Genomic DNA, 55,049 nt, shown 5'->3' with positions numbered 1-55,049 from the left:
ATAGTGAAGGGGTTGAGGTGGCGGTTAAGAGCAATGGCGGTCCAGATCGAACCTTCCTGGCGAGCCTCGCTCAGCGCTCGGCTGGTATCGCCCTCGGCAGCGTAAGCCGAGAATGGAGCTAGGCCGATCAAACCGGCAGTCGCAGTGGCCAGAGCCAGAGTTTTTAGCTGATGCATGGCAGTTCTCCAATAGTTATGTATCAATCTGCAGCCGTTTTCCGCTGCCGTTATTGATAGATCGCAAGGGCCATGCCAGCCTTTAAAAATACAATAATTATTTATATATCAATAACTTAAAAAATATTAGATAGCTGACGCACATGCAGCTTGCATGATCGCCAATGAACAGCCGTGCAACTTGCACGACACTTTGCGGACTAAGCTCGTGATCACTTCGCGTTCTATCGTTCAAGGAGAAAGACATGCACGCAAGCACCAAGGAACCCGACCTGGGACGCATCTTGCTGGTCGATGACGAACCCGCGATCCTGCGCACCTTCCGCTACTGCATGGAAGACGAGGGCTACCAGGTCAGCACGGCCAACAGTGCAGCACAGGTCGATGCGCTATTGCTGCGCCAGGTATTTGATGTGTGTTTCCTCGACCTGCGTCTCGGTAACGACGACGGCATGGAAGTCCTGGCCCACATGCGCGTGCAGGCGCCGTGGATGCGTGTGGTGATGATTACGGCTCACTCAGCGATAGACAGCGCGGTGAACGCGATCCAAGCGGGCGCGGCGGATTATCTGGTCAAACCCTGTAGCCCCGACCAACTGCGCTTGGCCGCCCGCAAGCAGCTGGAAGCCCGCCGCGTGGCCGAACGCCTAGAGCAGCTAGAAGGCAGCGTGCGCAAGCCGGGTGAAGGCCTAGACTCACACAACCCGGCAATGATGATGGTGCTGCAAACTGCCAAACAAGTTGCCGACACCGACGCCAACATCCTTATTCTCGGAGAGTCGGGCACCGGTAAAGGCGAACTGGCACAGGCCATTCATGGCTGGAGCAAGCGGGCCAAGAAATCCATTGCGACGATCAACTGCCCGTCGCTGAGCGCCGAGCTGATGGAGAGCGAACTGTTCGGGCATAACCGCGGCTCGTTTACCGGGGCAACTGAAAGCACCCAAGGCAGAGTCAGCCAGGCCGATGGCGGCACTCTGTTCCTTGATGAAATCGGTGATTTCCCCCTGCCCCTGCAGCCGAAGCTGCTGCGTTTTATTCAGGATAAAGTCTACGAACGTATTGGCGACCCGCAAACTCGCGAGGCCGATGTGCGCATCCTCGCCGCCACCAACCTCAACCTCGACGAAATGGCCAAGAACGGACAGTTTCGCGAAGACCTGCTGTATCGCCTAAACGTTATCACCCTGACCCTGCCCCCACTGCGTGAGCGTCGCGAAGATATTCTGATACTGGCCGAGCGCTTTCTTGCGCGCTTTGTCAGTGATTATGCTCGCCCGGCCAACTCCTTTAGCGACGAAGCCCGCGAGGCCCTGCTCAACTACCCTTGGCCGGGCAACATTCGCGAACTGCGTAACGTTATCGAGCGTGCCAGCATTCTTTGCCCGGAGCCGCAGGTACAGATCAGCCACCTGGGGCTTAACCCGAATGAAGAGCTGAACAACCCGCACGTCGGTGCAGAAATGAGCCTCGAGGCGTTGGAAAAAGCCCACATCAGCGCGGTGCTGGCCAACAGTAGCACCCTCGATCGGGCAGCCAAGACACTGGGCATCGATGCCTCGACCTTGTACCGCAAACGCAAGCAGCTCGACCTATGAGGCTGCGTAATCAGTTATTCATCAGCGGCGGCGCGCTGGTCACCACCGCCATGATCGGCCTGATTCTGGGGATGGTCAGTATTTGGCAACTGAGCAAAACCCAGAACCAGAGCATGGTCCGTAACATGGACATCCTCGACTCATCTCTGGGCATGCGTCAGGAGATGGGCACCCAAGTCATCCTGATCATTGCCGACAAGCTCGACCGGCAAGCACTAAGCGACTCGGACACCCGCTTTAAGAAATGGCTGAAGCGCTCCGCCGGTGACACCTTAGATGCTGCTGACCGCCAGGCCGTAAGCGAGATTGAGCAGGCCTACAGCCACTACCAGCAGTTTCTCGATGCGCCGGCAGCAGTCCGCCGTCATCTACTCAAGGACGATGACTTCACCCTGGCTCTGAGCGCACTGCGTGACCGTATCATCAGCATTCAGATGCATTACCTCGACCAGGTGCAGCAGGGCCAACAGGACATGCGTGATCGCACCGTGATGATTACCGGGCTGCTCGGCATTATTGCTTTAGCGGTACTGCTTATTAGTGTTGTTACCACACACAGTATTGCCCGGCGACTGGGCCGACCGATTGAAGAGCTGGCGATTGCCGCCGACCAGATTGGCCGTGGCGACTTTCAAGTCGACCTGCCCACCAGCCCGGTCAGGGAGATTTCTTCATTAAGCCGGCGTTTCGGCTTGATGGCCGAAGCCTTGCGCGCCTTCAGAAGTAGCGATATCCAGGCCCTGCGAACCGAGCAACAACGATTGAACGCAGTACTCGACAGTATTGACGACGGCTTGCTGATTTTTGACCGCCAAGGCTGCGTGGAGCACTTCAATCCAGTGGCTCAACTCCAGCTGGGCTGGGATGAAAGCCACGTCGGCCAACCCCCCTCAGTGACCCTGAAGCATTCGGATCTTCCCAGCCAGCTGCACCGCGTGCTGCATGGCGAAGCGCTGGAAGACGCGCTGGAAGATCTACAAGTTGAGATCGACGGCGAGCAACGTTTGCTGGCCTATAGCCTGGCTGCGGTCAGCCACGAAGGCGAACGGCCGACAGGCGCCGTGATGGTGCTGCGCGATGTCACCGAACAACGCAACTTCGAACGGGTGCGCAGCGAGTTCGTCCTGCGCGCTTCGCACGAACTGCGTACACCGGTCACCGGCATGTTGATGGCGTTCTCCTTGCTGCAGGAGCGAATGAAATTCCCCGAAGAAACCCGTGAGGCCGATCTGCTCAACACCGTTGATGAAGAAATGCAGCGCTTATTGCGCCTTATCAACGACCTGCTGAACTTCTCGCGCTACCAGAGCGGCCTGCAAACGCTTGAGCGGGTCGAGTGCAGCATCGAGCCACTGCTGCGCCTGGCGCAGCAGCGCTTTAGTGCCCATGCGGCTGAGCTCGAGATAGAGCTGCATTATGAGGTCGAGGATGGACTGCCGCTGTTGCAGATCGATCCGGGACAAATCGAACGGGTACTCGACAACCTGATTGGCAACGCGCTGCGTCACAGCCACCCTGGTGGTGCGGTGTATTTGCGCGCCCACCAGCGGGGTGAGCAAGTCGAATTAAGCGTGACCGACAATGGCGAAGGTATTGCTTTTCGCCAACAGGCGCGGATTTTCGAGCCATTCGTGCAGGTCAGCCGCAAGAAAGGCGGCGCCGGCTTGGGTCTGGCGCTGTGCAAGGAAATCGTGCAATTGCACGGTGGCCACATCGGGATGAAATCACGGTTAGGCCAGGGCACGCAGTTCTATGTGCGCCTGCCAACCTAAGTCCGAATTAAGCTCCATCAGCGGTGCTGATACAGATTGCCTAGGCAGCAGAGATTGCTGAAGCTGACTCTTCCATTTTGCGGAGATCGGCCATGCCCAGCATCAACCCCAGCCCCGCCCAATTGGCTGTATTCAATACCAATGTAGCGGACGATACACCGCTGCTGATGCTCAACCTGCTGCGTTACCAGGCCCAGGCCTGCTATCCCGCCGGCAGCAGCCACACGCCTTGCAGCGGGCGCGAGGCCTATGCCCGCTATAGCCAGACAGCCCTGCGCAAGGTTCGTGGAGTCGGTGGCGAGGTGCAGGTCATGGCCGCCGCGCAGGCCGCCCTGATTGCCCCGACCGATGAACACTGGGATGAACTGCTGCTAGTGCGCTACCCATCCAAGGCAGCCTTTCTCAGCATGCTCGCCGACCCGGAGTACCAGGCGGCAACCGAACACCGCACGGCCGCCCTGGCCGACTCGCGCCTGATCGCCACCACACCCCGCTAGCGACCTGCTTACAGCTTGCGGTTAAGCACCAAGAGCAGCGCGGCAGTCTCGGCATCCGGCTCGCCGTCATAACGTGCCGGACGGTATTTCATCTGCAGGGCGGCGATCACGTTGCGCGTGGCCTGGTCCAGTTCGCCATGGCTGGCCACGGCATAACCCTGGCGCGCCAGCTGCTCCTGAAACCACTGCACGCTTGGCAGGCTGGCACTGAACAGCGCCTGTTCACGCGCCACCTCGGCGGCGTCCGGCCAGGGCATCAAACCGGCATCGGCCAAGCGCTTCCAAGGGAAGAGCGGGCCGGGGTCGACCTTGCGCTGCGGCGCGACATCGCTGTGCGCCAGGATGCTGCCGGGAGCCAGCTGGTGGCGCTGCATGATGTCCTTGAGCAGCAGGATCAGCGCATCGATCTGCGCCGGGGCAAAGGGCTGCCAATAGCGGCCGTTGGGAGTGTCGTAAAAACCCTGGTTGACCAGCTCGATGCCAATCGTGGTGCCGTTGAGCCAGGTACGCCCCTGCCACTGGCTGTCACCGGCATGCCAGGCGCGGCGATCTTCATCAACCAGACGGTAAATGGTCGCCGGCGCTTCGCCGATCAGGTAATGACTGCTGACCTCGGTCTCAGTCAGCAATTGCAGCGAGCGCGCCAGATCGGTGGAGGTGTAGTGCAGCACGATGTACTGCACGCGGCTGTTCTGTCCGCTGGCGGTATAGCTGTCGTCAATGCTTAGGCCGCTGCTGCAACCTGCCAGCAACAAGACCAGAAAACTTAAACACAGAACTTTCATGGGCGGATATGCAACACGCTTTGCAGGTTATCCAACAGCATATCGACGCTGAGCATGATCAACAGCATGCCCATTAGCCGCTCCACTGCGGTCAACCCGCGAGGTCCGAGAAAACGTTGCAGCAACGAAGCCTGCAACAGAATAAAGGCGGTCGCCGCCCAGGCCAGCAGCACGGCGACGTAGAGTTCCCAGAGCGGCCCGTCGTGGGTATTGCGCAGGGTCATCAACACCGCCAGGGCTGACGGGCCCGCCACCGCAGGGGTGGCCAACGGCACCAGCATCGGCTCGCCATCCGGCACATCACCCAGCACCCCTTGCGGGCCGGGAAAGATCAGGCGCATGGCGATCACGAACAGGATGATACCGCCGGCAATCGCAGTTGCCTCCCGCGACAGGCCCAAGGCGCTAAGCACTTTGTCACCAAAGGTAAGAAACAGCAGCAACAGCGCCAGGGCGAACACCAGTTCGCGCGCGGCGACCCACAGACGGCGCTTGGCCGGCACGTTTTTCAGCGCAGCAATAAAGATGGCGATATTGCCGAAAGGGTCAGTGACCAGAAAGATCAACGCGGCGATGCCGAAAATATCCATAGCGACTCCTCAACAGATCGGCAGAGTTTAGTGTCTATCGGTATAGAAATGCCTTTGATCCAGCAGAAGCCCCACGCTGGTCTGCTGCCTGAGCAAGCTGCGCTGAGCGCTGCTAGAGTAAAATCCTTACAGATAAGGATTTTTGTATAGCTTTTGTATCACTTGGGAGACCCATACCATGCGCGCACTGCTGTGGTTCAAACAGGACCTACGCCTTGATGACCACCCTGCGTTGCAGGCGGGCCTGGCAGCCGAATGCCTGCTGCCGGTGTATGTGCTGGACCCCGCCCTGCTCCAGCTAAACGAGTTCGGCCTGCGCCGCATGGGCGTGCACCGCGCGCGCTTCCTACTGGAAAGCCTGGTGGCGCTGGAAGGTGAACTGCAGCAGCGCGGCTCGCACCTGCTGGTGGTGATTGGCTCGGCAGAACAGGCCATTCCCCAACTGGCCACCCAATTCAGCCTGGACCATGTACTCACCCTGGAAGAAATCGCCCCCGACGAGCGCGCCCAGGTGGACCGTGTAGCCCAGCGCCTAGGTGACATTCCCCTGCAACAGGCGCCCGCCAACAACCTTTTGCGCCCAGACGAACTGCCCTTCAGCATCGAGCAACTGCCACCGGTATTCAGCCGCTTTCGCAGTTTGGTAGAAGAACGCCTGCAGGTCTTCCAGCCACGCCATGCACCGGATCGTTTACCCGGGCTGCCGGATGGTGCGCTGGCACTGATGCAACCATTGCCGACACTGTTCCAATTGGGCCTGGGTGAGCCACTCAGCGTACCGGCCAGTGCCTTCCCGTTCTCCGGCGGCGAACCTGCAGCGCTGGGAAGGCTGCGTGACTATCTATGGAAAACCCAGGGCGTGCGGCAATACAAGGACACCCGCAACGGCATGATCGGCAGCGAGTATTCGTCGAAGTTTTCACCCTGGCTGGCCAACGGCAGCCTGTCCGCACGCCGCGTGGTGGCGGAGCTGCGACGGCACGAGGCGCAGTTCAAACACAATGACTCGACCCACTGGCTGTGGGTAGAAATGCTCTGGCGCGATTTCTTCCGCTGGACCCTGATTCGCCACGGCAGTGCGCTGTTCAAGGCCGGCGGTCTGAAGGCCACCGAACGTGCACCGCAGCAACTGGATCAACGCTTTCAGGACTGGTCCCGCGGGCGCACCGGCATGCCCCTGGTGGATGCCAATATGCGCGAACTGGCCGCCACTGGTTTTATGTCCAATCGCGGCCGGCAAGTGGTCGCCAGCTACCTGATCAATGACCTGCAACAGGATTGGCGCCACGGCGCGGCCTGGTTCGAAGAACACCTGATTGATTACGACCCGGCCAGCAATTGGGGCAATTGGGCCTACCTCGCCGGTGTGGGCAACGACCCGCGGCATAACCGGGTGTTCAATGCCCTGCGCCAGGCCCGTGAATATGACCCTGATGCGCACTACGTCAGCCTCTGGCTACCGGAGCTGCGTGATGTGCCGCAGGCGCTGCGGCACACGCCCTTCCTGCTCGCCGGCGGACACCTGCGCAGCCTCGGCTACCCGCAGCTGGACAGCATTCCGGAGAGCTGGAAACCCTACCTGCACGCAGTGGCCTGAGTCAAACTAGCTCAGCTCGAGCCGATTGCGCCCGCCGCTTTTGGCGCGATACAGCGCCTGATCGGCACGCTCGAACACCGTGTCGCTGCCTTCTTCACCGGCAAAGGCAGTCAGGCCAGCCGATAGGGTGATAGTCACGCGCTCGCCGCGAAAGTGGAACGGACACTGCTCGACGCCATCGAGCAGGGTTTGCAGCAGTTGCTGCCCACCCTCCAACGGAGTCGACGGAATCAGCAGAACAAATTCCTCGCCGCCAAAGCGGGCAATAAAATCAGTCTTGCGCAGACGCTTGGCCAGCTCGCCAGCAATGATCTTCAACACCTTGTCGCCGGCCAGATGGCCGTAGCTATCATTGATCCGCTTGAAGTGGTCGATATCCAGCACCGCCAGCAGCAGGTCGCCGCCATAACGCTTCCAGCGCGCCATTTCCAGCTCCAAGCGCTCACTCCAACCGGCCCGATTGGGCAGGCCGGTCAGCGGATCAATCAGAGCTTTCTGTCGCTGCTCTTCGAGGTGATCGCGGAAGCTCTGCGCTTCCTGCTCCATATCCGCGACTTTCTGGGTCAGGCTTTGCAGACGCTGCGCCACTTCTTCTTCATGGCCGTCGCGGTGTTTCTGGTGCTCGCTGACCGTGCTGAGCAAGCCATCCAGACGCGCTTCCAGGGATTGCTTGAGGGTCGGCAGGTCAACCGCATCCTGCACGCTGGCCTGCAAACCGCTGACTTGTTCGCGCAGCTCCTGATTAAAGCTGCGCGCGCTTTCCACCGACTCGCTGTAGCCCTCATGGGCCTCGCTGAGGGTGGTGAGGAACGACGCCAGGCGCTCGTTGAGCTGCTTGAGGTAACTGGCAAAGTCGCGCTGGCCACTGTCAGTCACCGCCAGCACCAGCACCGCCAGGTCGTCCAGCACCGACACCAGCTCATACCAGTTCAGACCACCCTGCACGCGTTGACGCAAGGCATCGCCCTGGGGCTGGTGACGTTCTGGCAACTCCAACCCATCGAGCAGGCCCGTCAAGCTGTCGCCGATATGCGGGGCAACGGCGCTGTAACCCGGCTCGGGGATCTCCGGTAGGGCGTAGGCGGGATCACCGAAACCCTGAACGAGCGCTGGCGTTTCAGCCGTCGGCGCGGGGCGGGGCATTACAGCAGGCGCATACTGCGGCTCTGCCACAGAGCCTGTCGTGGCAACCGCCACAGCTACAAGCGCTTCGTTGCTCGTGCGTTGCGGGGCATCAGAGGCCTGTAATGGAGTTTCAGGCGGTGCAACAACTGTCGGGGCGGACGCTGCTGATTGGGCCATCTCGACCGATGCCGGTGGATTATCAACAGGGCCAGCGGGCATGACCTCTTTACCGCCAAACAGACGCTGCAAAAATCCCGGGCGAGCCTGACTGGCCTCACCATCAAACACCGCCAGTGCCTGTTGCTGCAAACGACTTAACTCACTGAGCAATGCGGGCAATTCGCGCGGTTGGCTGGCACGCTCCTCAATGCGTTTGGCAAACTGCTTGAGCGCTTTGCGCACCTCACGAGGCGGCTCTAAGGCGAGCAGTTGGTCGGTCAGGCTGGTAACCCCGGAGATATTCTGCTCGACCCGGTCCTGGCGCTGTTTTTCCGAGTCCAGCACGGCCTTTTCCAGCCGTGGAATCAGTGCCGACAGGCCGGCGTCGATATCATTGCGACGCAAAATATCACGCAATTCATGCATGCACTGGTCGACTGATTTGTCACTGCCCTCGGCAGCCAGGGAGCTGCGCACCAGCCCACGCCTCAACAGGTCGAGCCGGGCATCCCAGCTTCGTTCGAGTTTTTCTTGCTGTTCCAGGCTTTCCAGGTACTTGCTTTTCCAGCGCTGGGCATCATCGGTCATGGTTGCAGTCCAAACGTAGAAGCTGTTTTACGATCTCGCGAGCTAGAGTCCTGCAAGGCGCTACGTTAGTAACAGCCTCCGGCTGGTCAAAACGGCGAGGAAGCGGACTGGACTCGCACGCGAGGTTACTGGTGTAAATGAGCATGACTCGTTGCACTCGCCCTTCGGGTCGCGCTAACGCGCGTTAACCGCAAGCGGCTTTCCGAGCCTGTTTTTAACGCAGCAGGGCCGACGCGCAGCAGATCATAAACAGGTTCTTAGGGCTCAATCAGCATAGGCGTTGCCGGCCCATACAGTGAAGTGGGCAGACGAATTTGCACCGCCACCGGCAGGTGATCGGAAATCGGCTGCGACAGCACCTCACAGCGCTCTAGCGGCAACCCAGGGCTGAGCAGAATGTGGTCAAGGCAGCGCTGTGGCCGCCAGCTGGGAAAGGTCGCCTCGATCTGCGGCGCCAACAGACCAAGATCGCGCAGTGGCGAGTGCTGCAGCAGGTCATTGGCATGGGTATTCATATCGCCCATCAACACCATGTGCTGATAGTCACTCAGCAGTTCGCGAATATAGGCCAGCTGGCGAGTGCGGGTACGCGCGCCAAGGGACAAGTGCATCATCACCACAACAACCGCATCCGGCCCTTCGCCCAGGCGCAGCAACATCGCACCACGTCCGGGCGGGCCGGGCAACGGGTGGTTTTCCAGCAGGCTGGGGCGCAAGCGGCTGAGTACCCCATTGCTGTGCTGCGCCAGACGACCGAGGTTGCGGTTGAGTTGCTGATACCAGTAAGGGAAGGCGCCAAGATGGGCGAGATGCTCGACCTGATTGACGTAACCCGAACGCAGACTGCCGCCGTCGACCTCCTGCAGCGCAACCAGATCGAAATCGCCGAGCAAATCACCAATCCGTTGCAGATTGCCGCTGCGCCCGGCATGCGGCAGCAGATGCTGCCAGCTACGCGTCAGGTAATGGTGGTAACGCTGGGTGCTGATGCCTACCTGGATATTGAAACTGAGCAGACGCAGGCTGCCATTCTGCGGCCAGTCATCAGCCGGCGCGCAGCCTGGATTGACCTGTGGATCGCACAGGTCAATCACTCGTCTAGCTGGCCAGCGCCTGAGCACTTCGCGTTATCCAGGCACGCCGCTTACTGCGCGGCGCGCTCTTTGGCGATCAGGTGGTCAGCCACTTGCAGCGCCTGCTGTGGGCCGCCCGAGCTGCCAATGTCGAAACGGTATTTGCCATTGACGATCATCACCGGCACGCCAGTGATCTGGTAGGCCATGGCGAGTTTCTTGGCCTTTTCCAGCTGGCTCTTCACGCCGAAGGAGTTGTAGGTCTTGAGGAAGGCGTCCTTGTCGATGCCTTCGGCAGCCAGGAAGTCAGCCATTTCTTCTGGGGTCGCGAGCTTCTTGCCCTGCACATGGATGGCATCGAACACGGCGGCATGCACCTTGTGCTCGGCCTTCATCGCTTCAAGGGTGATAAACAGCTGGCCGTGGACGTTCCACATGCCACCGAACATGGCCGGGATACGCACGAAGTTGACATCTTCCGGCAGGGTGTCGATCCACGGGTTGATGGTTTCTTCAAACTTGTAGCAATGGCCACAGCCGTACCAGAACAGTTCCACCACTTCTATTTTGCCAGGCTTGGCAACGGCTACCGGGTTGCTCAACTCGACATACTGCTTGCCTGCTTCGATCGGCTCGGCATGAGCACTCAGGCCAAACAGGCTGGCGGTGACGAGAGTGGCACTGAGAATCAGGTTACGCATGCGTTACTCCTTGGCTATAAACGGTGCGTGATGACGAACCGAAGTTCGACCCGCGAGGAAAACTGGGGTTCCCTGCATTGTAGCGATGCCTACAACGAAAAAGGGTGGCCTGAGCCACCCTATTTCATTACCGCATGTCGCAGTGTTAGCGCATCAATGCAGACCCTGAATAAAACTGGACAGCGCTTCGATATCCTTGTTGCTCAGCTTGGCGGCGATCGAACGCATGATCATGCTGTCGCCGTCATTGGTGCGGTTGCCTTCGCGGAAGTCAGTCAGCTGCTTGGCAATGTAGGTTGCGTGCTGGCCACCCAACTGCGGGTAACCGGCGGCATCCAGGCCAGCGCCATTTGGTGTATGGCAGCCGGTGCAGGAAGGCATGCCTTCAGCCAGCTTGCCGCCACGGAACAGCTCACCGCCGCGCTCGACCAGTTTCGGGTCGGCAGCACCAACGCTCATCTGCTGGCTGGCGAAGTAGGCGGAGATGTCTTCAAGGTCTTGGTCGCTGAGGTTATCCAGCAAGCCGGTCATTTCCACCACCGGGCGTGCGCCGGACTTGATGTCCTTCAGCTGCTTGAGCAAGTAACGCTCGCCTTGACCAGCCAGTTTCGGGAAGTTCGGCGCAGCGCTATTACCATCGGCAGCATGGCACGCACCACACACAACAACCTTACCCTGACCGGCTTCAGCATTGCCTGCGGCATGTGCCAGGCCAGTGATGCCCAGGGTCAACAGCAGACTCACGAGTACTTTGTTCATCAGCTAATCCAATTTACGGCTAAGAGAAAGAGTTTATAAGCCGGGCTTACTCGGTCATCAACTTGATGACGGCTTGGTAATCCTCGGCCGAGCAGTCCATGCACAACCCACGTGGCGGCATGGCACCCAAACCATTGGTGACGCTCTGTACCAGTGCATCGGTGCCTTTGGCCAGGCGCGGTTCCCAGGCAGCCTTGTCGCCTTTCAGCGGCGCAGTAGGGATCGCCCCGTTATGGCACACCCCACAAGAACGCGCGTAGACGGCTTCCGGGTCTTGCGCAGCCTGAGCACTCAACGACAGCATCAATACACTGGCTGCAATCAGCAAGTTTTTCATCAGATCAACCTCATCAGGGAGGGGAACGTACTGCTTTCTAGGGGCAGATGATCTAAATCGTTCCCGTGAACACTTATCCAACAGCGGGAGAAAGCGCACACAAAATCTGCGCCATTATATACTGGCGTCATTGAAACGGAAACGACGCAGCTTGCCGCGCTATGCGCCAACAGGCAGGCTGCGCGCAAATGTCGCAAGGGCATCGCGCCTGTAACGCCACTCTACGCTCGCCCTCACGGATACCCAGATGCAAGCCAAGAACCCCATTATCGGCCTGTGCCAACAGGCTACTTTCCTTATCAGCGCGGCTAAAGTTGACCAGTGCCCTGAAGATTTCGGCCATGAAGTGGCCTTTGCCGGGCGCTCCAACGCCGGTAAATCCAGCGCCCTGAATACTCTTACCCATGCCAGCCTGGCGCGCACCTCGAAGACGCCAGGACGCACCCAGCTGCTCAACTTCTTCAAGCTCGACGAAGAGCGCCGCCTGGTCGACTTGCCGGGTTATGGCTACGCCAAAGTGCCAATCCCGCTCAAGCTGCACTGGCAAAAGCACTTGGAAGCCTACCTGGGCAGCCGCGAATGCTTGCGTGGCCTGATGCTAATGATGGACATCCGCAAACCGCTGACCGAGTTCGATATCCTCATGCTGGACTGGTCAGTTGCCAGCGAAATGCCCATGCACATCCTGCTGACCAAGGCCGACAAGCTGGCTTTTGGTGCAGCGAAGAACACCTTACTCAAGGTCCGCCAGGATATTCAAAAGGGCTGGGGCGATCGCGTGAGCATCCAGTTGTTCTCTGCGCCCAAGCGCATTGGTATTGAAGACGCACAGGAAGTGCTGGCGCAATGGATGCAACTGGGTGAGTTTGCCCTGCCGGATGACGACGAAGCCGACGCTTGATTAAAGCGCCCGTTGGCGGGCAGCCAAAAAAAACCCCGAAACTTCTTATGGGGGAGGGAAGTTTCGGGGTTCAACATCTGAACCGCTAGGGCGGGGTCCAGAATCTGCCAACACTTAACACAACAAAGGAGCATTGAATGGTTGTCTAGGCCATTCATAAACTCTGAGTGGCCAAGCCATAGCAAAGTTCAGACGCAGCTAAAAATTAATTAGTTATAAGCAACCGGCATTGATACACATGCGCTTCTCCCAGGCTGCGGGTAACGCCTTAATGGGCCTCATCCCAGTTGTCGCCCACGCCGACCTCCACCAGCAGCGGTACATCCAGCGCCGCGGCATTACCCATTAGTGGCCGGATCTGCTCGCTGACTTGTGCGACCAGATCCTCGCGAACCTCCAGCACCAGTTCGTCGTGTACCTGCAGGATGACTTTTGCATCCAGGCCGGATTCGCTCAGCCAGTTATCCACCGTCACCATGGCGCGCTTGATGATGTCCGCCGCCGTGCCTTGCATCGGCGCGTTGATCGCCGTACGTTCGGCGCCTTTGCGCAGCGCCTGGTTCTTCGCGTGGATATCCGGCAGGTACAGGCGTCGGCCGAACAGCGTTTCGACAAAGCCCTGCTCGGACGCCTGCTCACGGGTGCGCTCCATATAGGCCAGCACGCCGGGATAACGGGCGAAGTAGACGTCGATATAGGCCTGCGCCTGCTTGCGGTCGCAGCCGATCTGCTTGGCCAGGCCGAAGGCACTCATGCCGTAGATCAGGCCGAAGTTGATCGCCTTGGCGCTGCGGCGCTGATCACCGGTGACTTGATCCAGCGGCACGCCGAATACCTCAGCAGCGGTGGCCTTGTGCACATCGCGGCCATGGCGGAAGGCATCCAGCAGGCTTTCATCCTTGGCCAGGTGGGCCATGATGCGCAGCTCGATCTGCGAATAGTCCGCCGCCAGCAGCTTGTAGCCCTTGGGCGCGACAAAGGCCTGGCGGATACGCCGGCCCTCGGCGGTGCGGATCGGGATATTCTGCAGATTCGGGTCGGTAGACGACAAACGCCCGGTGGCCGCCACCGCCTGGTGATAGCTGGTGTGGATACGCCCGGTGCGCGGATTGATCTGCTCCGGCAGACGGTCGGTGTAGGTGCTTTTCAGCTTGCTCAGGGAGCGGTACTGCATCAGCACCTTGGGCAACTCGAACTCCTGCTCAGCCAGTTCGGCCAATACCGCTTCAGCCGTCGATGCCTGGCCCTTGGCGGTTTTGCTGATGATGGGCAGGCCGAGTTTCTCGTAAAGAATCACCCCGAGCTGCTTGGGTGAGGCCAGGTTGAACTCCTCGCCAGCAATCTCGAAAGCCTGACGCTCCAGCGCCACCAGCTTTTCGCCCAGCTCATTGCTTTGCAGGCCGAGCAACTTGGCATCCACCAGCGCGCCCTGACGCTCGATGCGCGCCAGCACTGGCACCAGCGGCATTTCAATTTCCTGCAGCACCTTGGCCAGGCTCAGCTCAGCCGACAACTTGGCCCACAGATGCTGGTGCAGACGCAGGGTCACATCGGCATCTTCAGCGGCGTATGGCGCGGCCTGGGCCAGATCAATCTGGTCGAAGGTCAGCTGCTTGGCGCCTTTGCCGGCGATGTCCTCGAAACGAATGTTGCTGTGATCCAGGTACTTGAGCGCCAGGCTGTCCATATCGTGACGGGTGGCGGTGGAGTCCAGCACGTAGGATTCGAGCATGGTGTCGAAGGCCACGCCCTGCACCGTAATAGGCGTCGAGGCATTGGCGAGAATATTGATGTCGTACTTGGCGTGCTGACCGACCTTGGCCTTGTGCGGGTCTTCCAGAATCGGCTTTAGCGCCTTAAGCACCGCATCGCGATCCAGCTGAGCCGGTACACCCATATAGGAGTGAGCGACCGGGATATAGGCTGCTTCGCCGGCCTTAACCGCAAAGGACAGGCCGACCAAATGAGCCTTTTGTGCATCCAGTCCGGTGGTTTCAGTGTCGAAGGCAATCAGCTCGGCATTGCGTAGCTTCTCCAGCCATTCGTCGAACTGCACCTGCTCCAAGATGCACTGGTAATCACCCAAGGCTGCCGGCGCGGGCAGCTCGGTAACCGCGGCTTCGATTGCCGCTGCTTCAACAGTCGGAGCAACGACAGTAGCGGAACTGGCGCTAGGCGCCAGGGCGAACAGATCATCCGCTGCCGCTACCGGGGCCTTGACCGCCGGGGCCGGATTGCTGCGCAGCAACTCTTCGCGCCAACTTTTGAATTCCAGCTCGGCGTACAACTCGACCAGTGCAGGTACGTCCATCTCGCCCGGGTGCAGCGATTCGACGGCGATATTCAGCGGTACATCCAGCTTGATGGTCGCCAGCGCGTAGGACAGATAAGCCATATCGCGATGTTCGGTGAGCTTGGCGGGCAGGGTCTTGGCGCCGCGAATCGGTAGTTCCGGCACTTTATCGAGGTTGGCGTAGAGCACATCCAGACCACCACCGACCCCGACCAGCAGGCCCAGCGCAGTTTTTTCGCCCACGCCCGGCACGCCAGGAATGTTGTCGACCTTATCGCCCATCAGCGCCAGGTAATCGATGATCAGTTCAGGACCGACGCCGAATTTCGCTTTCACGCCATCGATGTCATAGACGCTACCGGTCATGGTGTTGACCAGCGTAACGTGATGACAAACCAGCTGGGCCATGTCCTTGTCGCCGGTGGAGATCACCACATCGCGACCCTCGGCCGCACACTGGCGGGCCAGGGTGCCGATCACATCATCGGCCTCGACGCCTTCGACGCACAGCAGCGGGTAACCCAGGGCCTTGACGCTGGCATGCAGCGGCTCGACCTGTACGCGCAGCTCATCGGGCATCGACGGTCGATTGGCCTTGTACTCGGCGAACATTTCATCACGAAAGGTCCCGCCCTTGGCGTCGAACACCACGGCAAACGGGCTTTTCGGATACTGCTTACGCAGGCTCTTGAGCATGTTCAGCACGCCCTTCACCGCACCAGTGGGCAAGCCCTTGGAAGTGGTCAGCGGCGGCAGGGCATGGAAGGCACGGTAAAGGTAAGACGAACCGTCAACCAGAACGAGAGGAGCTTGGCTCATGAGCAGGATCAACCTTTTCGGCGGGGGCGGCGGTAGAATGGCCGCACCATTGGAATCAAAGGGACAAGGTTATCATGCGCGCACTCAATAGCCTGTTGCTGGCCAGCCTGCTGGCATTCACCACCCTGGTCGCTCACGCCGAAGATCCAGTTTCGGCCGACCCGGATGTGACCATTCGCCAGGACGGCGACCGCACCATCCATGAATACCGGGTCAACGGTTTTCTCTACGCGGTCAAGGTAATCCCCAAAGGCGGCAAACCGTACTTCCTGGTACGTGCCGATGGCAGCGATGGCAACTTCGTCCGTTCGGACAGCCCGGATATGTTGATTCCGGCCTGGGAAATTTTCAGCTGGTAAGAAGGCAGTTCTGCAATGTCTGTGTTTACCCCGCTTGAGCGCCACGAGCTCGAGGCGTTTCTCGCCCCCTATGGCCTGGGTCGCTTGCGCGATTTTCAGGGCATTGCCGCGGGCAGCGAGAACAGTAATTTCTTCGTCAGCCTGGAGCAGGGCGAGTTCGTTCTGACCCTGATCGAGCGTGGCCCAAGCGCCGACTTGCCGTTCTTTATAGAACTGCTCGACGTGCTGCACGACGCCGGCCTGCCAGTGCCTTATGCCCTGCGTACGGGCAGCGGCGAGGCGTTGCGCAGCCTGGCGGAAAAGCCGGCGCTGTTGCAGCCGCGCCTGGCCGGCAAGCATGTGCACGACGCCAATGCGCATCACTGCCAGGAAGTCGGCGCACTGCTGGCGCGCATTCACCTGGCTACGCGCAATCAGCCGCTGCCACGCAAGAGTGATCGCGGCCTGGACTGGATGCTGGCTGAAGGGCCGAGCCTGGCCTTGCAGCTGCCTGATCAACAGCTGCCGCTGCTGCGCGATGCGCTGGCGGAGATCCACGCACTCAGGCCGCGTATCCTCGCCTTGCCGCAGGCCAATCTGCATGCCGACCTGTTCCGCGACAACGTGCTGTTCGACGGCAACCATCTGGCCGGGGTGATCGATTTCTACAACGCTTGCTCGGGGCCGATGCTCTATGACCTGGCGATCGCCCTGAATGACTGGTGCTCGTTTGCCGACGGCAGCCTCGATAGCAAACGCGCACAAGCGCTGCTCGGGGCCTATGCCGGCCTGCGGCCATTCACCGCAGCAGAAGCTGAGCTGTGGCCGGCCATGCTGCGCATCGCCTGCGTGCGCTTCTGGCTGTCACGCCTGATTGCCGCGGAATCCTTCGCTGGCCAGGAGGTGCTGATCCACGATCCAGGCGAATTCCAGCGCCGCTTGGCACAGCGCCAGCAGGTGGATCTAGCGCTGCCGTTCGCCTTCTAGAACCTGTCTACGATCTGCTGCGCGTCGGCCCTGCTGCGTTAAAAACAGGCTCGGAATGCTCATGTACAGCTCGTACACTCCGCCTCCTCGCCGTTTTGACCAGCCGGAGGCTGTTACTACGTAGCGCCTTGCATGGCTCTAGCTCGCGAGATCGTAGGCAGATTCTTAGCCCCGAGCCCTGACTACAGCGCCTCGAGACACCCTGCCAATTCGCCCGCCATGTTTTCCAGCAGAGCTTCATAGCCCTTTGCATCCACTGGCAATGCGCCGCCCATGGCGTCCAGCTCGGCTAAGGTGACAGGCAGGCCGGCGGTCAGGGTTTGCGCCAGGCGCGGGCGGAACGGCGGTTCGCTGAACACACAACTCGGCCCCGCTTGCTGCAAGCGCTCGCGCATGGCGGCAACGTGCTGGGCGCCAGGCTGCACTTCACCGAGCACGCTAAACACCCCGGCGTGCTTAAGGCCATAGGCGGCCTCGAAATAGTCATAAGCTTCGTGGAAAACGAAGTAGGGCTTGCCGGCCAGGCCGCTCAAGCGGGTTTTCAGACGCTGATCCAAAGCATCCAGACGCTGGCCGAACGCCTTGGCATTGGCCTGATAACGCGCGGCATTGGCCGGATCAGCTTGCGCCAGGTCGGTGGCGATCTTGCCGGCAATCACTCGGGCATTGGCTGGCAGCAGCCAGAGATGCGCATCCAGGCTGCCGGGGCGATGGGCGTGGTCATGCTGGTCGGCGGCGTGATCTGCGTGATCATCCTGATGCTCGGCGTGCTGCCCTCCGCTATCGCCAAAATGCCGTAGGGATATACCTGGCACATCCTGCACGGCCACGCTTGGCTTATCCCGGCCGGCTAGCACGCGTGGCAGAAAGCTCTCAAGGTCCGCGCCAACCCAATACAGCAGGTCAGCATCACGCACGCTGCGCACATCGGAGGGGCGCAGCGCGTAGTGGTGCGGTGAAGCGCCCGGCGGCAGCAGTACATCGGGCTGGCCGACTCCGTCCTGCACGGCAGCGGCAATCAGCTGCAGCGGCTTGATGCTAGTCAGCACCCGCAGCTGGGTTTGAGACTGGGCCTGGGCCACAAAACTCAGGGATAAAGTGATCAACAGCAGACTCAAAACCGGAAAAAGACGTAACACGGGGAACACTCAAGCGGGAAGGAACGGGTAATATAATAACGTCTCTCACCTTATTCGTCGTTGCCCATGACTCAAGCGCCGCTGGCTTCACGCCCACACGACCATTCTCACTGCGTCACTCATGCCCTCGCAGAGGCGGAAAGCATCTGCGCGCGCCAGGGGTTACGCCTGACCACTCTGCGCAAGCGCGTGCTGGAGCTGGTCTGGGCCAGTCACAAGCCGCTAGGGGCTTATGACATCCTCGGCGTGCTGAGCGATGAAGATGGCCGTCGCGCCGCGCCACCGACGGTGTACCGCGCCCTGGATTTCCTCTTGGAAAACGGCCTGGTGCACCGCATCGCCTCACTCAACGCCTTTGTCGGCTGCAGTCATCCGGAACACGCTCACCAGGGCCAGTTCCTCATTTGCCGTGGCTGCCATGCGGCCATCGAGCTCGAACAGGCCGCGATCAGCAATGCCATCATCAACAGTGCGGCCGGGGTTGGCTTCGCCGTGGAAAGCCAGACGGTAGAAGTGGTAGGCCTTTGCGCAGGCTGCCGGGAGACCGCATGAGCGACGCCCTGATCCGCCTGACCGGCGTGGGCGTGACCTTCGCCGGACAACGCGTGCTCGATGATGTGCAGCTGAGCGTAAAGCCTGGGGAAATCGTCACCCTGATCGGCCCCAACGGCGCCGGTAAGACCACCCTGGTGCGCGCCGTGCTCGGCCTGCTCAAACCCGACACCGGTAGCGTCTGGCGCAAGCCCAAACTGCGCGTCGGCTATATGCCGCAAAAGCTGCATGTCGATGCCACCCTGCCGCTCTCGGTGTTGCGATTTCTGCGGTTGGTACCGGGCGTCACACGCGCCGATGTGCAGGCAGCGCTGGCCGAAGTGGGTGCCGAACAGGTGATCGACAGCCCGCTGCAAAGCATTTCCGGGGGCGAGCTGCAGCGCGTGCTGCTGGCCCGCGCCCTGCTGCGAAAACCGGAGCTGCTGGTGCTGGATGAGCCGGTGCAGGGCGTCGATGTCGCCGGCCAGGCGGAGCTGTACCGGCTGATTACCCAACTACGCGACCGCCATGGCTGCGGCGTGCTTATGGTGTCCCACGACTTGCATTTGGTGATGAGCACCACCGACCAGGTGGTCTGCCTCAATCGTCATGTCTGCTGTTCCGGCCATCCGGAGCAGGTCAGTTTCGATCCGGCCTTTGTCGAGCTATTCGGCGAGGATGCCAAGAGCCTGGCCGTCTACACCCATCACCATGACCATGAGCACGACCTGCACGGCGCGGTGGTCACTGAAACGCCAGCGGGTCTAAGCATCAAAGGCCCGGTAAAACCGCATATCCACGGAGATGGCTGCAAGCATGGCTGATTTTCTGCTCAATGCCCTGCTCGCCGGCCTGGCCCTGGCGCTGGTCGCCGGCCCGCTGGGCTCCTTTGTGGTGTGGCGGCGCATGGCCTATTTCGGCGACACCCTGTCACATGCCGCGCTGCTCGGCGTCGCCCTCGGCCTGATGCTCGACGTCAGCCCGACCTTGGCGGTAACTGTCGGCTGCGTGCTACTGGCGGTACTGCTGGTCACCCTGCAAAGCCGCCAGCCGCTCGCCTCCGACACCCTGCTCGGCATCCTCGCCCACAGCACCCTGTCGCTGGGTCTGGTGGTGCTGAGCTTTATGCAGGATGTGCGCATCGACCTGATGGGCTATTTGTTCGGCGATTTGCTGGCCGTCGGCCCGACCGACCTGGCCTGGATTATCGGCGGCAGCGCGCTGGTGCTGATGCTGCTGGCGCTGCTGTGGCGGCCGCTGCTGGCGATTACCGTGCACGAGGAGCTGGCCAAGGTTGAAGGCCTGCCCGTGGCAGCGATTCGTCTGAGCCTGATGCTGCTGATCGCGGTGGTGATCGCCGTGGCGATGAAGATTGTCGGCGTGCTGCTGATCACCTCGCTGCTGATCATTCCCGCCGCCGCCGCCCAGCGCCATGCGCGCACGCCAGAGCAGATGGCCCTCGGCGCCAGCCTGCTGGGGATTGTCGCGGTGTGCAGCGGGCTCAGCCTGTCGTGGTTTCAGGACACTCCGGCCGGCCCATCCATCGTGGTCAGCGCCGCATCACTGTTTTTACTGAGCTTTGCCCTACCACGGCGCACCGCCTGAAATATGCGCTTAAACGACTTCTCGTAGGGTGGGTTAGGCGCTTGTTACCAGCTGGATGGCCTGGGCGATTTGCCTTGCGCCGTAACCCACCATCGGAGCAACACGGAAGATCGCCCGGCGGGTTACGCGACGCGCCGGAGGGGCAGTGCCAGGAAGTACGAGCATGGCGTCGCTAACCCACCCTAAGGTGAGCCTGCTACGGCGCACGGGCCGAAAGATTGGTTGTGACCGACAGCGCAGTGTAAACTTGCGCGTTTTTTGCACAATTCGAGACGCGCAGTAATGAAATCGTTCGTTTTCCGTGGATTCCCCCTGATTCTGGTTCTGCTGCTGGCCGGCTGCCAAAGCGCGCCACAGCAGCCGGCCAACCTGCCGGTGGACGACCTGGTCAGCGCCTTTCGCCAACTCGACCAGAGCCTCGCCAGCGGCGACCTGAGCGGCGCCGAAAACCAGCTCGTTAGCCTGCAGCAACGCGCCGCCGGTGATACGCGTCTGGAGCAATACCAGCGCCAGCTCGCCGAAGCGCATTTGCGACAAGGCCAGAAAGCCCTGCAAGCCGGCGATCTGGACAACGCCACCAAAGCCCTGAGCCGCGCGCGCAGTCTGATGCCGCAAGCACCGGCGCTGACCACCGGCTTGGATGGTGCTATCGCCCAGGCCCGTGAAGCCGAACTGGCCGCCGCCGCACAACAGCGCCGCTCTGCTGAGCAGGCCGACGCCCGGGCCGAAGCCGCGCGTATAGAGCAGGCACGCCAGCTGCGTCTGGCTGCCGAACGCCAGGCTGCTGCGATCCAGGCCACTCAGCTGCCGAATACCCCGCCAGCCGAAGCGCCCGCACCGGCCAAGCCGAAGGCCCGGCTGATCGACCCAGCAGCTGCCAGCAGCGTGATCGCCCTGCCGATGCTCGACAACCAGGACAACGAGCGCCTGCGCAGCCTGCTCGACGGGGTTGCGGCGGATATGGTCGCGTTCAATTGCGCAGTGCGCATCGAAGTACGCCAGGCCAAGGATTTCCCCTGGGTTGCCTCCTTGCTCAATGCGCGGATCAAACGCATTGACCCAAGTTTCAGCCCGCGCATGAGCCAGGTGATCAAACCCGCTCAGGTACCGCAGCTGGTGCTCACGCCCAAGCGCTGATGCGGCTGGGGCAGCATAACGACCGGGCTTGCCCGGTCGTTTGCATTGGCGCTGGCTACACTGCCCAGAGCAGCCAGTCACTTAATGCAATTTAGCTATAACCATAGGTCTACAAAGATTTTTGCGACCTAAACAGCGCCGGGTAGACTAGCCGCCGTTTCGGCCTACCCGGCAGCCCGAAAAACCCAAAAGGTTTATCCCGTGATCAATTTTCACCAGGTCCACAAGGCGTATCGCGTCAGTGGTCAGGACATCCCCGCGTTGCAACCGAGCGATCTGCAGATTGCCCGGGGCGAAGTGTTCGGCATCATCGGTCACTCCGGGGCCGGCAAAAGCACCCTGCTGCGTCTGATCAACCGCCTGGAACAGCCTTCCGGCGGGCGTATCGAGATCGACGGCGAAGACGTCACCGCACTCGACGCCAGCGGCTTGCGGCGTTTCCGCCAACAGGTCGGGATGATCTTCCAGCACTTCAATCTGCTGTCTTCCAAGACCGTTGCCGACAACGTCGCTCTGCCGCTCAAATTGGCGGGCGAGTTGCCGCGCAGCGCCATCAACGCCCGCGTTGCCGAGCTATTGGCGCGGGTCGGCCTGCAGGATCACGCCAATAAGTACCCGGCACAGCTTTCCGGCGGGCAGAAACAGCGCGTCGGCATTGCCCGCGCCCTGGCCACCGAACCGAAGATTCTGCTGTGCGACGAGGCCACCAGCGCCCTCGACCCGCAGACCACCGCCTCGGTATTGCAGCTGCTGGCCGAGATCAATCGCGAGCTGAACCTGACCATCGTGCTGATCACTCACGAGATGGATGTGATCCGTCGCGTGTGTGACCGCGTTGCCGTCATGGATGCCGGCGTTATCGTCGAATCCGGCCCGGTGGCCGAAGTGTTTCTGCACCCGCAGCACACCACCACCAAGCGCTTTGTGCAGGAAGCCGAGCAGATCGACGAGAACGAACAGCGTGACGATTTCGCCCATGTCGCCGGGCGTATCCTGCGCCTGACCTTCCAGGGCGAGGCCACCTACGCGCCGCTGCTGAGCACCGTGGCCCGCGAAACCGGGGTGGATTACAGCATCCTCGCCGGGCGTATCGACCGCATCAAGGACACCCCCTACGGCCAGCTAACCCTGGCCCTGACCGGCGGCGATCTCGACGCCGCGCTGGCGCGTTTCGAAGCCGCCGACGTCCATCTGGAGGTGCTGCGCTAATGGAAGCCTTACTGACTCGCCTGCTACCCAACGTTGATTGGGCGGAAATCGGCTACGCCAGCCTGGACACCCTGAGCATGCTCGGCGGCTCCATGCTGTTTACCGTGCTGCTCGGCCTGCCGCTGGGTGTGCTGCTATTCCTGACCAGCCCCCGGCAGATGTTCGAGCAGAAGGCCTTCTACGGCTTCCTGTCGCTGCTGGTAAATATCCTGCGCTCGGTGCCGTTCGTGATCCTGCTGATCGTGATGATTCCCTTCACAGTGATCGTCACCGGCACCTCGCTGGGCGTCGCCGGCGCCATCCCGCCACTGGTAGTCGGGGCCACGCCGTTCTTCGCACGCCTGGTGGAAACCGCGCTGCGTGAAGTCGACCGCGGCATTATCGAAGCGACCCAGGCGATGGGCGCAACCACCCGGCAGATCGTGGTCAACGCGCTGCTGCCCGAGGCGTTGCCCGGCATCATCGCCGCGATCACCGTGACCGCGATTACCCTGGTGTCCTACACCGCCATGAGCGGCCTGATTGGCGGCGGCGGCCTCGGCGACCTGGCGGTGCGTTACGGTTATCAGCGTTATCAGCCAGACGTGATGGCAGTGACGGTGATCCTGTTGCTGGTGCTGGTACAGATCCTACAAACCGTCGGCGACAAGCTGGTGGTGCACTTTTCCAGAAAATAGCGTGCCCCACGGGGCGCACAAGACAGCGGGATACCGGTTACCTGCCGGCCTCCGCACACATCCCACAAGGAGCTTTACGATGAAAAAACTGATCGCTGCATTTGCTGCCCTGGCAGCCTTTTCTGCCCAGGCCGAAAGCCTGAGCGTCGCGGCCACTGCCGTACCGCACGCGGAAATCCTCGAGTTCGTTAAGCCGGCCCTGGCCAAAGAAGGCGTTGAGCTGAACATCAAGGTCTTCACCGACTACGTGCAGCCGAACGTACAGGTCGCCGAGCAGCGCCTGGATGCCAACTTCTTCCAGCACCAGCCATACCTGGATGAATTCAACAAGAGCCGCGGCACCGAACTGGTCAGCGTTGCCGGCGTACACGTCGAGCCCTTCGGCGCCTACTCCAGCCAGCACAAAACCCTGGCCGACCTGCCGCAAGGCGCCAACGTGGTGATCCCTAACGACGCCACCAATGGCGGCCGTGCCCTGCTGCTGCTGCAAAAGGCTGGCCTCATCACCCTCAAGCCGGAAGCCGGTATCCTCGCCACGCCAAAAGACATCGTCGAGAACCCGAAAACCATCAAGGTGCGTGAACTGGAAGCGGCCACCCTGCCGCGCGTGCTGACCCAGGTTGACCTGGCACTGATCAACACCAACTACGCCCTGGAGGCCAAGCTCAACCCGACCAAGGATGCGCTGATCATCGAAGGTAACGACTCGCCGTACGTCAACATCTTGGTTGCGCGTGCCGACAACAAGGACAACGCGGCCCTGCAGAAACTGGCCAAGGCGCTGAACAGCGCCGAAGTGAAAGCCTTTATCGCTGAGAAGTACCAGGGCGCCGTAGTTCCGGCGTTCTAAGAACCTGCCTCGGGTCTGCTGCGCGTCGGCCAAACTGCGTTGAAAACGGCTTCGGAATGCTCATTTACAGCTCGTAAACTGCGCTTCCTCAACCGTTTTCGCCTTGTTTGGCTCTAGCTCGCTAGCTCCGAAACAGATTCTATGCACCGCCGTTATCTGCACCCTCTGACAAACCCCGCCCTGTGCGGGGTTTGTCGTTTAAGGCGGCTTCGCGCAGGCACTCCAGCAGGCAGTCCAGAGCCGGCTGACGCTGAGCTCGACGCAATATCGCCACCAGCTCGCGGTGAAAAGTCAGTTCGCCCAGCTCGATCACCCGCAACTGCGTCGGCCGCTGCAGCCACAGGCCCGCACGCGGAATCAGCGACACACCAAGCCCGCACTCGACCATCCGCACGATGGCCTCCAGCTCATCCAGCTCCAGCGCTTCCTGCACAGTCAGGCGCTGCTCGCGGAGAAACTGATTGACCCGCCGGCCACCGAACGAGCGTCGGTCGTAACGCACGAACGGCTGCTCGGCGAGGATCTGCAGCGGATCATCCGCCGTCACGCCGAGCGGGGTGATCAGCACAAACGGCTCGCGCGCCAGGCTGATCTGCAGCAGCTCCTTGGGCAGCTCGAAGGGCGGCTTGATCAGCAGCGCCAGATCCAACTCACCAGCATCTATTTGGCTCAGCAGGTTCAGCGATACGCCTGGCACCAGCTTCAGCTCGACCCGTGGGGCCGCAGCGCGAAAACGCGGCAAGGCTTCGGGTAGCAGGCCGGTCTGCAGCGTGGCAATTGCGCCGACCTTGAGCTCGCCCTGCCACTCGGCTGCGCTGGTCGGCAAGGCCATCTGTGCATACAGTCCGAGCATCTGTTCCGCCAGCGGCAAAGCGTGCCGACCGGCAGCGTTGAGCACCGCCGAACGCCCGCTGCGCTCGAACAGTCTCACACCCAGGCCCTGCTCCAGCACACGCATTTGTGCGCTCACTGCCGATTGAGTCAGACCAACCTGCTGGCCGGCCGCAGCGAAGGTGCCATGCCGCGCCACCGCCACAAAGGTTTTCAATTCGCGCAGCATCGACGCCTCGACTGATCAATTTTGTTTGTGCTTGCGAGCAATGATATTTGCTTTTAATCAGAATCGCTGTTGCTGAGAATCAGCAGACCGCCCTTTCAAGGAATCTCAGCATGGCTCTCGCACCCTTTCACCTGGCTATTCCCGTCTACGACCTGGCTGCCGCACGGCATTTCTATGGCGAGGTATTCGGCTGTGCCGAAGGCCGCAGCAGCGACCACTGGGTGGATTTCGACTTCTTCGGCCATCAACTGGTGATCCATCAGGCGCCGAAGATGGCCTATCAGGAAGCAGCGCACAGCAACCCTGTGGACGGTCACGACGTGCCGGTGCCGCATTTCGGTGTGGTGTTGGGCTGGGAGGATTGGCAAACGCTGGCGGCGCGACTACAGGCCAAAGGCACGCAATTTGTGATCGAACCCTATGTGCGCTTCGCCGGCCAGGTCGGTGAGCAGGCCACGTTGTTCCTGCTCGACCCATGCGGCAACGCCCTGGAGTTCAAGGCGTTTAAGGACATCAGCCAGCTATTCGCCAAATAGTGCCTTATGAACGATCAAGCAGGCCGGGCAGCTGCGCGGCCAACTTGGCGTTGTTGATCGGCGCGCGGATAAAGCCGCGCTGCTTGCCATCCGGGCCGATGATTACCAAGTTGCCGCTATGGTCGACGGTGTAGTTTTCCTTGCTGGTATCAGCCGGGATAAACGGAATGCTGACGCCGTTGGCGAGCTTCTGCAGAGTCGCCTGCTCGCCGGTCAGGCCGATAAAACCGGCATCGAAATAGTCCAGGTACTTCTTCAACTGCTCCGGCGTATCGCGGTTCGGATCCACCGTAACCAGCACGATGCGCAACTTGGCCAGGGTTTCCGGCGGTAGCTGGCCCTGCAATTGACGCAGCTGGGCGAGGGTGGCGGGGCAGATATCCGGGCAGAAGGTGTAACCGAAAAACAGCAGGCTCCACTGATCCTTGAGCTGATCGACAGCAACTGCCTGGCCGTCCTGATTGGTCAGACTCAACTCTGGCAGGCTGCGGCTCTGTGGCAACAGAACGATGCCGGCATCCAGTAGAACGGTGGGATCACCCTGACCCTTGCTGGTCAGCACCTTATTGACGGTCAGGCCCAGCACCAGGGCGACAATGGCAACGAGAACAAAAACGGTGATCTGGGTTCGGGACATGGCACCAACGATTACAGGTTTAACAGCAGATAGTGGTCGACCAGCAGGGCGATAAACAGCGCGAAAAGATACCAGATGCTGTATTTGAAGGTGTTGATCGCGGCATGCGGTTTGCTGTCACGGTACAGCACCACCGCCCAGTGCAGGAAGCGCCCGCCCAGCAGCACGGCGCAGGCGAGATAGAGCAGCCCGCTCATATGGATGGCATAGGGCAGCAGGGTCACCGCAAACATCACCAGGGTGTACAGCAGGATATGCACCTTGGTGTAGTGCTCGCCGTGGGTCACCGGCAGCATGGGGATATCGGCTTTGGCGTATTCCTCTTTGCGGTGGATGGCCAGAGCCCAGAAGTGCGGCGGTGTCCAGGCGAAAATGATCAGCACCAGCAGCAACGGCTCGGCGCTGATATGCCCGGTCACGGCCACCCAGCCAAGCAGAGGCGGCGCGGCGCCGGCCAGACCACCGATGACGATATTTTGCGGCGTAGCGCGCTTGAGAAAGCCGGTGTAAAGCACCGCGTAACCGAGCAAGGAGGCCAGGGTCAGCCAGGCCGCCAGCTCGTTGGTAAAGGTCAGCAGCAGCGCCATCCCAGCTACCGCTAGCAATAAGGCAAACCCCAGCGCGGCAGTCGGCGAGATGCGCCCCGAAGTGACCGGACGCTTGAGCGTGCGCGCCATTATCGAGTCGATGCGCCGATCGACCACATGGTTGACCGCCGCCGCCGCGCCAGCGCACAGGCCGATACCGAGATTACCGAAGATCAGCACTTGCCAGGCCACGCCCGCACGGGTGGCGAGAAACATGCCGACCAAGGAGGTGATCAGCATCAGCACCACCACCTTGGGCTTGGTCAGCTCCAGGTAGTCGCGCCAGCTGACGTGGGCTTGCTGTTCGCGCGCTAGAGTAGCCATAGGGTCTCTCCTCGATTGTTCTAGTTATTTGCCGGGCAGCGCAGCGAAACCAGCCTGCGCGCTCGTCGTTTGGGATGCCCGCGCTAAGCTGCTACGCAGCCGGTAATTGATCAGCACTAAAGTCAGCAACAGAGCCGCACCGCCGAGGTTGTGCGCCACCGCCACCAGCAGTGGCAGATGAAACACCACGTTGCTGATACCCAGGCTGATCTGCACCGCCAACGCCAGCACCAGCAGCCCGGCCAACCGCGCCAGGCCATGGCGCTTCAGTTGCCAAGCCAACAGCAGCAACACCAGGGTCACCAGCAGCGCGCCAATACGGTGGGTCATATGAATGGCGGTGCGCGCGTCGCTATCCAGCTGGCCGCCGAGGTAATTGGGGCCGATATACTGGGTCAAGTGAAACCCGTTGGCGAAATCCATCGCCGGCCACCACTCACCATGGCAGGTCGGCAGATCGACGCAGGCAACCGCCGCGTAGTTGCTGCTGACCCAGCCGCCCAAGGCAATCTGGCCAATTACCAGCAACAGACCGGCAGCAGCCAGGCCACGCAACGTTGCGGATAACGCCGGCAATAAAGCCAACCGGCCGGATAAGCGCAGGGTCAATAAGAACAGCAGGCTGAGCGTGGCAAAGCCGCCAAGCAGGTGCGCTGTCACCACCTGCGGCCAGAGTTTCAGCGTCACCGTCCACATACCGAAAGCCGCCTGCAATGTCACCAAACCGAGCAACAGCAGGGGCAGTTTGAGCGGCTGATTCGCCTCACCACGGCGGCGCAGCGCTTGTACCGCCAGGCCAAGAATCACCAGCCCCAGAGCACCGGCAAAATAGCGGTGGATCATTTCGTACCAGCCCTTGGCGACTTCGACCGGCGCTTCAGGAAAACGCGCTTCGGCCAGGGTCTGCTTATGCTCGCTCATCGGCACACCAATAAAGCCGTAGCAGCCAGGCCAGTCCGGGCAACCCAGGCCGGCATGGGTCAAGCGGGTATAGGCACCGAGTAACACCACAACGACCGCCAGCACGGTGGCGAACAGGGCAAAACGGTAACCAGGCTTGCTCATCTTTTCTCCTTAGGTAGACCTTTGAAAACCCTAGCCAGCGAAGGTTCGACAAATACAACACCCTGGGGAAACAACCGCCGAAGGCAAACATGCAGATCCGCTTAGCACGTGAAATCTACGAGCGTTAGAAAAGCAGCCCGAGCCTGATTCCAGCGCGGGATAACAACGTGTATTAGTCCTCTAAGGGTCTATCAACCAATTTGCGAGATTTTCAGCAGATGCCGTAGATCATTGAGAATCGACTTGCCCTTGCTGGTGGCGTCATACCGCAGCACCAGGTTGCCGCGCGGGTCGACGATCCACAGCTGCGCACCGGGGGCGTTGCCGGCGGTTTTGCCGTAGGCATCCAGCTGCAACTGATAGCGCGCCAGCTGCGGATATTCGCGGCGCAGTTGGGCGTCATAGTCGTCCGCAATAGGCAGGGCACTGGCCAGGCCATGGGCAGCGCGGGCGACATCACGATTTAGGCCGATATGTACCTGGCGAGCGAGAAAAACCAGCTCCTTGCAGGCGGCATCACAAACATCCGGCACGGTTACTAGCAACTGCCAACGCTGCTCGTCGGCACCCACGACACCAAGATCGGCGCGAGTCTGCCCGGTGCCGATCAGTTCGCCGTGGTAGCTACGGGTTTCTGGTACCCAGAAACGCCACTGGTACATGGCACTGGCAAGGATCATCGGGCCGATTACCACGGCCAGAATCAGGATCAGTTGCAGCCGCCCGCGGCGCCGCTGTTCAGGCGACACTTCAGGCAGGGCGATGGCTGGGTTCATGGCGAGTCTCCCGCGCGTTAGATAGACCTAAATAGATAAACAGGCAGAGCAAGGCCGCCGCCAGGGCGAACCATTGCACGGCATAACCAAGGTGTTTGTCGGGGCTCATGGCGATAATCGGCCAATCGCTCTGAAATGACGCGGGGCCCGGCTCGAGGCGCACTTCATAGCTCAGGCCGCCACGCCCCAGCTGCTGCCACAGAGCATCCGGCTTCACTTCGTTGACCAGCCGCGGCCAGCCGATTGCCGGCGCCACTGCCTGCAACTTAAAGGGCTCGCCCAGCGGCACATACACCGTGGCCTGCAGGCGCAGCGGCGTATCCGGGGTAGCGAAGGTGGGGCTAATACGCCGATCTGGCCAGTGTAACCAGCCGCGATTGAGCAGCAGCCAAAGACCGCTGGCTTGATCATAAAAAGGTTGCAGCACCTCTACACCGACCTTGCCGTCGCGGGTGCGGTTGTCTAGCAGCAGGGTATGCCCCGCATCGAAATAACCCTGCAACTGCACACGCTGGTAAGCCGGGTTGGAATGCCGCTCCAGCTCAGCGATGCTGATGGGAGCAGCCAATTGCTGAGCTTGGTGTGCGGCCAACAGCTCGCGCTTTTCTTCGGCCCGCTCCAGCTGCCAGAAGCCCAGCGCGATCAGGCAAGGAAACAGCAGCAGCACCAGAACGCTGGGCAGCCAGCCAGGACGGAAGGCACTCATTGCGACCGCCCTAATGCCCTGAACAAGCTGGCTATACTGCAGCTGAAACACATTTCCCTTCCCCCGAAGTTCCGCTTGGGAGTCACGCATGCTTAAAGCCGCGATCGTCCTGTTACTACTGGCTACTCTGGTCAGCCTGTTCAGTGGCCTGTTCTTTTTGGTTAAGGACGAAGGTAAAACCTCCCGTGTGGTCAACGCGCTGACTGTGCGCGTGACCCTCACCGCGCTGACCGTCGCCCTTATTGCCTGGGGCTTTTACAGTGGCCAACTGATCTCACACGTAACCTGGTAAGTCTCGTCACAGCACATAAACGAAGACAAACAGGCCAATCCACACTACATCAACAAAATGCCAATACCAGGCCGCCGCCTCGAAGCCGAAGTGCTGCTCGGGGCTGAAATGCCCGCGAACAACCCGAATCAACATGATGCTCAGCATCAGCGCGCCCAAGGTCACGTGAGCACCGTGAAAGCCGGTGAGCATAAAGAAGGTCGCGCCGTAGATGCCCGAGCCCAGGGTCAGGCCAAGTTCGGTGTAGGCGTGGATATATTCTTCGACCTGCAGCACCAGAAAGGCGAGGCCAAGAATCACCGTCAGCGCTAGCCACAGGGTCAGCGGCTTGCGGTGATTCTTACGTAGCGCATGGTGGGCAAAGGTCAGAGTAAAGCTGGAAGTGACCAGCAGAATGGTATTGATCAGCGGCAAACCCCAGGCGCTGATAGTGCCACTGGGTGCCGGATAGAGTTTTGGATCCGGCGTGTTGAGCATCGGCCAGGTGTATTCGAAACCGGGCCAGAGCATGTTGGAGATACCTTTATCGCCCTCGCCGCCCAACCAGGGACCGGCCCAGTAACGGACGTAGAAGAGCACGCCGAAGAAAGCGGCGAAGAACATCACTTCGGAGAAAATAAACCAGCTCATGCCCCAACGAAACGAACGGTCCATTTGTGGGCTATAAAGGCCGGAACGACTTTCTTTAATCACGTTACCAAACCAGCCAAACAGCATGTAAGCGAGGAACAGCCCGCCGATAAAGAAAATCAGCGGGCCGTTGGAGTCGGCCCGATCGGCCTTCATATCGTTGAACCAGGTACCGACTCCGTACACCGAAAACAGCATGCCGAGGGTGGCGATGATCGGCCACTTGCTCTGCGCCGGGACGTAGTAGTTTTGATGATTCTCGTGACTCGACATTGTTGTTCTCCTTATGGCGTCGCCCGGGCAAGGGGCGCCTGTGCCACCGGCGGCTTGCGCGCGGTGATATCGAACAAGGTGTAGGCCAGCGTCAGGTGCCGAACATCTGCCGGCAAATCCCGGTCGACGATGAAACGCACCGGCATTTCGATACGCTCGCCCGGCTGCAATACCTGCTGGGTAAAGCAAAAGCATTCGGTTTTGTGAAAGTAGGCAGCCGCCTTGGAGGGCGCGACACTGGGAATCGCCTGGGCGGTCATTGGTTTGTCCGTAGGGTTGTGAGCCACGAACAGCATCTCGTTGCTCGCACCAGGCTGCACCGTCAGCTCATCGGCCGTCGGGCCGAACTCCCAGACCATGCCAGCCGAATTGGTCGCAAGAAACTGCACCCGCACCTGGCGCGATTCATCAGTGCTTTGCAACCCGGCCTCATAGGCACCGGCGGTTTTACCGTTGATGCCGAAGGCCTGGCACATCACGTCATAGATCGGCACCAGGGCGAAGCCAAAGCCGAACATGCCAACCACCACCAGTGACAGGCGGATAACCAGGCGGCGGGTCGACAGGGCTTCGCTCATCGCTCGGCTCCCTATTTCACTTCAGGCGGCGTGGTGAAGGTGTGATACGGAGCTGGCGACGGCACGGTCCACTCCAACCCTTCGGCACCGTCCCAAGGCTTGGCCGCTGCCGGTTTGCCGCCACGGATGCACTTGATGACGATAAACAGGAACAACAGCTGAGTCGCGCCGAACATAAAGGCGCCGATGCTCGACACCATGTTGAAGTTGGCGAACATCATGTTGTAGTCCGGGATACGCCGCGGCATGCCGGCCAGGCCGACGAAGTGCATCGGGAAGAACGCCATGTTCATACCGATAAAGCTCATCCAGAAATGCAGCTTGCCGAGGGTTTCGTCATACATATGCCCGGTCCACTTCGGCAGCCAGTAATAAGCCGAGGCGAAGATGCCGAAGATTGCCCCAGGCACCAGAACGTAGTGGAAGTGCGCCACCACGAAGTAGGTGTCGTGATACTGGAAATCCGCCGGAGCGATGGCCAGCATCAGGCCGGAGAAACCGCCGATGGTGAACAGGATGACGAAGGCCACCGAGAACAGCATCGGCGTTTCGAAGGTCATCGAACCACGCCACATGGTGCTGGCCCAGTTGAACACCTTCACCCCAGTCGGCACGGCGATCAGCATTGTCGCGTACATAAAGAACAGCTCGCCGGTCAGCGGGATACCGACGGTAAACATGTGGTGCGCCCAGACGATAAACGACAGAAAGGCGATCGACGCAGTGGCGTAAACCATCGAGGTGTAGCCAAATAGCGGCTTACGGGCGAAGGCCGGGATGATCGCACTGACCGCGCCGAACGCCGGCAGGATCATGATGTACACCTCGGGGTGGCCGAAGAACCAGAACACGTGCTGGAACAGCACCGGGTCACCGCCACCGGCAGCACTGAAGAAGCTGGTGCCGAAGTGGATATCCATCAGCATCATGGTCACGCAACCCGCCAGCACCGGCATTACCGCGATCAGCAGGAACGCGGTGATCAGCCAGGTCCAGACGAACAGCGGCATCTTCATCAGGGTCATGCCGGGGGCGCGTAAGTTGAGGATGGTGGCGACTACGTTGATCGCCCCCATGATCGAACTGATGCCCATCAGGTGCACGGCGAAGATAAAGAAGGTCACCGATTCCGGCGCGTAGGTGGTCGACAGCGGCGCATAGAAGGTCCAACCGAAGTTGGGTCCGCCGCCCTCCATAAACAAGGTGCTGATCAACATGCCGAACGCAGCAGGCAGCAACCAGAAGCTGAAGTTGTTCATGCGCGGCAAGGCCATATCCGGCGCGCCGACCATCAGCGGAATCATCCAGTTGGCCAGACCGACGAAGGCCGGCATCACCGCGCCGAACACCATGATCAGACCGTGCATGGTGGTCATCTGGTTGAAGAATTCCGGCTGCACAATTTGCAGACCCGGCTGGAACAACTCGGCGCGAATCACCATGGCCATGCTGCCGCCAAGCAGGAACATGGCGAAGCTGAACCACAGGTACATGGTGCCGATGTCTTTGTGGTTGGTGGTCAGTACCCAGCGCATCAGGCCCTTGGCGGGGCCATGGTGATGGTCGTGCCCGGCATGACCATGCGTGTCGATCACTGCACTCATGTCCTTACTCCTGAGCCTTCTTGAACTCTAGAATGTCCTTGGGCGTGACCACGTCACCGACGTTATTGCCCCAGGCATTGCGTTCGTAGGTGATGATCGCGGCGATATCGACTTCCGACAGTTGCTTGCCGAAGGCGGCCATGGAAGTTCCCGGCTTGCCGTTGACCACGATATTGATGTGCCCTTTAGCTTCACCCTTGGCGATGGCCGAACCTTTCAGCGCCGGGAACATCGGCGGCAGCCCTTCACCCGTTGGCTGGTGACAGGATGCGCAATTGGTCTGATAGGACTTCTCGCCACGGGCCATCAGCTCGTCCATGGTCCACTCTTTACTGGTCAGTTCTTTTTCGGCGGCTGCCAGTTGTTTGCGCTCGGCGAGCCAGGCGGCGTAGTCCTCTTTTGACTTGGCCTCGACCACCACCGGCATAAAGCCATGATCCTTGCCGCACAGTTCGGTGCACTGGCCACGGTAGATGCCGGGCTCGTCGATGCGCGTCCAGGATTCATTGATAAACCCGGGGATGGCGTCTTTCTTCACCGCCAGGGCCGGCACCCACCAAGAGTGAATGACATCGGCGGCAGTGATCAGAAAGCGCACTTTAGTGCCGACCGGCACCACCAGCGGCTCATCGACCTCCAGCAAGTAATGCTCGCCCTTGGTGGCCTTGTTGTTGATCTGATCTTGCGGCGTGGTTAGGTTGCTGAAGAACTCGACGTCCTCGCCCAGGTATTTGTAGTGCCATTTCCACTGATAGCCGGTGACCTGGATATCCAGCTCAGATTCGGTGCTGTCGTAGATATCTATCAGCGTTTTGGTTGCCGGAATGGCCATGCCCACCAGGATCACCAGCGGTACGACTGTCCAGAGAATCTCGACCGTGGTGCTTTCATGGAAGTGCGCCGGCTGCTGGCCGGTGGAGCGGCGGTGCACGAGCATCGACCAGAACATCGCGCCGAACACGATCACGCCGATCACGACGCAGATCCAGAAGATGGTCATGTGCAAATCAAATACTGAGCGGCTGACCTCGGTGGCACCCGGCGCCATATTGACGCCCCAGCTGGCGTGTGCCGAGCTGAATACCAACCACAACAGGAGGCCCATCCAGACTCGTGGATGTCGCATCATTGCGGGTTCCCCTTAATTTTTCTTGTTATCCCGCCGAATCGCTTAGTGGCTAAGACTTCGCACATTTCACGGTGAAAATGCCTGCGAAGACTGTCCATGCCGCAGCCGATTCGGAGCTATCAGGTACTGCCTTTCGAATTCGAGTATAGACACGGACTTGCACCTGGCAATGCGAAAACCGAAATGAGCAACAGACTGCAAGGCACGCGCTAGAGACCGCGGCTGGCGCGGGATAGGCAGGGACGGCAAGTGCGGCATATAGCCGACTCGCATAACTGTTTAATAATTATGACAATCGGGTCTTAGCCGATGCGCTCAGCCAGCTAAGGTTCTCGCCCATGTCCTCATTTCAGGAGCAGTCATGAACATCGCCGCTTTGCACGCATTGATCCAGCGTGCGCACCAACACGAAGCCAGCACGGGTCACCTGGCCAGTCAGATGCAGGCTCATCTGGGCCAACTGCACCCGTCCATCCGTCTGCCTAATGAAGACACTCAAGGCGTCCTGCAGCGTTTTGTCAGCGCCTATATCGAGCAGGTACCCGAGCTATTGCAGGCGGCCCATCAGGTGTCGCAGGAAGCGGGGATCGAGGCGCAGATCAAGCCGGTGCTGAAGGTCGCCGAGCAATTCTTTCTGCAACCGCCAGCACTGATGGCCGGCCATGAAGGGCTGGAGGGGCTACTCGACGAGGCCTATCTGGCCCATCGTCTGGTCGAAGAAGTGAATGATCGCTACATCGCTCACTTAGGCGCGCCGTTGATTCCACTGGATACCACGGTGGCCAATCTGATCGCTCACCAGCTGATCGGCGAGGCCTTCGCCAACCAGCTGGATGAGGCTGTGCATCATGCCGTCGATGGCATGCTCGACGATGCCAGCTTTGCCCAAGACTCGGTGCAGGTTTACCGCGAGCGCCTGAACAACCCGCAAACCGACGCGGCCTGGCAGCGCTGGCCATGCCTGTCGCGGCAGCTTGGGGTTGAGCTGCAGCTGGATGAAACCCGCGCGGCGGGTTAGCAGGCCTTGAACCTCGCGCGCGTTTGCCGACTAGCTGCTCGGCAGATAGCGCGCGCGGGGAGTGGCCATCGGCAGCGGGCCGTCGCCGATCAGGCGAAATTCACCCTTCTCCGCATCGTAAGCTTTGATCTCGCTGGTTTCGATGTCATACACCCAGCCATGTATAAACAGTTGGCCGCAGGCCATGCGCGAGGCCACCGAAGGGTGGGTGCGCAGGTGATCGAGCTGCGCCACCACGTTTTCCTCAGTGAGGATGCCCAAGGTGGTGTGATCGGCGCAGCCGCAGTTGTCTGCCACCACGGTCTTGGCCACTTCGGCATGCCGTAGCCAGGCTTTTACCGTGGGCATGCGCTCCAGATCAGCGGGGTTGAGCACAGCCTTCATCGCACCGCAGTCGGAATGCCCGCAGATGATGATGTGCTGTACGCCCAGAGCCATTACCGCGTACTCGATTGCCGTAGAAACCCCGCCCATCATTTGCCCATAGGGCGGCACCACGTTGCCGACGTTACGGTTGACGAACAGGTCGCCAGGCGAGCTCTGGGTGATCAACTCAGGCACCACCCGCGAGTCCGCGCAGGTGATAAACATCGCGCGTGGGTTCTGCGCGGTGGCGAGCTTCTTGAACAGCTCCTCCTGCTGCGGAAAGACCTCGCTGCGAAAGCGTTTGAAACCGTCGACGATGCTCTGCAGGGCTTCCTCAGCACTTTCAGTACCGGTGCGCCCCTGCAGCGGGATCAACTGATGCTTGTATGGCATGTGTGCGACCTCTTATGAGCCTGAATAACCGCTGCTAAAACGACAGCCAAGGCCGCTAGCGAGTCACATGCCAAGTGTTACTGCCGCAGGCCCTGACGGCAACCATCACCTTGCGAGCCTGTTAGAGCAGCGCCAACTGACCACCTGGTGGACAGAAACGCGTGCAATCGAGGTTGAAGTCATCACGCCGGTTCAAGCCCAGACGTTTGCTGGCCAGGGCAAAACGCTGGGCGAGCAACTCGGCAAAGGCACCTTCGCCACGAAAACGTTGACCGAAGCGGCTGTCATACAGCGCGCCGCCTCGGCTCTGACGGATCAGACTAAGGACATGCTCGGCGCGCTGCGGATAGTGCGCCTGCAACCACTCCTCGAATAACGGCGCGACTTCACGCGGCAGGCGCAACAGCATGTAGTTGGCGCTCTGCGCGCCGGCATCCTTGGCCGCTGCCAGCAAGTGTTCCATTTCCATGTCGTTGATCATTGGGATCATCGGCGAACACAACACGCCGACCGGGATACGGTTGTCGCGCAGCACACGAATCGCCCGCAGACGCGCCGCCGGTGCCGCAGCACGCGGCTCCATGATGCGTTTGAGTTCGTTATCCAGGGTGGTCAGGCTGATCATCACCGCAACCAGCCGTTGCTGCGCCAGTTCGCTAAGCAGGTCGAGGTCGCGCAGGATCAGCGAGCCCTTGGTGACAATGGTCACCGGGTGACGGTAGTCGAGCAGCACCTTGAGGCTATTGCGGGTCAGCAGATGCTGGCGCTCGATCGGCTGGTAGGGATCGGTATTGGAACCCAGATTGATCGGCGCGCAGACATAGCCCGGCTTGCTCAGCTGCTGTTCGAGCAGCGCAACGGCGTTGGTCTTGGCGATCAACTTGGTTTCGAAATCCAGCCCGGGCGACAAATCCCAATAGGCGTGGCTCGGCCTGGCATAGCAGTAAATGCAGCCATGTTCACAGCCACGATAGGGATTGAGCGAGCGATCAAACGGCAAGTCCGGCGACTGGTTGCGGGTGATGATGCTTTTCGCGGTTTCGCAGCGCACCTCGGTCGCCCGGCTGGGCGGCACTTCCTGAAACCAGCCGTCATCGCTGGCGATGATGCGCTGCGGAGCAAAGCGGTTATGCGGGTTACTGGCGGTACCGCGACCGCGCGGCGGCAGAGAAACGGACATGGGCTGACTCCATAAATTACTGTATATAAATACAGTAATTTATTTACACCACCAAGCGCCGACCGTCAGCCCGTCGTTATGCCGTACCTGCCACCAGCAGCAACAGCAGCGGCAAACTGGCTGCCGCCAGCAAGGTTTGCAGGGTGATGATGCCGGCCATCAACTGACTATCGCCGCCCAGCTGACGGGTCAGCACGTATGCCGTTGGCGCGGTTGGCAGAGCAAAGAACAGCACCAGCACGGTGCTTTCCATCGCCGGCAGCTGCAGACCATAGGCCACCGCCCAAGCCAGCATCGGCATGGCCAACAGACGTAGCAGGCTGTTCCAACCCAGTGCCGGAATCTCACCGCCCAACTGTTCAGGTTTCAGTGCCGCACCGACACAGAGCAGACCCAGCGGCAGGCTGGCGGCGGCCAGCAGGCTAAGCAGTCGATCACTGCCGCCCGGCAGGCCAAGACCACTTAGGTTGACCAGCGCGCCCCCCAGGCAGGCGAGGATCAATGGGTTTTTCAGGATTGGCAGCAACAGGCTGCGCGCACTGACGCCACGCTCAGCGGTCAACGACCACACCGACAGCACATTCACCGTCGGCACCATCAGGGCAAGCATGATGGCCGCCAAGGTCAAGCCTTCCTGGCCAAACAAGCTGCCTACCGCCGCCAAGCCGAGGTAGGTGTTGAATCGCAGAATGCCCTGGCTAAACGCTCCGAAGCGCCCCGCCGGCCAACCACGCACGCGTCGCACCACTAACAGCGCCACCCAGGCCATGCCCAGCGCCAACAGCACGGCCAAGCCCAGGCGCGGCAACGCCGGATTATCCAGCGGCGCCGTGGCCAGGCTGCTGAACAACAGCGCCGGGAACAGCATGAAGTAGTTCAGCCGCTCGGCCCCCGGCCAGAACGCCTCATTGGGGAACGCCCAGCAGCGCAGGTAATACCCGGCCACGATCAAGGCAAACAGCGGCCACAAGGCCAATAACAACTCCAGCACGGCAACCTCCAGCCACAGGCAAGCCGCCATCTTGAGCAGCCCCTTGGGGTGACGCAAGGTCGATGTCGGTATTAGGCTGCTTTACCTGACTGTCACGACGAGAATGCGCTATGTCCAATACCCACCAAGGAGGTTGCCAGTGCAGGGCCTTGCGCTATCAGTTCGAAGCACCGCTGCAGGACATCGCGCACTGCCACTGCAGCATCTGCCGGCGCAGCAGCGGTGGCATCGTCACCACCTGGATTAGCGTGCCACTGGCGAGCTTTCGCTGGTTGGCCGGCACACCACGCGAATACGCCTCGTCAGCCAGCTGCACGCGCAGCTTCTGCCCAACTTGCGGCGCGCAGCTGACGCTATTCACCACACTCAGCCCGCACAGCCTGGATATTACTATCGCCACCCTCGACCAGCCTGAACTGGCTCCAGCGGATCGACATATCTGGGTGCAAAGTCGCCTGCCCTGGCTGCATCTCGATCCGCAGTTACCCGAGGAAGATCAGGAAGTGATGGACTGATTCCACTAGGGCAGCTGCAAGCCACCGCCGGCCTTGTGCAACGTGCGCAGTTGCGTACCCAGCTGCGCCAGGTTGGCTTCAGTAGCCCGCAATTCAATGAGGCGGGCGGGCTCCAGCAGGGCGCGCACTTCCTGATCGAGGTTGTCGCTGAACTGGCGCAGTTGCTGCTGTCGCGCCTGACTTTCGCTCTCCAGACGCTGCCATTCGGCGCGCTGAGGTAAGCCATAGCCGCCCTCAAGCAGTTCGGCCGGGCGACTGAGAAAGCCGCTGTTGGCGAGGATTTGTTGCAGCGCACCGCCAGCCTTGTTCAACGTGGGATCAACGCCATCACGGCCGCTCAAGTAGCGGCGCTTGAGCTCATCCTGGGCCAACAGTAACTGTCGGCGTAATGCCGCCTGCTCAAGCAACAGCAGGGCCGCGCTGGTACGCAGATCGGCACGGCCAAACCAGGGCTGGCGCTTATAGGCCGACAAGGTCAGCCAGTCCTCAACCTGCGCCTGCTCAATTGGCAACTGCGTCTGCAATACAGCGAACATGGCTTGGTAGCGATCACGAAACGAGTCGAAACGATAACCCAGGCGCAAGGCTTCGGTAGCGTCGCCCAGAACGCTGCGGTCTGCCAGATCGCGGGCCACCAGGGTATCGAGCAGGCCGTTGGGCATGATGCTGTCGAGCGCATGCAGGCGCGGGTGCTGGCTGCCGCTGCGCAACAACTTGAGGGTTTCTACGGCGCAGTTATTGGAGATAAACCAGTAGTCGCCGTCGTAGCTCCAATGCTGCTCGGCGGCGCGAGTCACTAGTTGCTCCAGCTGCGTGCGCTCCAGCTTGAGCGGCACCGAGGCGAGGCTGCGCAGCTCGACCTTGGTGTACTCCTCAATCACCTGGGCCAGCGGCAGAACGAATAGCCGCGACGGATAAACACCGGTCAGGCCGTCCCAGCTGGACAGCTGCACGTCGCCGACAAACGCGCGGTAGGACAGCACCAGATGTTCCTGCAGATCCAGCCGGCAATCCGGCCCACGCGGCCGCCCAGGCGCGCAGATGACCAGGCGCAGCATGCTGTGGCCCCAACGGCTGGCCAGCGCGTCGTTGGCCTCGGCCAGCAGGTAATCCACCTGATAAACGCGCTGCGGGTCGATACTGCCCAGCGGCTGCCGGGCGAAGTCGCGCCCGGCATTTAGATAGGCCAAGCCTTCGACGCAGGGCGGCGATGAAGCGGGAGTCCAGGCGAAATGCGTGCTCAGGTAACGCGCCAAAGAAGGCCGGCGACAGGCGTAACTGGAGTCAAGGAGGAAGTACTCCATATTGACGGCGAGAAACTCACGCGAGTTGCTCAGCTCATAGCTGTCTGGGCTGCGTGCGACTTGGTGATTGTTCTGCTCGCGCTCACCACGTCGGCCGACCTGCTGCGGCCAACCCGCCAGGTCGAGCAGCAACGGATCATCACTCAGAGTAAAGCGGCGCGCCGTCTGGCCGCGGCAGTGATCCGGCAGGCCAACGGTGCCAAGACTCTGTTCGCGCTGCCGACACTGGCGTTGCAGCTGCCGCTCGGCCTGCGACCAGAGCTGGGCGCGGTCATATAGATGAGTAATTTCATGCAGCACGGTGGCCACCAGCTCGCGGCGCACAGTGCCGTGGGGGCGTGAGGTAAGGGTGGTGGCGCTGCTGCCATCGCTCAACGCGGGCAGCAGCGCGGCATTCAACTCAATACCGCTGAAACGCCCGGCGCGGCCATACACCTGCGCAGGCATGCTGCGCCAGCGCACGCTGACGCTACGATCAAGTCGCTGTTTGAGTTGTGGCGGCAAGGCGGCGGTCGCGTCTTGCAACAGTTGCTGACTAGCCTCGCGCTCAGCAGGGCTGAGCTCGGCGCCCGCTAGCTGCAGGCGCAACTCGGCTTGGCCGCTGGTGCTGGCCAGTAACGCCAACGCCAGCAGCCAGGCACGCGGCCAACTCACAGGGCCAGAATGGCTTCGGCCAACACTAGGTCGGAAGCGTCCTGCGCCTCAGGTACTTGGCTACGAATAGTGCTAATGGCCGCTTCCAACTGCGCACCACGGATCTCCCCTTGGGTGGCGACGAAGCTGGCTGCATCGTCGCGCGCTGCGAGCACGACTTTCGAGTCGCGCACCGAAGTGGTGGTATCCGAGGTGAAGTCAAAGGTGCGGTCGAGCGCACGTACGATGATATTGCTGGTCGCTACCAAGGTTTGCGCCTGTGTAGCGGCACTGAACAAAACAGCTGCAACGACGGCACTGAGCAGAATAGGGCGCATATACATCTCCATTAATCAGCCACATGGCGTATGACGGACAGAGTGCCACACAGTTCCGCCAACGCTTCTACCTAAACGCCAGCGGTGAGTGTTCTTAAAGGCTGAGGATCGCTGCCGCCAACTGCATATCGTCACCCCGTAATTCCGGTAACTGCTGACGGATATGCTGCAGAGCGGCCTCCAGGCGCACGCCACGGATCTCGCCCTGACTGGCGACAAACGCAGCCGCATCATCGCGCGCGGCCAACACGATCTTGTCGTCTGTAAAGGAAGAGGAGACATCGGAAGTTGCTTCCGAGGTAGCCCCAACCGCGCCCACCACCGCATCGGTAGTGACCACAAAGCTGGTGGCGCTTGCCGTGCCCGCCAGCGCCAGCAATGCCGCAAGGCTCAACGTCTTTATCACATTCATTTTTACGCTCCTGAAAAGGCCCTACAGACAGGCTGGTTTCAGTGTAGACCCTTGCTAGACGGGTTGGTTGCCAGGCGGCTCAGCGCCAGAACGGCCTTGCCAATTCGGCCTGCCGCTGCGCCTCGGTAATGCCTGCGTCGGCCAGCTGGCGGCTATCGAGGCGCGCCAATTGGCGGCGAGTACGCAGCTTGCGCCGCCAACCGCAGAGCGCAGCGTATGCGCGCAACCAGAGCGGGTGATACACCTGAGTGTTTTGCGGGGGCTGGTGTTTGAGCGTGCGTTCCATGGCGCAATTCCTTGTCCGAGAAGGAAGAAGGCAACCTATGGTGCGTGAGCGCGGAAAACAGGGGCAGGGACAGCACCTGAGAATTGTTATGGCGCAGTTAGCTTTTTAAAAGAACTGTACTGCTGAATAGCGCAGCAGACTGTTGCAGCCAAGCAATTGGCTGCGCACTTTCTACCGGCACATAAAAAGAAAGCCCCAGCACGCAAGGCGCTGGAGCTTTCAAAAATCCCATAAAGGGAGGAGCAGAAATCGGTGTCTGGCAGCAGTTAACGCCAGAAAGGCTTGCTCAGTTCAGCGTGACGCTGTGCTTCGCTGATACCGGCGTCTGCGAGCAGACGGGCGTCCAGGCGAGCAAGCTGGCGGCGGCTAACAACGCGGCGCTGCCATTGCAGAACAGAGGCGAGCATACGCAGCGGCAAAGCGCTGGTGCCGGTGGATTGGCTGTGATCGAAAAACAGGTCGGAACTGAGGGTACGTTCCATGATGGTCATCCTTCCGCTTGTGGCGGGTCAGTGGTGTGTTGCGATGGGAGAATTATTGCCGTTGCCCCCACTGCGCTGTAGCCACAGCTGAATGAAATTGCAGCACAAATAGATAGTTTGCTTTGTAACTGTTTGGCCTGTTTTACAGTCAGCTGTACTGGTCATAAGTGCCTTAGCCTAAAAGGCGCATAAAAGCAGATAAAAGACCTGCCTAAAACGCCATTCACTAGTGAATCCATATAGGTACAGTTGCAAATTGCACTTATGTGACAGCTGACCTGTTTTTCAGATTTTTCCCTGGCAATAACACTTTTCTGATCGAGCAGACAGAAAAAAGCCCGGCTAACGAGCCGGGCTTTTTTCTACAGCGTTGCGGCAAGTGTTAGTCGACCGCTTTAACCATATCTTCGATGACTTTCTTGGCGTCGCCGAAGACCATCATGGTCTTGTCCAGGTAGAACAGTTCGTTGTCCAGGCCGGCGTAGCCGCTGGCCATCGAGCGTTTGTTGACGATCACGGTCTTGGCTTTGTAGGCCTCGAGGATCGGCATGCCGGCGATCGGCGACTTCGGATCGTTCTTCGCGGCCGGGTTGACCACGTCGTTGGCGCCGAGCACCAATACCACGTCGGCCTGGCCGAACTCGGAGTTGATGTCGTCCATCTCGAACACCTGCTCGTAAGGCACTTCGGCCTCGGCCAGCAGCACGTTCATGTGGCCCGGCATACGCCCGGCAACCGGGTGGATCGCGTACTTTACGGTCACGCCACGGTGGGTCAGCTTCTCCGCCAGCTCCATCAGCGCGTGCTGAGCACGGGCTACCGCCAGGCCGTAGCCCGGAACGATGATCACGGTGTCGGCGTTGGTCAGCAGGAAGGCCGCGTCGTCGCTCGAACCGGATTTCACCGGGCGAGCTTCCTTGGCGCCAGCCGGGCCGGCTTCTTCAGCCGCGCCGCCGAAGCCACCGAGGATCACGTTGAAGAACGAGCGGTTCATCGCCTTGCACATGATGTACGAGAGGATCGCGCCTGATGAGCCCACCAGCGAACCGGCGATGATCAGCATCGAGTTGTTCAGCGAGAAACCGATACCGGCCGCCGCCCAGCCCGAGTAGCTGTTGAGCATCGACACGACCACTGGCATGTCCGCGCCGCCAATCGGGATGATGATCAGCACGCCGATCACGAAGGCCAGCGCCAGCAGGATGGCGAACGCAGTCAGGTTACCGGTGAAGGTGAAGTACAGACCCAAACCGAGAATCGCCAGGCCGATGGCCAGGTTGACCCAGTGCTGGCCCTTGAACTGTACCGGTGCGCCCTGGAACAGGCGGAACTTGTACTTGCCCGAGAGCTTGCCGAACGCGATCACCGAACCGGAGAAGGTGATGGCGCCGATGGCCGCACCGAGGAACAGCTCCAGACGGTTACCGGCCGGAATCGCATCGCCCAGCGCAGCAACGATACCCAGCGACTGCGGCTCAACCACTGCAGCAATGGCAATAAACACTGCCGCCAGGCCGATCATGCTGTGCATGAAAGCGACCAATTCCGGCATCTTGGTCATTTCCACACGCTTGGCCATGATCGAGCCAGCAGTGCCGCCGACCAGCAGGCCAACCAGCACATAACCGATACCGGCAGTGGCGATTTCAGCACCGAGCTTGTAGATCAGGCCGACGGTGGTGAGCACGGCGATGCCCATACCGATCATGCCGAACAGGTTGCCGCGACGCGAAGTGGTCGGGTGCGACAGACCTTTAAGCGCCTGGATAAAGCAGATTGAGGCGACGAGGTAGAGAACAGTGATCAGATTCATGCTCATCAGTGCTTCTCCACTGCAGCGGCTTTCGGCGCTTTCTTCTTAAACATTTCCAGCATGCGTCGAGTGACCAGGAAGCCACCGAACACGTTGACCGCAGCCAGCGCCACGGCCAGGGTGCCCATGGTCTTGCCCAATGGGGTCACAGTCAGCGCGGCAGCGAGCATGGCACCGACGATAACGATCGCGGAAATCGCGTTGGTTACCGCCATCAGCGGGGTGTGCAGGGCCGGGGTGACGTTCCACACCACGTGGTAGCCCACGTAAATGGCCAGCACGAAGATGATCAGGTTGTAGATGCCGTCAGAAATCATATCCATGAGCGGTGCTCCCCTTAGCCGTTAGTGCGCACGACGTTGCCGTCACGGCACATCAGGCACGCGGCGACGATGTCGTCTTCAAGGTTGAGGTGGAACTTGCCTTCGCCGTCGATAACCAGCTTGAGGAAGTCCAGCAGATTGCGTGCGTACAGCGCCGAAGCATCGGCCGGCACCAGGGCCGCCAGGTTGCTGTGGCCGACGATGGTCACGCCATGCTGCACCACCACCTGCTCGGCGACGGTCAGCGGGCAGTTGCCGCCTTGCGCTGCAGCGAGGTCGATGATCACCGAGCCGGGCTTCATTTCCGCCACGGTGGCGGCATGCAGCAGGGTCGGCGCCTTGCGGCCCGGGATCAGCGCGGTGGTGATGACGATATCAGCCTGCTTGGCCTTCTCGTGCACCGCCTTGGCCTGACGCTCCATCCACGAAGCCGGCATTGGACGGGCATAGCCGCCAACACCCTGAGCGCATTCACGCTCTTCATCGGTTTCGAATGGTACGTCGACGAACTTGGCGCCAAGTGATTCGATCTGCTCTTTAACGGCAGGACGCACATCGGAAGCCTCGATCACCGCACCCAGGCGCTTGGCCGTGGCGATGGCCTGTAGGCCGGCAACACCGGCGCCGAGAATCAGAATGCGCGCGGCCTTAACGGTACCAGCAGCGGTCATCAGCATCGGCATAAAGCGCGGGTAGTGGTGCGCAGCCAGCAGCACGGCCTTGTAACCGGCGATGTTGGCTTGCGAGCTCAGCACGTCCAGGCTCTGCGCGCGGGAAGTGCGCGGAGCAGCTTCCAGGGCGAAGGCGGTGACGCCGCGAGCATTGATGCGCGCGATGGTCTCGTTGCTGAATGGATTAAGCATGCCCACCAATACGGCATCGGCTTTCATATGCGCCAGCTCGGCATCAGTGGGGGCAACGACTTTCAACACCAGATCGGCGCCGAAGGCAGCAGCATCGCTGCCGATAGCCGCGCCAACAGCTTCATAGGCGCTGTCCGGAATGCTTGCGCTCACGCCTGCACCGGTCTGTACCGTCACCTGATGGCCTTGGCCGATCAGCTTCTTGATGGTTTCGGGAGTTGCGGCGACGCGCGTCTCACCAGCATGGGTTTCGAGAGGAACACCGATGTGCACTTCAATTCTCCTGCGTGATCTTTTTAGTGAACCGGCGCACTACGGATGGCACGCGGGCATTAGGGAGGATCAGCACAAACCCGCTCAGGCGACAATTGCACAATAGCGGGGCGCGGCATTTTGCAGGCGATAGCTATAGCCTTCAAGGCGTTATGAAGTAAAACCTTGTGATAACTACAAGTCATTGGATGACCTTACAGGCAGCTAATTTATGGCAGCCCTTTTGGGGCAAGGCCTGTAGCGCATTAACTGCGACAAAACAGCGCTTATTCATTCCTGAGATAAATACTGGGCCATCAGATCAACGGCGCCACCCGCCATTACGGGAAAAGGCGCTGTTTCATTGGGCTACAGCAGCGTTCGTGTGCAAAAAATTCAACACTAACACCCACCATGCGCAGAGAAAGTGTAGCCATTCAGATAGCTGACTACGGGGTCAACATAACTCCGGCGCGCACTCTAGGTGGCCTGTCTCGCGCGGTAAAGATATTTCCGACAGATTGCCGCCGAAGCTTTGACGGCCTTTTTCGCCAACAACCTGACAGGCTGTTGTCTATTTCAAGCCATTGGCGAGCGCATAAGCATGTGCCTCGTCCACCAGCCAGTCGCGCAGCAGCAACAGCGCAGCCGACTCCAGCTTGCGCTCGGGGATGATCAGGTAATACGCCTTATCGCTCGGCAGACTCAGCGGCGCGGCAATCACCAGCCGCCCTTCATCCAGATCACGGCGGATTAGAAACGGCGGAATCAGCGCCACGCCCATCTCGTGCATGGCCGCCTGGGCCAGCATGGAAAACAGCTCATAACGCGGCCCAGCCATATCCCGCGCAGTATTTAGCCCCTGGGCGTTGAACCACTGACGCCAGGCATAGGGCCGCGTGGTCTGTTGCAGCAGCGGCAGGCTGGCAATTTGCTCGGCACTTAGCTGCGTCTGTTCAGTCAGCAACGCCGGGCTGCACACCGGCATCGGATTTTCACCCATCAGCAGGTGGGCCTGGGTACCGGACCAGTCGCCATCGCCGAAATACACCGCCGCGTCGAACTCGGTGTCGGCGAATAGAAAGGGCCGCGTGCGGTTGGTCAGGTTGACCGTGATCTCCGGGTGCAACCGCTGAAAATCCTTTAAACGCGGCAGCAGCCACTGCGTACCGAAGGTCGGTACCACCGCCAGTTCGATGCTCATCGCGCCCGGCTGGCCCATCACCGCCAGGGTGTCGCGCTCCACCGCATCAAGCTGCCCGGCTACTCGCCGCGCGTAGGATTGCCCGGCCTCCGTCAGCACCACGCCACGGCGTGAACGGCGGAACAGCTCGATATTAAGGAAGGCCTCCAGCGCGGCGATCTGCCGGCACACCGCGCCCTGGGTCAGGCTCAGCTCCTGCGCCGCCTTGGTAAAACTCTGGTGGCGAGCGGCGGACTCGAAGGCGATCAGGGCGGCGGTGCTGGGGATCTTGCGGCGCATCTGTGCGTCACTCTCACTTTATTCGGTTAAATTCCCAGATTAACCCTATCCCGAAGTGAGTAAAGCGCACAACTCGGTGCGTATTAGTCGTTTGCAGGGCTGCCACAAGCCGCCTAGGATCAATCCCACTTACCGGCGGGCGCAGCTGACTGCGCAGATACCCGCCCTATCACTGTCTGATTTCGAGGTTTTCGCGATGGCCAAGGCAAGCTTCAACTGGATCGACCCGCTGCTGCTCGACCAGCAACTGACCGAAGAAGAACGCATGGTGCGCGACAGCGCCCAGCAGTTCGCCGCCGACAAGCTGGCCCCGCGCGTACTCGAAGCCTTCCGCCATGAGCAGACCGACCCGAAGATCTTCCGCGAGATGGGCGACACCGGCCTGCTCGGCGCCACCATTCCCGCCGAATACGGCGGCAGCGGCCTGAATTACGTGTGCTACGGCCTGATCGCCCGCGAGGTGGAGCGCATCGACTCCGGCTACCGCTCGATGATGAGCGTGCAGTCCTCCCTGGTGATGGTGCCGATCTTCGAGTTCGGCAATGAAGCGACCAAGCAGAAGTACCTACCGAAACTGGCCAGTGGCGAATATATCGGCTGCTTCGGCCTGACCGAACCGAACCACGGTTCCGACCCGGGCTCGATGATCACCCGCGCCAAGAAAGTCGACGGTGGCTACCGCCTCAGCGGCAGCAAGATGTGGATCACCAACAGCCCGATCGCCGATGTGTTTGTGGTCTGGGCCAAGGATGATGCCGGCGAGATTCGCGGCTTCGTCCTGGAAAAAGGCTGGCAGGGCCTGAGCACCCCAACCATCCACGGCAAGGTCGGCCTGCGTGCTTCGATCACCGGCGAGATCGTGATGGACAACGTGTTCTGCCCCGAAGAAAACGCCTTCCCTGATGTACGAGGCCTGAAAGGCCCATTCACCTGCCTCAACTCCGCCCGCTATGGCATCAGCTGGGGAGCCTTGGGTGCGGCCGAGTTCTGCTGGCACACCGCGCGTCAGTACACCCTCGATCGTCAGCAGTTCGGCCGTCCGCTGGCGCAAACCCAGCTGATCCAGAAGAAACTGGCTGATATGCAGACCGAAATCACCATGGCCCTGCAAGGCTGCCTGCGCCTCGGCCGGATGAAGGATGAAGGCACCGCCGCCGTGGAAATCACCTCAATGATGAAGCGCAACAGCTGCGGCAAGTCCCTGGATATCGCCCGTATGGCCCGCGACATGCTCGGCGGCAACGGCATCAGCGACGAGTTCGGCGTGGCCCGCCACCTGGTCAACCTGGAAGTGGTCAACACCTATGAAGGCACCCACGACGTGCACGCGCTGATCCTCGGTCGCGCACAGACCGGCCTGCAGGCGTTCTTCTAACGCCCATCCGTAGGGTGGATGACGCTTTTTTCATCCACCTTCTCTATCGCATGGTGGATGGATAAAGCGCCAGCTGCACGCCCCGATCCACCCTACGCAGGAATCTCCGCTATGCCCGGCGCCCTATCGCATATCCGCGTTCTCGATCTGTCCCGCGTACTGGCCGGCCCATGGGCCGGGCAGATTCTTGGCGACCTCGGTGCCGACGTGATCAAGGTCGAGCGCCCAGGCTCAGGCGACGACACTCGCCACTGGGGCCCGCCCTATGTGAAGGATGCCGAGGGCAACGACTCACGCGAGGCGGCTTACTTCCAGAGCGCCAACCGCAACAAGCAGTCGGTGACCCTGGATTTCACCCAGCCGGAAGGCCAGCGTCTGGTGCGCGCGCTGGTGCAGAACTGCGACGTGCTGCTGGAGAATTTCAAGGTCGGCGGCCTGGCGGCCTACGGCCTCGACTACGAATCGCTGAAGGCCATCAACCCGCGGCTGATCTACTGCTCGATCACCGGCTTCGGCCAGGACGGCCCGTATGCCAAGCGCGCCGGTTACGACTTTATGATCCAGGGCCTCGGCGGGCTGATGAGCCTGACCGGCAAACCTGATGGCGAGGAGGGTGCCGGCCCCATGAAGGTTGGCGTTGCCCTCACCGATATTCTCACCGGCCTGTACGCCACAGTCGGTGTACTGGCGGCACTCAACCAGCGCGAGCAATCCGGCCTCGGCCAGCATATCGATGTAGCCCTGCTCGACGTGCAGGTCGCCTGCCTGGCCAACCAGGCGATGAACTACCTCAACACTGGAGTCGCACCCAAACGCTTGGGCAACGCACACCCGAATATCGTGCCCTACCAGGATTTCCCCTCGGCCGATGGCAACTTCATCATTGCCGTGGGCAACGACGGGCAATTCCGCAAGCTTTGCGAGGTTGCAGGCTGTGCGGCTTTGGCCGATGACCTGCGTTTTTCTACCAACAAGGCCCGCGTCGCCCACCGCGCCGAGCTGATCCCGCTGCTGCGCCAGGCCACGGTATTCAAAACCACCGCCGAATGGGTGACGCTGCTGGAGGCCGCTGGCGTACCGTGCGGGCCGATCAATGACCTGGCTCAGGTCTTTGCCGACCCACAGGTCAAAGCCCGTGGCCTGCGCCTCGATTTGCCCAATAGCCTGGGCAGCACCACGCCACAAGTCGCTAGCCCGCTGCGCCTGTCGGAAACCCCGGTGGAATACCGCAACGCGCCACCGCTGCTCGGCGAACACACCGAGCAAGTGCTGACCCGCCACCTAGGCCTCAGCGCGGAGCAGATAGCCGCCTTGCGTGAGGCTGGGGTGCTGTAGAGGCAGCTAGCAGGCCGTTGAAAAACGTAGGCGAAGCAGGCAAGACAAGGCGCTACGCAGTAACAGCCGCAGGCTGGTCAAAGCGCCGAGGAAGCGGATTTTACTGGCTGTAAATGAGCATTCCGAGACGCCGAGTCCCGGGCCGTTTTTAACGCAGTATTGCCAACGCAGGTAGTTTTTCAACGGCCTGCTAACCCGGCTGCCCATCCACCCGCGGGGTGCAGAACATCACCGCGTAATGACGCACAAACAGGGCAAAGGCCACGATCCACAGCAGGCTGGAAAGCCCCAGTCCCGCAGCCGGCGCAAACGGCACCAGCAGCACCCGCGCCACGACCGCCAGCTGCAGACTGGCAAACGCCCAATCCATAACTGCCGGAGGCTGCAATGGCCGACCGGTATGACCGAGGCTAACCCGCGCCAACATCGCCAGAATCGCCCCACCGACCGTACCCAGCGCCAGGGCGTGGTAGGCCAGACTGACGTTGTTCAACCAGCCGATATGCCAGGCCGCCAGGGCCAGTAACGCCAGCGGCAACCAGGCATAGGCCAGGTGCAATGACCAGAGCAGCGGCACGCGCCAGATCCCGGCGTCATACCAACGCCACAGGCGCAAACCATGCAGCGTGGCCAGAGCCAGCAACAACGGCAGCAGCCATAGCGACGGCTGTAAGGCAAAACCGCTGGCAAACAGCAGCGCTAGGCTTAGCGACAACACCAGCACCAGCAGGTCCAGGCGCGGCCTTGGAGTAGCAACCTCGGGCCGGTTAAGGCCGCGCTGGGTAAAGAACGGAATCACCCGCCCGCCGATAATGCTTACCAGTGCAGCAATCAGCCATAAGCCAGCCAATGCACCGCGTCGCTGCAATGCGTCATCACCCAACGCCAGGCCATACAGCAGCAGCCACTCGCAGCTGGCCATCAGCAGCACCACGACCACCAACGGGTAGTTGCGCCACTGGCGCACCGCCCATAGTTGCCGCCCAAGCAACAACGCTAGCAGCGGTAGAAAGGGCAGTTGCAGCGCCAGCAAGAGTGGCAACGGCGCACCGAGCAGCCAGGCCAGGCGCGCCAGCAACCAGAGACCGAACAGCGCCGCCAGTGGCCAACCACTCAGGCCCGGCCGCCCCGTCCAGTTCTGCACGGCGGTGAGCAGAAAGCCGGCAATAATCGCCCCGGCAAAACCGAACGGCAGCTCATGCCGGTGCCACGCCAGGCTGCCGCCCACCGGCTGCCAACCCGGCAGATGCCCCAGCAACGCCGCCGCCCACAGAGCAATCGCCAATACGGCAAACAGCGCGCCACCGAGAAAGAACGGGCGAAAGCCCAGCCGCCACAGTGGCGCAATGGCCAGCTCCTGCTGGCGATCACGCAACTGCACAGCAAGGCTCCTGTTGCTTGCGCAAGTGTTGCTGCGCAGCCAGGCGCAGCACATAACCGAGCTTGAGCAGGCCCGGGCCAATGATCGTCAGCGAGTGCGCCGTAACCAGGCTGCCCATGCTCAGCTGCGCCTCCAGGCCATAGGCACCCAGCAAGCCGCTGAGCAACAGCAGCACGCCGGCCAGCAGCATGCGGTTCGCCAGTTGCAGTACCCGCGATGGGCAGGATAGATACGCCAACATAAGCACCTCCTAGGCCTGGTTATTAACTATCCAGCACGCTGGCCGGACCAAAGAACTCGTAATGACTCTGCGCCGCCGGCACGCCGAGGCTGTGCAGATGCCGTTTCACCTGCGCCATAAAAGGCTTGGGACCGAGAAAGTAGGCGTCCAGATCGCGCTGCTCGGGCAGCCACTCAGCCAACAGTTCCAGGCTGAGAAACCCCTCAGCATCGCCTGCATCGCCGCTGCGCGGTTCGCTGTAGCACACGTAATGACGCAGCTGCGGACGCTCAGCACGCTGCGCCTCAACCCAGTCACGGAAGGCATGCACCCCGGCGTGGCGAGCGCAGTGAATAAAGTGAATATCGCGGCCACTGTCGCGCGCCGCCTCCAGCATGCTCAGCGCCGGGGTGATGCCGACGCCGGCGGTGATCAGCACCAGCGGCTTGGCCGACTCACGCAGGACGAAATTCCCCGCCGGGGCGAACAGCTCCAGGCTGTCGCCGACTTGCAACTGGTCATGCAGGTAATTGGACACCTTGCCACCGACCTCGCGCTTGACGCTGATGCGGTACTCGCGGCCATTGCTCAAGGCCGACAGCGAGTAGTTGCGACGCTGCTCGCCACCGTCCAGCAGCAGGCGCAGGCCGATGTACTGACCCGGCTGGAATGCCGCCAGCGCGCCGCCGTCCGCCGGCACCAGGTACAAGGAGACGATCTCATCGCTCTCCTGCACCTTGCGGCTCAGGCGGAAACTGCGCGCCCCGCGCCAGCCACCCTCGGCATTGGCGTTGGCGCTATACGCGGCCTCCTCGGCCCCCATGAGGATGTCCGCCAGTTGCCCATACGCCACCGCCCAGGCCTCGAGCACTGCATCGGTGGCGATCTCCGCACCGAGCACCTCACGGATCGCCCGCAACAGGCAGCTGCCGACAATCGGGTAATGCTCCGGCAGGATCTGCAGCGACACATGCTTATTAACGATCTGCCCAACCAACGGCCCCAGCGCCTCCAGGCGGTCGATATGCCGGGCATACATCAGTACTGCATTGGCCAAGGCGCGTTGCTGGCCGCCGCTGGCCTGGTGCGCCTGATTAAACAGCGCGCGCACCTCGGGGTACTCATTGAGCATCATCTGGTAGAAGTGCCGAGTCAGGGCCTCACCGCCGCTTTCCAGCAGTGGCACGGTGGCTTTAATCAGGGCGGTTTGTTCGGGGGTTAGCATGCAAGGCTTCCTCGTCAAGTCGACACGCTGTACTTGCGCAGCGGTCTGGTTCATATCACTCTGACTACTACAGGAAGCATGCCAATTATTTTATTTATATTAATCATAGACTTATAAGTGCACGTGTCTTTATGACAGCAGACACTAAGAGTCTTAATGACTGCTAGCGTGTCCTTATGACAGCAAACCCACTGCTTACTACCCTGATTCCCCTGGTCGCCGACTTGTCCCGCGAGCTGCCGGAAGATGAGCGCTATCGCCGCCTGCTACAAGCGCTCAAGCAGTTGCTGCCGTGCGACGCCGTGGCGCTGCTCAAGCTCGACGGTGACATGCTGATTCCGCTGGCCGTTGAAGGCCTGAGCGCCGACACCCTTGGCCGGCGTTTCAAGCTCGACGAACACCCGCGCCTGCAGGCGCTGCTAGCGCAACGCGGGCCGACCCGCTTTGCCACTGACTGCGAGATGCCCGACCCCTATGACGGCCTGGTCGATGGCCATCGCGGTCACCTGCCCGTACACGACTGCCTCGGCTGCCCGTTGTATGTGCAGGACCAACCCTGGGGCCTGCTAACCCTCGATTCGCTGGATCCGGCGAGCTTCGGCCGCGTCGATCTCGACAACCTGCAGGCTTTCGCCAGCCTGGCCGCTGCTACCGTGATGGCCAGCGAACGGATCAACGCACTGCTGCAACGCGCCGAGGATCAGCACCAGTTGGCCGAAGCCTACAAACAGGCCGCCGGCCAGCAACGGCCGCGTGAACTGATCGGCCAGAGCGCTGTGCACAAGCGCCTGCAGGAGGAAATCGCGCTGGTCGGCAACAGCGAACTGAGCGTGCTGATCAGCGGTGAAACCGGGGTCGGCAAGGAGCTGGTCGCCGAAGCCCTGCACGCGGCCTCGCCCCGCGCCGCCAAGCCATTAATCAGCCTTAACTGCGCGGCGCTGCCGGACAGCCTGGTGGAAAGCGAGTTGTTCGGCCACGTGCGTGGGGCTTTTACCGGCGCGCACAACGAACGCCGCGGTAAGTTCGAACTGGCGGACGGCGGTAGCCTGTTTCTCGATGAAATCGGCGAGCTGCCGCTGGCCGCGCAAGCCAAGTTACTGCGCGTGCTGCAGAGCGGCCAGCTGCAACGGGTCGGTGCCGATCAGGAACAGCGGGTCAACGTGCGTGTACTGGCCGCCAGCAACCGTGACCTGGCCGAGGAAGTACGCGCCGGGCGCTTTCGCGCCGACCTCTATCACCGCCTCAGCGTCTACCCGCTGAAAGTCCCGGCGCTGCGCGAACGCGGCCGCGATGTACTGCTGCTGGCCGGCTACTTCCTAGAAGAAAACCGCGCCCGCCTAGGGCTGCGCAGCCTACGCCTGACCGCCGAAGCCCAGGCCAGCCTGCTGGCCTACAACTGGCCGGGCAACGTGCGCGAACTCGAACACCTGATCGGCCGCGCCGCCCTCAAGGCTCTGGCCGGCTGCAGCGAACGCCCGCGCATCCTCAGCATCGACAGCGCTCACCTGGATTTGCCGACCCGCCAACCCGCCGCTATGCCAGCACCTCAAAGCGCAGCGGAGCCGCACAACCAACTGCCGCTGCGCGAAGCCATCGACGCCTACCAGAAACAGCTGATCAGCCAGGCTCTCAGCCGCCACCAACACAAATGGGCCCCCGCCGCCCGCGAACTGGGCATCGACCGCGCCAACCTGATGCGCCTGGCCAAACGATTGGGATTGCAGTGAACAAACCGTGAAACGCAAAAAGCCCCGGATTTTCATCCGGGGCTTTTTGCTTTAGTAAGGTGGCGCACCAGGCGGGATTCGAACCCACGACCCCTCCTTCGGAGGGCAATGCGGTACAGACATTCAGGTTAATTTGAAGTTACGTAAAATGGCTGTAAGCATCATTCTGTATGGCACCTGGATATTTCTACCACCTGCAGTTTACAGCACCTAATAGCGCTTAAGACTGACTAATCTAGGCACAAAAAACGAAATCGCCGAAATCGATTTTGAGTACTAGCCACTCATAGGGGTTCTGATAATGATGGAGAACCAGGCAACCAACAATCCAGTCCGAACCTGAGCGAGAGTTGCCGGGTATTATCATCTTCACCCAGCAGAACAGCAATTTTCAGCGCTCGGATAATTCTAGATTTTCTGTGTCAGCTTGAGGCAGGGAAGCATGATGCCTGTCATGCGTCACTGCCGATATCTAGCCCTTCCAAAAATATTTCCCTCCGCCCCTAAACTTTCCCGTGAATCCCGGAATAAAGCCTTACAGAGAGGCTGCTTTGCCGTGGGCAGGTGGCCAAGATTTTCTGTAGTCGCGTGCGCGATTCGACTGGTTTGGGGGTTAGGGAGATGGTGGCGATTGTTGCCGGCAATGGACTGGGTCTGTTCAACGCCTCGTTGAATTCCCTGGGTGGAGCGGTTG

Annotated in this window: 56 protein-coding genes (1 of these 56 running past the window's edge); 21 read left to right on the top strand and 35 right to left on the bottom strand. The window is 60.8% G+C overall.

Features of this window, described 5'->3' with window-relative positions:
* Positions 1-176, bottom strand: partial view of a BON domain-containing protein gene (locus AACY25_RS13205; RefSeq protein WP_339409502.1) — the start only. The gene continues 673 nt to the left of window position 1, outside the view; 176 of the gene's 849 nt are visible here — the first part of the coding sequence; its start codon is at positions 174-176; its stop codon lies off the left edge, out of view.
* A 245-nt stretch (positions 177-421) separates the two neighbouring features.
* On the opposite strand from AACY25_RS13205, the gene algB reads away from it, so the two are divergent.
* The 3 genes from algB (at position 422) to AACY25_RS13190 (ending at position 4,043) form a co-directional block, all read left to right on the top strand.
* On the top strand, positions 422-1,774 hold the full coding sequence (gene algB / locus AACY25_RS13200; RefSeq protein ID WP_339525101.1) for a sigma-54-dependent response regulator transcription factor AlgB: 1,353 nt from the start codon (positions 422-424) through the stop codon (positions 1,772-1,774).
* Entirely contained in the window at positions 1,771-3,546 is a 1,776-nt protein-coding gene (locus AACY25_RS13195; RefSeq protein WP_339525100.1) for an ATP-binding protein, read from the top strand. The genes algB and AACY25_RS13195 overlap by 4 nt, the downstream gene beginning before the upstream one ends.
* Positions 3,547-3,638: 92 nt before the next feature.
* Positions 3,639-4,043: a DUF1330 domain-containing protein gene (locus AACY25_RS13190; RefSeq protein ID WP_339525099.1), complete on the top strand. Its 405-nt coding sequence runs from the start codon at positions 3,639-3,641 to the stop codon at positions 4,041-4,043.
* Between the two features lie 8 nt (positions 4,044-4,051).
* Here AACY25_RS13190 and AACY25_RS13185 read toward each other — a convergent pair whose 3' ends face one another.
* Positions 4,052-4,828: an N-acetylmuramoyl-L-alanine amidase gene (locus AACY25_RS13185; protein ID WP_339525098.1), complete on the bottom strand. Its 777-nt coding sequence runs from the start codon at positions 4,826-4,828 to the stop codon at positions 4,052-4,054.
* A complete protein-coding gene (locus AACY25_RS13180; RefSeq protein WP_339525096.1) occupies positions 4,825-5,418 on the bottom strand; it encodes a MarC family protein in 594 nt (197 codons plus the stop codon). The genes AACY25_RS13185 and AACY25_RS13180 overlap by 4 nt, the downstream gene beginning before the upstream one ends.
* A 178-nt stretch (positions 5,419-5,596) precedes the next feature.
* On the opposite strand from AACY25_RS13180, the gene AACY25_RS13175 reads away from it, so the two are divergent.
* Complete coding sequence (locus tag AACY25_RS13175) at positions 5,597-7,015, top strand: DASH family cryptochrome (protein ID WP_339525094.1); 1,419 nt, start codon at positions 5,597-5,599, stop codon at positions 7,013-7,015.
* Positions 7,016-7,021: 6 nt separating this feature from the next.
* Here the strand turns inward: AACY25_RS13175 and AACY25_RS13170 are convergent, their stop codons facing one another.
* The 5 genes from AACY25_RS13170 to AACY25_RS13150 all read right to left on the bottom strand — a co-directional run bounded on the left by AACY25_RS13170 (position 7,022) and on the right by AACY25_RS13150 (position 11,757).
* The gene (locus tag AACY25_RS13170) at positions 7,022-8,887 is read right to left on the bottom strand and encodes a GGDEF domain-containing protein (protein WP_339525092.1); all 1,866 of its coding nucleotides are present in this window, start codon (positions 8,885-8,887) and stop codon (positions 7,022-7,024) included.
* A 257-nt stretch (positions 8,888-9,144) separates the two neighbouring features.
* Complete coding sequence (locus AACY25_RS13165; RefSeq protein WP_339525090.1) at positions 9,145-10,008, bottom strand: endonuclease/exonuclease/phosphatase family protein; 864 nt, start codon at positions 10,006-10,008, stop codon at positions 9,145-9,147.
* 23 nt (positions 10,009-10,031) lie between these two features.
* Positions 10,032-10,661 (bottom strand): thiol:disulfide interchange protein DsbA/DsbL, encoded by a 630-nt coding sequence (locus tag AACY25_RS13160; RefSeq protein WP_339525088.1) that lies wholly within the window; start codon positions 10,659-10,661, stop codon positions 10,032-10,034.
* Positions 10,662-10,814: 153 nt separating this feature from the next.
* Positions 10,815-11,420 (bottom strand): c-type cytochrome, encoded by a 606-nt coding sequence (locus AACY25_RS13155; protein ID WP_339525086.1) that lies wholly within the window; start codon positions 11,418-11,420, stop codon positions 10,815-10,817.
* Positions 11,421-11,466: 46 nt separating this feature from the next.
* On the bottom strand, positions 11,467-11,757 hold the full coding sequence (locus AACY25_RS13150) for a c-type cytochrome (protein ID WP_275959915.1): 291 nt from the start codon (positions 11,755-11,757) through the stop codon (positions 11,467-11,469).
* 247 nt (positions 11,758-12,004) lie between these two features.
* Between AACY25_RS13150 and yihA the strand changes: the two genes are divergently transcribed.
* Entirely contained in the window at positions 12,005-12,658 is a 654-nt protein-coding gene (gene yihA, locus AACY25_RS13145) for a ribosome biogenesis GTP-binding protein YihA/YsxC (RefSeq protein ID WP_339525084.1), read from the top strand.
* 268 nt (positions 12,659-12,926) lie between these two features.
* On the opposite strand, the gene polA is transcribed toward yihA, so the two are convergent.
* Complete coding sequence (gene polA / locus AACY25_RS13140; RefSeq protein ID WP_339525083.1) at positions 12,927-15,770, bottom strand: DNA polymerase I; 2,844 nt, start codon at positions 15,768-15,770, stop codon at positions 12,927-12,929.
* A gap of 74 nt (positions 15,771-15,844) precedes the next feature.
* On the opposite strand from polA, the gene AACY25_RS13135 reads away from it, so the two are divergent.
* Positions 15,845-16,129, top strand: coding sequence for a DUF2782 domain-containing protein (locus tag AACY25_RS13135; RefSeq protein ID WP_339525082.1), 285 nt, complete (start codon positions 15,845-15,847; stop codon positions 16,127-16,129).
* Positions 16,130-16,144: 15 nt separating this feature from the next.
* Positions 16,145-17,095, top strand: coding sequence for a homoserine kinase (locus tag AACY25_RS13130; protein ID WP_339525081.1), 951 nt, complete (start codon positions 16,145-16,147; stop codon positions 17,093-17,095).
* A 182-nt stretch (positions 17,096-17,277) separates the two neighbouring features.
* Here AACY25_RS13130 and znuA read toward each other — a convergent pair whose 3' ends face one another.
* Complete coding sequence (gene znuA, locus AACY25_RS13125) at positions 17,278-18,207, bottom strand: zinc ABC transporter substrate-binding protein ZnuA (RefSeq protein WP_445262155.1); 930 nt, start codon at positions 18,205-18,207, stop codon at positions 17,278-17,280.
* Positions 18,208-18,300: 93 nt separating this feature from the next.
* Here znuA and AACY25_RS13120 point away from each other — a divergent pair, with 93 nt between their 5' ends.
* The 7 genes from AACY25_RS13120 (at position 18,301) to AACY25_RS13090 (ending at position 24,243) form a co-directional block, all read left to right on the top strand.
* Positions 18,301-18,786 carry a Fur family transcriptional regulator gene (locus AACY25_RS13120; RefSeq protein ID WP_339525080.1) on the top strand — a complete coding sequence of 162 codons (486 nt, stop codon included), beginning with the start codon at positions 18,301-18,303 and terminating at the stop codon, positions 18,784-18,786.
* The gene (znuC, locus tag AACY25_RS13115; protein ID WP_339525078.1) at positions 18,783-19,589 is read left to right on the top strand and encodes a zinc ABC transporter ATP-binding protein ZnuC; all 807 of its coding nucleotides are present in this window, start codon (positions 18,783-18,785) and stop codon (positions 19,587-19,589) included. Before AACY25_RS13120 ends, znuC begins: the two co-directional genes overlap by 4 nt.
* Entirely contained in the window at positions 19,582-20,370 is a 789-nt protein-coding gene (gene znuB / locus AACY25_RS13110; RefSeq protein WP_339525076.1) for a zinc ABC transporter permease subunit ZnuB, read from the top strand. The genes znuC and znuB overlap by 8 nt, the downstream gene beginning before the upstream one ends.
* A 282-nt stretch (positions 20,371-20,652) precedes the next feature.
* Complete coding sequence (locus AACY25_RS13105; protein ID WP_339525074.1) at positions 20,653-21,507, top strand: PA5502 family lipoprotein; 855 nt, start codon at positions 20,653-20,655, stop codon at positions 21,505-21,507.
* 201 nt (positions 21,508-21,708) lie between these two features.
* Positions 21,709-22,716 carry a methionine ABC transporter ATP-binding protein gene (locus tag AACY25_RS13100; protein ID WP_339525072.1) on the top strand — a complete coding sequence of 336 codons (1,008 nt, stop codon included), beginning with the start codon at positions 21,709-21,711 and terminating at the stop codon, positions 22,714-22,716.
* Positions 22,716-23,393: a methionine ABC transporter permease gene (locus tag AACY25_RS13095; protein WP_090254404.1), complete on the top strand. Its 678-nt coding sequence runs from the start codon at positions 22,716-22,718 to the stop codon at positions 23,391-23,393. Before AACY25_RS13100 ends, AACY25_RS13095 begins: the two co-directional genes overlap by 1 nt.
* 79 nt (positions 23,394-23,472) lie before the next feature.
* Positions 23,473-24,243 carry a MetQ/NlpA family ABC transporter substrate-binding protein gene (locus AACY25_RS13090; RefSeq protein ID WP_090254402.1) on the top strand — a complete coding sequence of 257 codons (771 nt, stop codon included), beginning with the start codon at positions 23,473-23,475 and terminating at the stop codon, positions 24,241-24,243.
* Between the two features lie 139 nt (positions 24,244-24,382).
* Here the strand turns inward: AACY25_RS13090 and AACY25_RS13085 are convergent, their stop codons facing one another.
* A complete protein-coding gene (locus tag AACY25_RS13085) occupies positions 24,383-25,303 on the bottom strand; it encodes a LysR substrate-binding domain-containing protein (RefSeq protein ID WP_339525069.1) in 921 nt (306 codons plus the stop codon).
* Positions 25,304-25,413: 110 nt separating this feature from the next.
* Here AACY25_RS13085 and AACY25_RS13080 point away from each other — a divergent pair, with 110 nt between their 5' ends.
* Positions 25,414-25,839 carry a VOC family protein gene (locus tag AACY25_RS13080; RefSeq protein ID WP_339525068.1) on the top strand — a complete coding sequence of 142 codons (426 nt, stop codon included), beginning with the start codon at positions 25,414-25,416 and terminating at the stop codon, positions 25,837-25,839.
* A 4-nt stretch (positions 25,840-25,843) separates the two neighbouring features.
* Here the strand turns inward: AACY25_RS13080 and AACY25_RS13075 are convergent, their stop codons facing one another.
* From AACY25_RS13075 to AACY25_RS13055, 5 genes are all read right to left on the bottom strand, one after another.
* Positions 25,844-26,476 (bottom strand): SCO family protein, encoded by a 633-nt coding sequence (locus AACY25_RS13075; protein WP_339525067.1) that lies wholly within the window; start codon positions 26,474-26,476, stop codon positions 25,844-25,846.
* 11 nt (positions 26,477-26,487) lie between these two features.
* Positions 26,488-27,387 (bottom strand): heme o synthase, encoded by a 900-nt coding sequence (gene cyoE, locus AACY25_RS13070; protein WP_339525066.1) that lies wholly within the window; start codon positions 27,385-27,387, stop codon positions 26,488-26,490.
* 24 nt (positions 27,388-27,411) lie between these two features.
* Positions 27,412-28,452, bottom strand: coding sequence for a COX15/CtaA family protein (locus AACY25_RS13065; RefSeq protein ID WP_339525065.1), 1,041 nt, complete (start codon positions 28,450-28,452; stop codon positions 27,412-27,414).
* 191 nt (positions 28,453-28,643) lie between these two features.
* Positions 28,644-29,228 carry a hypothetical protein gene (locus AACY25_RS13060; protein WP_339525063.1) on the bottom strand — a complete coding sequence of 195 codons (585 nt, stop codon included), beginning with the start codon at positions 29,226-29,228 and terminating at the stop codon, positions 28,644-28,646.
* On the bottom strand, positions 29,203-29,934 hold the full coding sequence (locus AACY25_RS13055) for an SURF1 family protein (protein ID WP_339525061.1): 732 nt from the start codon (positions 29,932-29,934) through the stop codon (positions 29,203-29,205). The genes AACY25_RS13060 and AACY25_RS13055 overlap by 26 nt, the downstream gene beginning before the upstream one ends.
* Before the next feature lie 88 nt (positions 29,935-30,022).
* Here AACY25_RS13055 and AACY25_RS13050 point away from each other — a divergent pair, with 88 nt between their 5' ends.
* Entirely contained in the window at positions 30,023-30,226 is a 204-nt protein-coding gene (locus tag AACY25_RS13050) for a twin transmembrane helix small protein (RefSeq protein ID WP_339525059.1), read from the top strand.
* Positions 30,227-30,232: 6 nt separating this feature from the next.
* On the opposite strand, the gene AACY25_RS13045 is transcribed toward AACY25_RS13050, so the two are convergent.
* Genes AACY25_RS13045 through coxB form a run of 4 tightly spaced genes read right to left on the bottom strand, consistent with a single transcriptional unit; the run spans position 30,233 to position 34,440 of the window.
* Positions 30,233-31,129, bottom strand: a complete 897-nt coding sequence (locus AACY25_RS13045; protein WP_339525057.1) for a cytochrome c oxidase subunit 3 — start codon at positions 31,127-31,129, stop codon at positions 30,233-30,235.
* 11 nt (positions 31,130-31,140) lie between these two features.
* Positions 31,141-31,707, bottom strand: coding sequence for a cytochrome c oxidase assembly protein (locus tag AACY25_RS13040; RefSeq protein ID WP_339525054.1), 567 nt, complete (start codon positions 31,705-31,707; stop codon positions 31,141-31,143).
* A gap of 11 nt (positions 31,708-31,718) precedes the next feature.
* On the bottom strand, positions 31,719-33,311 hold the full coding sequence (ctaD, locus tag AACY25_RS13035) for a cytochrome c oxidase subunit I (RefSeq protein WP_339409451.1): 1,593 nt from the start codon (positions 33,309-33,311) through the stop codon (positions 31,719-31,721).
* Positions 33,312-33,315: 4 nt separating this feature from the next.
* A complete protein-coding gene (coxB, locus tag AACY25_RS13030; protein ID WP_339525052.1) occupies positions 33,316-34,440 on the bottom strand; it encodes a cytochrome c oxidase subunit II in 1,125 nt (374 codons plus the stop codon).
* 361 nt (positions 34,441-34,801) lie between these two features.
* Between coxB and AACY25_RS13025 the strand changes: the two genes are divergently transcribed.
* Entirely contained in the window at positions 34,802-35,458 is a 657-nt protein-coding gene (locus AACY25_RS13025) for a hypothetical protein (protein ID WP_339525051.1), read from the top strand.
* A gap of 30 nt (positions 35,459-35,488) precedes the next feature.
* Here the strand turns inward: AACY25_RS13025 and AACY25_RS13020 are convergent, their stop codons facing one another.
* From AACY25_RS13020 to AACY25_RS13010, 3 genes are all read right to left on the bottom strand, one after another.
* The gene (locus AACY25_RS13020; protein ID WP_339525049.1) at positions 35,489-36,217 is read right to left on the bottom strand and encodes a carbonic anhydrase; all 729 of its coding nucleotides are present in this window, start codon (positions 36,215-36,217) and stop codon (positions 35,489-35,491) included.
* A gap of 121 nt (positions 36,218-36,338) precedes the next feature.
* The gene (locus AACY25_RS13015; RefSeq protein WP_339525047.1) at positions 36,339-37,397 is read right to left on the bottom strand and encodes a PA0069 family radical SAM protein; all 1,059 of its coding nucleotides are present in this window, start codon (positions 37,395-37,397) and stop codon (positions 36,339-36,341) included.
* 76 nt (positions 37,398-37,473) lie between these two features.
* Positions 37,474-38,418: an AEC family transporter gene (locus tag AACY25_RS13010; RefSeq protein ID WP_339525700.1), complete on the bottom strand. Its 945-nt coding sequence runs from the start codon at positions 38,416-38,418 to the stop codon at positions 37,474-37,476.
* A gap of 80 nt (positions 38,419-38,498) precedes the next feature.
* Here AACY25_RS13010 and AACY25_RS13005 point away from each other — a divergent pair, with 80 nt between their 5' ends.
* Positions 38,499-38,903 carry a GFA family protein gene (locus AACY25_RS13005; RefSeq protein WP_339525045.1) on the top strand — a complete coding sequence of 135 codons (405 nt, stop codon included), beginning with the start codon at positions 38,499-38,501 and terminating at the stop codon, positions 38,901-38,903.
* A 5-nt stretch (positions 38,904-38,908) separates the two neighbouring features.
* Here the strand turns inward: AACY25_RS13005 and AACY25_RS13000 are convergent, their stop codons facing one another.
* The 9 genes from AACY25_RS13000 to AACY25_RS12960 form a co-directional block, all read right to left on the bottom strand.
* Positions 38,909-40,861 (bottom strand): DUF7844 domain-containing protein, encoded by a 1,953-nt coding sequence (locus AACY25_RS13000; RefSeq protein WP_339525044.1) that lies wholly within the window; start codon positions 40,859-40,861, stop codon positions 38,909-38,911.
* Positions 40,858-41,178 carry a DUF2388 domain-containing protein gene (locus tag AACY25_RS12995; RefSeq protein WP_339525042.1) on the bottom strand — a complete coding sequence of 107 codons (321 nt, stop codon included), beginning with the start codon at positions 41,176-41,178 and terminating at the stop codon, positions 40,858-40,860. Before AACY25_RS12995 ends, AACY25_RS13000 begins: the two co-directional genes overlap by 4 nt.
* Before the next feature lie 94 nt (positions 41,179-41,272).
* Positions 41,273-41,590: a DUF2388 domain-containing protein gene (locus AACY25_RS12990; RefSeq protein WP_339409435.1), complete on the bottom strand. Its 318-nt coding sequence runs from the start codon at positions 41,588-41,590 to the stop codon at positions 41,273-41,275.
* Positions 41,591-41,669: 79 nt separating this feature from the next.
* Positions 41,670-41,876: a DUF1127 domain-containing protein gene (locus AACY25_RS12985; protein ID WP_339525040.1), complete on the bottom strand. Its 207-nt coding sequence runs from the start codon at positions 41,874-41,876 to the stop codon at positions 41,670-41,672.
* A gap of 266 nt (positions 41,877-42,142) precedes the next feature.
* A complete protein-coding gene (locus tag AACY25_RS12980; protein ID WP_339409431.1) occupies positions 42,143-42,358 on the bottom strand; it encodes a DUF1127 domain-containing protein in 216 nt (71 codons plus the stop codon).
* Between the two features lie 382 nt (positions 42,359-42,740).
* Complete coding sequence (locus tag AACY25_RS12975; RefSeq protein WP_339525039.1) at positions 42,741-44,177, bottom strand: NAD(P)(+) transhydrogenase (Re/Si-specific) subunit beta; 1,437 nt, start codon at positions 44,175-44,177, stop codon at positions 42,741-42,743.
* Positions 44,177-44,494: an NAD(P) transhydrogenase subunit alpha gene (locus AACY25_RS12970; RefSeq protein ID WP_090378897.1), complete on the bottom strand. Its 318-nt coding sequence runs from the start codon at positions 44,492-44,494 to the stop codon at positions 44,177-44,179. The genes AACY25_RS12975 and AACY25_RS12970 overlap by 1 nt, the downstream gene beginning before the upstream one ends.
* 14 nt (positions 44,495-44,508) lie before the next feature.
* Complete coding sequence (locus AACY25_RS12965; protein WP_339525036.1) at positions 44,509-45,630, bottom strand: Re/Si-specific NAD(P)(+) transhydrogenase subunit alpha; 1,122 nt, start codon at positions 45,628-45,630, stop codon at positions 44,509-44,511.
* Between the two features lie 553 nt (positions 45,631-46,183).
* Complete coding sequence (locus tag AACY25_RS12960; RefSeq protein ID WP_339525034.1) at positions 46,184-47,092, bottom strand: LysR family transcriptional regulator; 909 nt, start codon at positions 47,090-47,092, stop codon at positions 46,184-46,186.
* 196 nt (positions 47,093-47,288) lie between these two features.
* On the opposite strand from AACY25_RS12960, the gene AACY25_RS12955 reads away from it, so the two are divergent.
* Together AACY25_RS12955 and AACY25_RS12950 are read left to right on the top strand one after the other, a co-directional pair.
* Positions 47,289-48,467 (top strand): acyl-CoA dehydrogenase, encoded by a 1,179-nt coding sequence (locus AACY25_RS12955; RefSeq protein WP_339525032.1) that lies wholly within the window; start codon positions 47,289-47,291, stop codon positions 48,465-48,467.
* Between the two features lie 111 nt (positions 48,468-48,578).
* A complete protein-coding gene (locus AACY25_RS12950; RefSeq protein WP_339525030.1) occupies positions 48,579-49,802 on the top strand; it encodes a CaiB/BaiF CoA transferase family protein in 1,224 nt (407 codons plus the stop codon).
* A 190-nt stretch (positions 49,803-49,992) separates the two neighbouring features.
* On the opposite strand, the gene AACY25_RS12945 is transcribed toward AACY25_RS12950, so the two are convergent.
* Genes AACY25_RS12945 through hmpA form a run of 3 tightly spaced genes read right to left on the bottom strand, consistent with a single transcriptional unit; the run spans position 49,993 to position 52,628 of the window.
* Complete coding sequence (locus AACY25_RS12945) at positions 49,993-51,183, bottom strand: NnrS family protein (RefSeq protein WP_339525028.1); 1,191 nt, start codon at positions 51,181-51,183, stop codon at positions 49,993-49,995.
* Entirely contained in the window at positions 51,170-51,424 is a 255-nt protein-coding gene (locus tag AACY25_RS12940) for a transmembrane sensor/regulator PpyR (protein WP_339525027.1), read from the bottom strand. Before AACY25_RS12940 ends, AACY25_RS12945 begins: the two co-directional genes overlap by 14 nt.
* Before the next feature lie 22 nt (positions 51,425-51,446).
* Positions 51,447-52,628: an NO-inducible flavohemoprotein gene (hmpA, locus tag AACY25_RS12935; protein ID WP_339525025.1), complete on the bottom strand. Its 1,182-nt coding sequence runs from the start codon at positions 52,626-52,628 to the stop codon at positions 51,447-51,449.
* A gap of 176 nt (positions 52,629-52,804) precedes the next feature.
* On the opposite strand from hmpA, the gene norR reads away from it, so the two are divergent.
* The gene (norR, locus tag AACY25_RS12930; RefSeq protein ID WP_339525024.1) at positions 52,805-54,355 is read left to right on the top strand and encodes a nitric oxide reductase transcriptional regulator NorR; all 1,551 of its coding nucleotides are present in this window, start codon (positions 52,805-52,807) and stop codon (positions 54,353-54,355) included.
* Positions 54,356-55,049 lie beyond the last annotated feature (694 nt).

It is taken from the genome of Pseudomonas sp. EA_35y_Pfl2_R111 (assembly GCF_963970955.1).
GTDB lineage: Bacteria > Pseudomonadota > Gammaproteobacteria > Pseudomonadales > Pseudomonadaceae > Aquipseudomonas.
The sequence above is the reverse complement of the archived record's forward strand: the minus strand, read 5'-3'. Positions and strand labels throughout refer to the sequence as shown.

Excerpts from the sequence above, each read along its gene's own strand:
- AACY25_RS13015 (WP_339525047.1), bottom strand. The coding sequence starts at position 37,397 with ATGTCCGTTTCTCTGCCGCCGCGCGGTCGCGGTACCGCCAGTAACCCG.
- algB (WP_339525101.1), top strand. The coding sequence starts at position 422 with ATGCACGCAAGCACCAAGGAACCCGACCTGGGACGCATCTTGCTGGTC.
- AACY25_RS13040 (WP_339525054.1), bottom strand. The coding sequence starts at position 31,707 with ATGAGCGAAGCCCTGTCGACCCGCCGCCTGGTTATCCGCCTGTCACTG.
- AACY25_RS13085 (WP_339525069.1), bottom strand. The coding sequence starts at position 25,303 with ATGCTGCGCGAATTGAAAACCTTTGTGGCGGTGGCGCGGCATGGCACC.
- znuC (WP_339525078.1), top strand. The coding sequence starts at position 18,783 with ATGAGCGACGCCCTGATCCGCCTGACCGGCGTGGGCGTGACCTTCGCC.
- AACY25_RS13170 (WP_339525092.1), bottom strand. The coding sequence starts at position 8,887 with ATGACCGATGATGCCCAGCGCTGGAAAAGCAAGTACCTGGAAAGCCTG.
- AACY25_RS13005 (WP_339525045.1), top strand. The coding sequence starts at position 38,499 with ATGTCCAATACCCACCAAGGAGGTTGCCAGTGCAGGGCCTTGCGCTAT.
- yihA (WP_339525084.1), top strand. The coding sequence starts at position 12,005 with ATGCAAGCCAAGAACCCCATTATCGGCCTGTGCCAACAGGCTACTTTC.
- AACY25_RS13080 (WP_339525068.1), top strand. The coding sequence starts at position 25,414 with ATGGCTCTCGCACCCTTTCACCTGGCTATTCCCGTCTACGACCTGGCT.
- AACY25_RS13180 (WP_339525096.1), bottom strand. The coding sequence starts at position 5,418 with ATGGATATTTTCGGCATCGCCGCGTTGATCTTTCTGGTCACTGACCCT.
- AACY25_RS13135 (WP_339525082.1), top strand. The coding sequence starts at position 15,845 with ATGCGCGCACTCAATAGCCTGTTGCTGGCCAGCCTGCTGGCATTCACC.
- AACY25_RS13185 (WP_339525098.1), bottom strand. The coding sequence starts at position 4,828 with ATGAAAGTTCTGTGTTTAAGTTTTCTGGTCTTGTTGCTGGCAGGTTGC.
- AACY25_RS13160 (WP_339525088.1), bottom strand. The coding sequence starts at position 10,661 with ATGCGTAACCTGATTCTCAGTGCCACTCTCGTCACCGCCAGCCTGTTT.
- AACY25_RS12960 (WP_339525034.1), bottom strand. The coding sequence starts at position 47,092 with ATGCGCCGCAAGATCCCCAGCACCGCCGCCCTGATCGCCTTCGAGTCC.
- ctaD (WP_339409451.1), bottom strand. The coding sequence starts at position 33,311 with ATGAGTGCAGTGATCGACACGCATGGTCATGCCGGGCACGACCATCAC.
- znuB (WP_339525076.1), top strand. The coding sequence starts at position 19,582 with ATGGCTGATTTTCTGCTCAATGCCCTGCTCGCCGGCCTGGCCCTGGCG.
- AACY25_RS13090 (WP_090254402.1), top strand. The coding sequence starts at position 23,473 with ATGAAAAAACTGATCGCTGCATTTGCTGCCCTGGCAGCCTTTTCTGCC.
- AACY25_RS13045 (WP_339525057.1), bottom strand. The coding sequence starts at position 31,129 with ATGTCGAGTCACGAGAATCATCAAAACTACTACGTCCCGGCGCAGAGC.
- norR (WP_339525024.1), top strand. The coding sequence starts at position 52,805 with ATGACAGCAAACCCACTGCTTACTACCCTGATTCCCCTGGTCGCCGAC.
- AACY25_RS12995 (WP_339525042.1), bottom strand. The coding sequence starts at position 41,178 with ATGCGCCCTATTCTGCTCAGTGCCGTCGTTGCAGCTGTTTTGTTCAGT.
- AACY25_RS13060 (WP_339525063.1), bottom strand. The coding sequence starts at position 29,228 with ATGAACCCAGCCATCGCCCTGCCTGAAGTGTCGCCTGAACAGCGGCGC.
- AACY25_RS13120 (WP_339525080.1), top strand. The coding sequence starts at position 18,301 with ATGACTCAAGCGCCGCTGGCTTCACGCCCACACGACCATTCTCACTGC.
- AACY25_RS12955 (WP_339525032.1), top strand. The coding sequence starts at position 47,289 with ATGGCCAAGGCAAGCTTCAACTGGATCGACCCGCTGCTGCTCGACCAG.
- AACY25_RS13025 (WP_339525051.1), top strand. The coding sequence starts at position 34,802 with ATGAACATCGCCGCTTTGCACGCATTGATCCAGCGTGCGCACCAACAC.
- AACY25_RS13020 (WP_339525049.1), bottom strand. The coding sequence starts at position 36,217 with ATGCCATACAAGCATCAGTTGATCCCGCTGCAGGGGCGCACCGGTACT.
- AACY25_RS12970 (WP_090378897.1), bottom strand. The coding sequence starts at position 44,494 with ATGGATATGATTTCTGACGGCATCTACAACCTGATCATCTTCGTGCTG.
- AACY25_RS12950 (WP_339525030.1), top strand. The coding sequence starts at position 48,579 with ATGCCCGGCGCCCTATCGCATATCCGCGTTCTCGATCTGTCCCGCGTA.
- AACY25_RS13010 (WP_339525700.1), bottom strand. The coding sequence starts at position 38,418 with ATGGCGGCTTGCCTGTGGCTGGAGGTTGCCGTGCTGGAGTTGTTATTG.
- AACY25_RS13150 (WP_275959915.1), bottom strand. The coding sequence starts at position 11,757 with ATGAAAAACTTGCTGATTGCAGCCAGTGTATTGATGCTGTCGTTGAGT.
- AACY25_RS13155 (WP_339525086.1), bottom strand. The coding sequence starts at position 11,420 with ATGAACAAAGTACTCGTGAGTCTGCTGTTGACCCTGGGCATCACTGGC.
- AACY25_RS13195 (WP_339525100.1), top strand. The coding sequence starts at position 1,771 with ATGAGGCTGCGTAATCAGTTATTCATCAGCGGCGGCGCGCTGGTCACC.
- AACY25_RS12985 (WP_339525040.1), bottom strand. The coding sequence starts at position 41,876 with ATGGAACGCACGCTCAAACACCAGCCCCCGCAAAACACTCAGGTGTAT.
- AACY25_RS13095 (WP_090254404.1), top strand. The coding sequence starts at position 22,716 with ATGGAAGCCTTACTGACTCGCCTGCTACCCAACGTTGATTGGGCGGAA.
- AACY25_RS12940 (WP_339525027.1), bottom strand. The coding sequence starts at position 51,424 with ATGTTGGCGTATCTATCCTGCCCATCGCGGGTACTGCAACTGGCGAAC.
- AACY25_RS13075 (WP_339525067.1), bottom strand. The coding sequence starts at position 26,476 with ATGTCCCGAACCCAGATCACCGTTTTTGTTCTCGTTGCCATTGTCGCC.
- AACY25_RS12990 (WP_339409435.1), bottom strand. The coding sequence starts at position 41,590 with ATGAATGTGATAAAGACGTTGAGCCTTGCGGCATTGCTGGCGCTGGCG.
- AACY25_RS12975 (WP_339525039.1), bottom strand. The coding sequence starts at position 44,177 with ATGAGCATGAATCTGATCACTGTTCTCTACCTCGTCGCCTCAATCTGC.
- AACY25_RS13050 (WP_339525059.1), top strand. The coding sequence starts at position 30,023 with ATGCTTAAAGCCGCGATCGTCCTGTTACTACTGGCTACTCTGGTCAGC.
- AACY25_RS12980 (WP_339409431.1), bottom strand. The coding sequence starts at position 42,358 with ATGGAACGTACCCTCAGTTCCGACCTGTTTTTCGATCACAGCCAATCC.
- AACY25_RS13055 (WP_339525061.1), bottom strand. The coding sequence starts at position 29,934 with ATGAGTGCCTTCCGTCCTGGCTGGCTGCCCAGCGTTCTGGTGCTGCTG.
- cyoE (WP_339525066.1), bottom strand. The coding sequence starts at position 27,387 with ATGGCTACTCTAGCGCGCGAACAGCAAGCCCACGTCAGCTGGCGCGAC.
- polA (WP_339525083.1), bottom strand. The coding sequence starts at position 15,770 with ATGAGCCAAGCTCCTCTCGTTCTGGTTGACGGTTCGTCTTACCTTTAC.
- AACY25_RS13175 (WP_339525094.1), top strand. The coding sequence starts at position 5,597 with ATGCGCGCACTGCTGTGGTTCAAACAGGACCTACGCCTTGATGACCAC.
- AACY25_RS13130 (WP_339525081.1), top strand. The coding sequence starts at position 16,145 with ATGTCTGTGTTTACCCCGCTTGAGCGCCACGAGCTCGAGGCGTTTCTC.
- hmpA (WP_339525025.1), bottom strand. The coding sequence starts at position 52,628 with ATGCTAACCCCCGAACAAACCGCCCTGATTAAAGCCACCGTGCCACTG.
- AACY25_RS13190 (WP_339525099.1), top strand. The coding sequence starts at position 3,639 with ATGCCCAGCATCAACCCCAGCCCCGCCCAATTGGCTGTATTCAATACC.
- coxB (WP_339525052.1), bottom strand. The coding sequence starts at position 34,440 with ATGATGCGACATCCACGAGTCTGGATGGGCCTCCTGTTGTGGTTGGTA.
- AACY25_RS13105 (WP_339525074.1), top strand. The coding sequence starts at position 20,653 with ATGAAATCGTTCGTTTTCCGTGGATTCCCCCTGATTCTGGTTCTGCTG.
- AACY25_RS13065 (WP_339525065.1), bottom strand. The coding sequence starts at position 28,452 with ATGAGCAAGCCTGGTTACCGTTTTGCCCTGTTCGCCACCGTGCTGGCG.